Here is a 53,941-nt window from a genome sequence, read left to right as displayed (position 1 = left end):
CCACGGTTCTGGCGTGAAACGCGGGACGTGAGACGTGGTGCGTGATGTGTGGGGCGTCGGTCCGCACCTGAGGGGTCTTCTTCTCGCGGTCCGGCGGCCCGACCCCTCGTGCGGGGGTCGCGCCGCAGGAGCGACGGCTCAGAGGGCGCCGGTGTACTCCTGGATCCAGGGTCGCCAGGACGCCAGGTCCGTGTAGATGGCGCCGCCGACTCCGCAGGTGTCGCTGTCGGTGCCGCTGCGGCTCGTGGCGCCGGCCAGTTCGCGCCGGCCGTTACGGGTGATCAGGGCCGGGCCTCCGGAGTCGCCGTAACAGGCGGTGGCGGAGGTGGTGCCCGCGATGCACAGCTCGCGGCTGTTCACCATGTCACTGCAGGAGCTGTCGGGCAGCACCTTGGTGTCGAGCTGCTTGAGGTAGCGGGGCGCGGAGGTGGAGCAGCCGCTCTGCGGGCAGGTCTGCCCCCAGCCGAGCAGCCGGGTGGCGGAGCCGTCGGGCGGGGTGGTGGAGGTGATCGGCACGGGCGTGTTGGTGACCCTGCTGCTGAGGCGCAGGAGGGCTATGTCCTGGCCTGCCATGCTCTGGTCGTTGGAGGGGCGGACGATCCGCGAGACCCCGGTCAGGGTGCCGCCGCTGAGGTGGTCGTTGGAGCCGATCCGGATGCGCAGGGCGGAGGGCTGGAGCGGGCCGCTGCGGCCGTAGGTGCAGTGCAGAGCCGTGACCATCCACTCGGGCGAGATGAGCGAGGCGCCGCAGTAGTGGCCGCCGTTGACCTGGATGGATCCCATGAACGAGTAGGTGGAGGTGGCCTGTTCGCCGCCGACGATGGGGGTCGGGGCGGCCGCGGCGGTGCCGATGAACGCCGGTGCGGTGATGACCAGGCCGAGGGCGATTCCCGCGGCGGACAGGGGTCGGGAAAGGCGCATGGGGGTTCCTTCGGGTGAGGGGTGTCGGGGGAGCGGAGGGGGAGGGCCGGACACCCGATTCGGGTTGTCGGTGGCCCATCAACCTGCCGTTCACAGGAGTATGTGAGCGGCGGCACCGGCCGCGCCAATGTCAGCGGCCCATAACATCCGGGGGTGCGGGGCGCAGGCTTCGGCAGGTCGGACGGGGCGGCGCTCCCGGCTCGGGCGGCACGCGGTCATCGCGGTGGCAGGGCGTCACCGCGCGCCGCTACGACCGCGAGGCCGGCCCCGGTCCCGGTCCCGACCCCGGCCCTGCGAACGGCGACGACCAGGGTTCACGCACCCGCAACCCCGGGGACGCCCTGCGGCCACCCGTCGAGCCGGGAGTGATGGATGGATGTGCGCCAGCAGTGATCGCTTTCAGCCGTCGAGCCGCAGGAGAACCATGAGCACCGGCCCCGTCCCCGCGCCCGTCCCCCCGCGCCGCAGCCCGGGCCGCAGCGCGCTCGCCGCCGCGGCGGCCGGCATGCTCGCGCTGGGCGGCCTGGCGGGTCTCGCCACCCCGGCCGGAGCGGCTACCGCCGGTGTGGCCACCGCCCCGGCGGGCCCGGCCGGCGCGACGGCGCCGGGAGGGGCGCTGGGGGCCCGGCCGGGCGACCTGCTGGACGTGACCCTGGACCAGGTGCGCCCCACCCAGCCCTCGGTCGGCTACGACGAGGTGTACTACAAGCTCGGCCGCTACACCTCTCCCAAGGACGAGCTGAACGGCGCCGCCAACAAGCGCTTCGACGACTGGTGCGAGACCAACGGCCAGGGCGTGGCCGCCACGGTGCTGCCGGGCGCGCGGCTCGCCGACCCGGCGACGTTCACCTGCACCGTCCCGCTGGGCCAGGAGACCGAGGCGAGTCGCGCGGAGATGAAGACCGTCGTGGTGGGCCCGGGCGGCGCGCTCTACCTGACCGACGGCCACCACACGCTGACCTCCTTCCTGGAGGCCCCGGACGGCGGGCCGGAGCTGCACCTGCGCCTCGTCGTCCAGGCCAACCTCAGCGACCTGTCCCCGACCGCCTTCTGGCAGGAGATGCGGGCCCGCAACTGGGTCCGCCTGATCGACGAGCAGAACCGGCCGATCACCGTCGAGCAGCTGCCGCAGCACCTGGGCCTGGCGTACTTCCACGACGACCCGTACCGCAGCCTGGTCTACTTCACCCGGGACATCGGCTACTCGGTGCCGGACGGCGCGGCCGAGTACCTGGAGTTCCTCTGGGGCGACTGGCTCCGCGGCCAGGGCATCGGCCTGCCCGGCTCGTACAGCACGACCGACCGCACCTCGTACCTGGCCGCGGTCCGGACGGCCTCCCAGGCCATGTCGGCCGTGCCGGGGGACACGGTGATCACCGAAGGCCGCACGGCGGACGAGCTGGGCCGGCTGAACCCGTGGAACGCGGGCAAGAAGCCCACCGGCGGCGAGTTCGGCAAGCTGAGCGCCCCGATCACCGAGGCCAAGCCCGGCAAGCTCGCCTACGCCCTGGACTTCCGTGCCAAGGTCCCGACCGGTCCGGCCTGCACCGAGACCGTGACCGGCCGACACACCGGGCCGCTGGTCGTCTCGCGCGGCACCACCTGCCTGACCGGTGCCCGGCAGACCGGGCCCGTCGTGGTCCGCGCGGGAGCGAGCCTGGTGGTCAAGGGCTCGGACATCACCGGCCCGGTCCAGGCGGTGGGCGCGGGTACGGTGCAGCTCTGCGGCACCGTCCTGACCGGCCCGCTGAGCGTGGTGAACACCCGTGACCACCTCACCCTGGCCGCTCCGGGCTGCACCCCGAACACCCTGAACGGCCCGGTCCAGCTCGTCGGGAACCCGACCTCCTGAACCCGGTGGTACCTCCGGCCGCCGGCCGCCCTCCACCCGAGGGCGGCCGGCGGCCGCGTCGTTGTCCGCTCCCGCGCAGGGGCAGGCGAACGCGGCCTCCGACAACGCCGGGGAGCGCGCGGACCGCGCCGGGCGGGGCCCCTGCCGTCCCGCCCGGTACGAGAATGTCCGGTTATCGATCGTACCGGGAGCAGCGATGACGGTTCATCAGATGATGGCGCGTGCGGGCCCCGCCCGCGCCCTTCCGAATCAGCGATCATTCGATGAACGACCTGGAGACTGTCGTGCGCATACTCTTCACCGGCCCGGGCGCGCCCACCCACCAGTTCCCGATGGTGCCGACCGCGCAGGCCCTGCGGGCCGCCGGGCACGAGATCCTGTTCGCCGTCCCGAAGCCGTTGGAGCCGATCCGGGGGGCCGGCTTCCCGATCGTGGAGATCGGCGACGGCCGGTCCCTCAAGGACTCCTTCGAGGCCTTCGAGGGCGAGACCATGCGCTTCGCCCGGCCGGAGATGACCCAGGACGAGATCCTCGAACGGGCCGCCGCGGCCTTCGCCCACGCCTCGCGCTCCACCGTGGACGACCTGCTGGCCACCGCCGACGGCTGGGGCGCGGACCTCCTGGTCCACGACTCCTGCCTGGCCTCCGCCCAACTGGTCGGTGCCAAGCTCGGGATCCCGACCGCGCTCCAGAACTTCGGTGTCATCTCCGGCCTCTCGCTGGCCGCGCGGCTGGCAGGTCACTTCACCGACGTCTACGAGGCGTACGGGGTGGCCGCCCCGGCCGAGTCCACCGCGCTGAACGTCGTCCCGGCCTCGCTCGGCGGCGACCCGGGCGGGCTGCGGATGCGCTACCTCCCCTTCAACGGCGGTGGCGTGGTTCCGGCCGGCCTGCTGCGCCGGAGCGTCCGGCCGAGGGTCGCGGTGACCCTGGGCACCGTGGTCACGGAGGTGGACGGCGTGCACGCGATCGCCCGCCTGATCGAGGCCGCCGCCTCGGTCGACGCGGAGTTCCTGCTCGCCGTCGGCGGCGCCGACCTCAGTGACCTCGGAACCCTTCCGGACAACGTCCGCCCGCTGCCGTGGACCCCGCTGGCGGAGTTGCTGAGGGTCTGCGACGCGGTGATCCACCACGGTGGGTCCGGCAGCACGCTCACCGGCATGCAGGCCGGCGTGCCGCAGCTCATCCTCCCGCAGGGCGCCGACAGCTTCGCCGTCGCCGACGCCCTCGCCGCCACCGGCGCGGGCCTGCGCTCCGCGTCGGGCGACGTGGACGCCGCCCTGCTCGCCCGCCTCGTCGCGGACCCGGAACTCCGCGCCGGCGCGCTCCGGCTCCGCGCCGAGAACGACGCCCTCCCCACGCCCGCCGCCGTCGTCCCCGAGATCGAAGCCCTCGTCACCGCCGCCGCCCGCTGACCCCCGGGCCCCGACCGGCGCACCTGTGGCGCGGTCGCCGAAGGGTTCGAGCGGCCGGATCGTTCGCAGACGGGCGGGCTCCTGACGTGACATCGGTCACACCCGCGGCTTCGAACACCGGCCGGCTGTCGCTCGCAACACCCGAACGCGCAGGCTGCAGGCCCTGTTCGGGGTCTCGGACGAACCCGGGCCGTTCGAGACGATTCTGGCTACCGGAGGAGGACTGAGCCTAACCTGCCCGCCATGTCCCAGAACACGAACACGCCCGGTATCCCCGGGCAGCCGGCCGCTCCGGTCGGCGATTTCGCCAAGGTCCAGCGCCAGGTGCAGCAGCAGGCGGGCGTCGGACCGGTCCACGGTGGTGGCGGCACCCTCTTCTCCGAGCCGGTCCTGGTGGTGAACCAGAAGGCCAAGCTGATCGAGCTGACCAACGAGTACTCGGTCTTCGACCAGCAGGGCGCCACCCTGGGCTCGGTGGTCCAGGTCGGCCAGAGCGGACTGCGCAAGGCGATACGGCTGCTCACCTCCCTCGACCAGTACCTGACTCACAAGCTGGAGATCCGCGACGCGCAGGGCACCCCGGTGCTGCTGCTCACCCGCCCGGCGAAGTTCATCAAGTCGCGGGTGGTCGTGCAGCGTCCGGACGGCCGAGAGATCGGCCAGATCGTTCAGCAGAACGCCATCGGGAAGATCAATTTCGCGCTGGAGGTCGGCGGGCAGAAGGTCGGCGCCGTCAAGGCGGAGAACTGGCGGGCCTGGAACTTCTCCATCGTCGACGGGACGGACACCGAGATCGCCCGGATCACCAAGACCTGGGAGGGCCTGGCGAAGACGATGTTCACCACGGCCGACAACTACGTGCTCCAGATCCACCGCCCGCTCGCCGACCCGCTGCTCAGCCTCGTCGTGGCGACCGCGCTGACCGTGGACACGGCGCTGAAGCAGGACGCCCGCGGCTTCGGGTAGCCGCTGCCCGCACGGTGTTCACGGCCCCGCCTCCCGACCGGGAGGCGGGGCCGTGAACGTGTAACCGCGGTGTGTGGCGTCGGCGTCGGCTTCGAGAGCAGTCGTTCGAGAGCAGTCAAATGACTGATGCCGCCCGTGCGGCCCCGACGGCACAGTGGAGTTGCTCCGAGGGCGGACACGCCGGAGCGACACCCCTGGCAGCCGGCGCGGACGCGCCGGCCAGGGCCGACGGAGAAGGCGGAGGAGATCATGAGGAACCTGCGGCGAACGGTGATGCGGGTGGCGGTGGGCGCTGCCGCGCTGGTCGGGGCGGTCACCGCCACGACGACGAGTGCGAACGCCTACGTCCTCACCGACATTCAGACCGGATCCGGCAAGTGCCCCGCCAACTGGGTGTGCCTGTGGAGCGAGAACAACTTCGTCAGGGGGAATCCGGCGAGCGGGTACGACTACGGGGCCGTGGGTTCGGACCAGAACGTCTCGGACATGGGGAAGTTCACCTACGAGAGCAAGCTCTTCCGCTGGAAGGGCATGCAGGATTCCGCCTCCTCGGTCGTGAACAACACGGGGAGCAGCATCTGCTTCTACGAGCACAACGGCTACGGCGGCCTGGAGTTCAGGATCGGTCCCTCGGAGAAGTGGGCCTCCGTCCCGTCGTGGATCAACGACAGGATCAGCTCCTTCAAGTTCTGCTGATCCGGCCACGTCGGCCCTGTGGACGACGAACGAACCGGTATCCACCAACCCACTGAGTCAACCACCCGAAGCACAGGATCGGCACGGTCGGGCCGAATCCGGAAGAGAGGGACCATGTTCTCGAAGAGCACGATGACGAGGCTCGGAGTGTGTGCTGCTGCCGCGGCCGGGCTGTTCGTGGCCACGGCGACGTCCGCGAGCGCCACCAGTGTCTTCGACATCGGCCACGGGGCCGGCTCGTGCCCCAGCGGCTACGTCTGTCTGTGGTCGGAAGGCAACTTCATTCAGGGGAAGTTCGTCTATGACCACAAGTTCGGCTCCTTCGCGTCGAACCAGAACGTCAGTGACATGGGAAAGCTCGCCCGTAGCTCCACCGGGGACAAGGGCATGCAGGACGTCACGTCGTCGGTGCTGAACAACACGGGGAGCAGCATCTGCTTCTACGAGAACAACGGGTACTCCGGCCTGGAGTTCAAGATCGGCCCCGGGGAACACTGGCCCTCCGTCCCGTCGTGGATCAACGACAGGATCAGCTCCTTCAAGTACTGCTGACGCTTCCCAGACCTGAACGGACGGTAAGGAAATTGCCCAAGAATTCGGTCAGGCTCGGACTGTGTGCCGCCGCCGTCATCGGACTGATCATGACGGCGGCGCCGTCCGCGAGCGCCACCACGATCCTCGGCATCGGGCAGGGCGCCGGAGCGTGCCCCGGAAATCACGTCTGCCTGTGGTCCGAGAACGACTACGTCGGCGCCACCAGCGGCTCCAAGTTCGGGTCGATCGCGTCGGACCAGAACGTCGGGGACATGGGGAAGCTGAAGCGGGACGGAGCCCTCTGGACGGGGATGCAGGACACCGCGTCGTCGGTGCTGAACAACACGGGGAGCAGTATCTGCTTCTACGAGCACAACGGGTACGGAGGGCTGGAGTTCAGGATCGGCCCCCGGGAGCACTGGCCCTCCGTGCCGTCGTGGATCAACGACAGGATCAGTTCCTTCAAGTACTGCTGACGTGTCGTTGATCCCGCAGTCCGCAACGGGGCGGTCGCGCTCGCGGGTCGCGCCCCTGCCGGGCCGGGGTGACCGCGGGTCGCGGCCGTCAGCGCTTCCAGAGCGTCGCGCGCGGAATCGCCGGCGCGCCGGGCACGTCGACCAGGGTGGCGTGCCCGGCGATCACTCCCGCCTCGTTGACGAGGGAGGCCCGGGCCGTCCGGCGGGAGGGGCGGACGTCCTCGGCCTGGTGCGGGGGCAGGTGCGGTCAGGGACCGCCGGTCAGAGGAGGTGGAAGGACCACTCCTGCTTCCAGCCGCCCTCGCAGGTCCACACCCCGAGCTGCTTGTGGTCGGAGTCGTGGGTGAGGCAGTTGTCGTCGTCGATCCGGATCCGGTACTTGCCGTCGCCGAGGCTGACGAACTCCCACTTCTGGTTGGGGGTGTTGCCCCACGCCTGCTGTTCGGCGACGTAGGTGTCCGGGTTCTCGGTGAGGTTGAACCCGAGGTCGTTGACGATCCGGTAGCGGTCCCCGCCCAGCGGCTTGACCGTCCACGTGGACCCCTTGTACCCCAGGATCCCGCCCAGGATCGGCGCACCCCAGCTCGCGGTCTCGTTGGGCGCCGTCGCGCCCAGCCCGTTGGAGAGCTTCAGGAACAGCGGCCGCTCGGTCGGGACGCGGGAGCCGCCTCCGGTCGGGGGCTTCGGGTTCGTCGGATCGGTGGGGCCGGTCGGGTCGGTCGGCGTGATCACGCCGCCGGACGTGGACTCGAGCACCCATTCCTGCTGCCAGCCGCGCTTGCACGTCCACACGCCGAGTTGCTTGAAGTCGGAGTCGTGGGCGAGGCAGTCGTCGTCGGAGATCCGGATCTGGTACTTGCCGTTGCCGACTCCGACGAGCTCCCACTTCTGCCGGGAGGAGTTGCTCCACGGCTGGAGCTCGGCCAGGTAGCCGCTGCTCTCGGTGAGTTCCAGTCCGTAGGAGCTGGTGATCCGGTAGCGGCCGCCGCCCACCGGGGCGACCTTCCACTTGGACTCGTTGCCGCCCCGGAGCCCGGCGACGACCGCGGCCCCGGCGGAGCCGCCGACCGGGACGGCGCCCAGCCCGTTGTCGAGCTTGAGGAACATGTCGGCGCCGTTGCCGGGCTGGGTCGGGCCGGTGGTGGGCGGGGTGCCGCCCCAGGCCCAGTTCTGGTTGGGCGCGGTCCGGTTGTCCTCGGAGCCGCAGGCCCAGGCCGCCACCGTGCTGCCGTTGGCGGTCCGGCCGCTCAGGTCGTCGATGCAGACGTCCCTGGACCGGTCGTCCTGGTCCGTCATGTGCCGCAGACTGCCGCTGGGCGACATGTGCCAGCGCTGACCGGGGATCTCCAGGCAGTCCCAGACCTGGAGCCTGGTCCCGTTCGCGGTCCTGTTGGCCTCCAGGTCCAGGCACTTGCCGTTGGCGGCCCGGAGCTTGTACCCGTTGTAGGTCCACCTCTGCGCGTCACCGCCGTTGCACTCCCACATCTGGACGGGGGTGCCGTTCGCGGTGCCGTTGCCGCTGACGTCCAGGCAGGCGTGGTAGCCGGGGCCGCTGGAGTCGGGGGTCAGGCTGCCGGTCCTGGTGGCGTGGCCGGACCGGGCGGGGAAGTGGATGGTGCGCACGTCGCCGTCGCACCTGTAGGGCCGCGCGGTGTTCGCCCGGCAGGTCCACGGCTCCTTCTTGACGCTGTCGCCGTCGTTGCCGACGAACGCCCAGTTCATGTAGCCGCCGTCCCCCCGGTTGCGGAAGGTCGAATCCCCCTGGAAGACCCATATCCGGAATTTGTCGTAACCGGAGGGTTCCTTTTTCTCCTTGTCCAGGAAATGGTTGAGTTTGTAGGTGGTGTCGAGCAGAACCCCCTTCATGTCGGTCTTGTGCTCGTTCGTGAACCACTCGGTGTCGTACAGGTCGGTGCCCACGGTCTTGAACACCATGACGTTGAACCCCGGGAACCTGGCGCTCAACTTCGCCGCCGTGTTCTGGGTGAACTCCGCGTTGTCCAGCTTGTTGACGTTGGCGGCGTTGTGCATGAGCTTGATCATGTCGAAGGTGGAGCTGATCAGCGAGGACATGCAGTTGCCGCCGCCCGGAACGGCCGGGGTTCCGCAGGTCTTGTCCACGGGGAAGTTCGCCGCCGGAGCGGCCTCGGCCTGCACACTCGGACCGGAGACCACGGCGAATGCGGCGACCGCGAGGGCCAGCGAGCGTTTCAGGCGGGACAGGGGTTTCACGTCGTCATCATCCTTCTTCTCGACCGAGAGATATTTCTCTTCTCGACAGAGACGGATGCTAGACCCCGGAATCCTCCGGCCCGCGACTCCTGACGGCATCCATACGACGGGGCCGGCCGGACTGCCCTTTCGTGCACGACCCCGGCCCGCCGGGTTCTGCGGACCGGCCTCGATACCGGTGACGTCAGGATCGCCGCCGACGGCCCGTGCGCCCGGCCCGGACCGGGAACGACCGGCGGCCGTGGCCGCCGGTCGTGGTGGGGGCGAGCCGGGGTCGCCGGTTCAGCAGGAGCAGCCCCAGTGCGGGGTGGGCGCGGTCGCCGGGTCGGCCGCCGGGGGCTCGGAGGCCCGGCCGGTCGGTGCGGGCGGGTGGACGGTGGCGCCGGCCTTGATGGTCTCGACGACCTCGATGTCGCGGATCTCCTCCGGATCGACGGTCAGCGGGTTGGCGCTGAGGACGACCAGGTCGGCGAGCTTGCCGACCTCGATGCTGCCCTTGCGGTCCTGTTCGCCGTACTGGTGGGCGGCGTTGAGCGTGATCGCGCGGACGGCGTCCAGGGGCGACACCCGGTGCTGGGGCCCGAGGACGGCGCCGGTGCGGGTGCGCCGGGTCACCTGGCTGGACAGCACGGCGATCGAGTTCGGCAGGGCGACCGGCGCGTCGTGGTGCGAGGTGTAGCGCAGGCCCCGGTCGAGCGCCCAGCGGGCGGGGGAGATGGCCTCCGCCCGCTCCTCGCCGAGGACCACCGAGCGGTACCAGTCGCCCCAGTAGTAGGTGTGCATCGAGAAGAAGGAGGGCACGATCTCCAGCCGGGCGAACGCCTCGACCTGCTCCTCGCGGGCCGTCTGCGCGTGGATCGCCACGGTCGGCCGCCGCCCCGGCCCGGCGGCCTCGACCGCCCGGAGGAACTGGTCGATGGCCGCGTCGCCGTTGACGTGCGCCAGGACCTGCCAGCCCCGCTCGACCGCCGTGCCGACCTGCTTGGCGACCACCGCGTCGTCCGGCACCGTCGGGTACCCGCTGTAGCCGTCCGGCTGCCCGGCCGGCGGCGTCAGGTACGGCTTGGTCAGCCACGCGGTGCGCCCCTGCGGCGAGCCGTCGAGGACCAGCTTCACCCCGGCCGCCCGGACGCGGTCGACGTACGTGTCGCTCACGCCGATCGGGTCGTCCAATGCGGAGGAGAGGGCATCCTCGGCCTTCACGTACGCGACCACGTCGACCGGGAGCAGCACGGCGGCTGCCGTGTCCCGCAGGGCCTTGAGGTTGGCGAGGTTGGTGCCGCCCTCCTGCACCGTGGTGAAGCCGAAGGCCGCCGCGGTGGCCGCGCCCGTGACGAACAGCGCCCGCAGTTCGCGTTCCGGCAGCCCCGCGAGTGCCGATTCCGAGGCCGGGGTGAACGCCTTCTCCTCCAGGACGCCGTCGGGCTCGCCGTACGAGGGCGGGACGGCGAGTTCCCGCCGCCGGATCACCCCGCCCTCGGGGTCGCGCGTGGCGGCGGAGAAGCCGAGCAGCCGCAGGCCGAGGCTGTTCACCGCGCCGAGGTGGAACGACTGGTGGATGGCCAGCACCGGGCGCTCCGTGGACACTTCGTCGAGGTCGTCGCGGGTGGGGTGCCGGCCCTCGTCGAGCATCGCGTCGTCGTACCCGAACCCGATGATCCACGCGGAGTCAGTCCCCGTCGGGCCGTCGGCCCAGGCGCGCAGCTTGTCCTTCAGCGAGCCGATGTCGGTGACGTCGCCGTCCGGAGCGGCCAGCAGGTTGGCGATGACGGTCTGCAGGCCGATGCCGCCGAGGTGTCCGTGGGCGTCGATGAACCCGGGCAGGAGGGCGCGGCCTTCGAGGTCCCGCACGACGGTCCGCGGGCCGCTCCAGTGTTCCGCCTCCTTCCGGGTGCCGACGAAGACGATCGTGCCGTCCTTGACGGCCACCGCTTCGGGCGACGCGTCGCTGTGCTCGGCGACGGTGACGATCTCGCCGCCGTGGAGGATGAGGTCGGCCTGTTCGGCCATGCGGGTCTCCCGTTCGGTAGGGGGTGCGAAACCAGCTCCCAACCTAGGAGCCCGGCGGCCGAACGTCGTTGAGAACGGCCGACGTTCACCGGGACGGGTCAATCACCTGCCGGTCCCGCCGGGCCCGGCCGCCACACGGTCCTCCGGCGCCCGCCGCCCCCGGTGGGGGGAATCCGGCCACCGGGCCGCGCCCGTGACGGCCGGCGGCCGGAACTCGCCTGCGGTCGGCCGGTCGAGGGAGGCGGCGGTGGGCATGGCCACCACCGGGCCGCGGACCGGTTGATCGGTACAACTCCCTTCACCTCCAGTGTACTTGTCGGTCCTTCCGCGCGCGGACCCTCGGCGGGTCGCCCTCGCTCGACCGGGCCACGCCTCCCGGGATTGGTCCAGACCTATTGACGGGCCTCGCCGCCCCTTCTACGATCCGGTCCGGCACAGCCCCACATGTCCCCACCTCACCCAGAGCCGGGCGTCACGCCCCCACGCGTCGGTCATGTCCATGGCGCTCGGCGGGAAGGGAGCACAACATGTTCCGTCGGAGGTCCCGTACTCCGCGTCTGTCGGGCGATTCCCGCCCTGGTGCGAACCCCGGCCGCCTCGAAGGCGACCGGGCCGGGAGCGAGTCGTCCCGAACCCCCCGCCCGCAGCGGGCGGCCGTGGAACGCGCATCGCACGTGAACCGGACCGGCCGCACCCAGCCCGGACCGGCCGTCCTGCGGCGATCCCTCGCGGGGATGAGCGCCGCGGCCGTCATCGGCGCCGGCCTCGCGGTGGCCGGTACCGTCACGGCCGGGGCCGTCACCCCCAACCTGGTGGCCAACTCCGGATTCGAGAACGGACTCGCCGACTGGACCTGTTCCGGCGGATCCGGCGCGGCCGTCGGCAGCCCGGTCCGCTCCGGCACCTCCGCGCTCAAGGCGACGCCGACCGGCCTGGACAACGCCCAGTGCGCCCAGACCATCAGCGTGCAGCCCAACTCCCAGTACACGCTGAGCGCGTACGTCCAGGGCAGCTACATCTACCTGGGCGCCACCGGCACCGGCCTCACGGGCACCACGTCCACCTGGACGCCGAGCAGCTCGTCCTACAGCCAGCTCAGCGTCGCCTTCGCCACCGGGGCGAACACCACCTCGGTGACCGTCTTCCTGCACGGCTGGTACGGGCAGCCCGCGTACCACGTGGACGACGTGTCGCTCGCCGGCCCCGGCGGCAACAGCCCGTCGCCGACCACTCCGACGACGCCGCCCACCACGCCGCCCACGACGCCTCCGACCACCCCTCCCACGACACCCCCCACGACACCGCCCACGACGCCTCCGACCACGCCGCCGGGTGACACCTGCCCGACGAAGCCCAAGCCGTCGGGCAAGGTGCTGCAGGGCTACTGGGAGAACTGGGACGGTGCCGCGAACGGCGTGCACCCCGGCATGGGCTGGGTCCCCATCACGGACAGCCGGATCGCCGCGCACGGCTACAACGTCATCAACGCCGCCTTCCCGGTGATCCTCTCGGACGGCACCGTCCTGTGGCAGGACGGCATGGACGCCGGCGTCAAGGTCTCGACCCCGGCCGAGATGTGCCGGGCCAAGGCCGCCGGCGCCACGCTCCTGATGTCGATCGGCGGTGCCGCCGCCGGCATCGACCTCAGCTCCAGCACCGTCGCCGACAAGTTCGTGGCGACCGTCGTCCCGATCCTCAAGAAGTACAACTTCGACGGGATCGACATCGACATCGAGACCGGCCTGTCCGGGAGCGGCAACATCAACACCCTGTCCGCCTCCCAGTCCAACCTGATCCGCATCATCGACGGCGTCCTCGCCCAGATGCCCGCGGGCTTCGGTCTGACGATGGCCCCCGAGACCGCGTACGTCACCGGCGGCAGCGTCACCTACGGGTCGATCTGGGGCTCCTACCTCCCGATCATCAAGAAGTACGTCGACAACGGTCGGCTGTGGTGGCTGAACATGCAGTACTACAACGGCAGCATGTACGGCTGCTCCGGTGACTCCTACCAGGCCGGCACCGTCCAGGGCTTCACCGCGCAGACCACCTGCCTGAACAACGGCCTGGTCATCCAGGGCACCACCATCAAGGTGCCCTACGACAAGCAGGTGCCCGGCCTGCCGGCCCAACCCGGCGCCGGCGGCGGCTACATGGCGCCGGGCCTGGTCAGCCAGTCGTGGAACGCGTTCAGCGGTTCGCTGAAGGGGCTCATGACGTGGTCGATCAACTGGGACGGTTCCAAGGGCTGGAGCTTCGGCGACAACGTCAAGTCCCTCCAGGGCCGTTGATGTCCCGCTGATGTCCCGCTGATTCCGGGGGCTCCGGTGCGCCGTTGCGCGCCGGAGCCGATCACCGACCGAAACCACCCCTGCGGGTGATCCGAGGCCGCCGAGGGCCCGGATCACCCGCAGGGGTGTGTGCTTCGCAGGGGAAATTCGCAGGGGAAGGGCGGGGCGACCGCGGCTGTCAGGTGTCGGAGTAGCTGAGGTCTCCGACCGTCCAGGCGTTGACGTCCTCGATGGCGATGCGGTACATGCCCCCGGTGTGGGGCAGCGCGAAGTCGCCCTGGAGGATCTTCGCCCGGTGGAGGTGGAGGTGGGTGGGGCGTGCGGGCGGGCCGTCTGCGGGCTGGGCGAAGAGGGCGGCGAACGGCTTCAGGTGATCGGACGCCTGGAGGACCTCCGCCACCCGCTCCCACCACAGGGTCACCGGCGCGAGCCTGCCGGTGATGACCGCGCCTGGGACCACCACGGTCAAGGACATCTGGTTGCTGTGCTCGGATTCGACCATCGCGGCGATGTCGACGAGCAGCCCGTCGGGGTTCGACATGACTCCCAGCCTAGGACACCGTGCCGGGGCCGCCTAGCCTTGCCCGGGGCGGTCTCCACGGCGCTGCCACGGCGCGGCCTTCCCGCGGCGCGACCCGTGGGCGTGCCGCCGGCCGAGCGGCCGGACGCCCGGCGTCGACGACCGCCGGTGCGTCGGCCGGAGCCGGAGGGACGGGGTGAACGGCGAGGTGAGGCGCCGGGTCAGAGCTTGTACATCGAGGTGTAGGGCTGGGTGATGCGTTCCTGTCGGGATCCGAAGTCGACGAGAACCGCGATATCGCTGTCGCCCTCGACCCCGATGGCCCGGCCGAGGCCGAACGTGTCGTGGCTGACGCGGTCACCGACGGCGAAGTGTTTGCGCGGCGCTTCGACCCGGGCCTTGAAGGGGCTGGTGGGCAGGTGGCGGTGGACTGCTGCAGATTTCCTCATCCCTTCCAGTATGCGCCGGATATCGCGGGGGTGGGACTTTCCCGAAGCATTCGGGTTGCGCGGGCCGTAATGCCGCGTGTGCCGACAGAACTCCCCGGAACGGGGCGGGGCGCCGGCCGGGGCGGGCCGGACGGGCCCGGGCGGGGCCGTGGCGCGGCCCGTGGGGCTGTCGCGGCGACGGCGGGCGCGCCGCACCCGGGTGAGTCGCGCCCGCCCCGGAGGGCCGCGGGCTCGGACGGTGCGGCTGACCGCACCAACAGGCCTACCCCCGGAGCGCGTTGGCCGTCCCGGCGCCCCGGTGCCGGCGACCCCGGGGCGAGGTGTCGAAAAACCCGGGGCGAAATATCCGCCCGCAGCGGGCCGGGGCCTGCTAGAGTCGTTTTAGTTGCAGTAGTGGTTCCCATGAACTTTGTGTGCGCCTGCTGATGTATCGCAGGCGCATTTTTGTTTCCCGGATATTTCCGGGTGGGTGCTCATCGCGGCGACTCGAAGCACGTGCTGTACGTGTTTCGGACTGCCCTTGAAGGAGATTGTTTTTATGGCTAATGGCACCGTGAAGTGGTTCAACGCGGAAAAGGGCTTCGGCTTCATCGAGCAGGAGGGTGGCGGCCCGGACGTCTTCGCCCACTACTCGAACATCAACGCCAACGGCTTCCGTGAGCTGCTTGAGGGCCAGAAGGTCGAGTTCGACGTCACGCAGGGCCAGAAGGGCCCGCAGGCCGAGAACATTCGCCCGCTGTAGTTCTTCTGCCACGGCACCCGCCCAGCAGCGAGGGGCCCGCACCGAGTACTTGATGCCCGGTGCGGGCCCTTCGGCATTGCGTCACGACGCATCCCGGGCCGTTCGGGCCCTCGGTCCCGCCACCGGCGGCCGTCCCCACGCGAGGCGCACGGCGCCGCGTCCGGACCGGCCCCCTCCCGTGACACTTCACGGTTCGCGGTTCCGCGCTCCCGCCCTCTGCGGTGAGCACCGACCGTAGGCGACGTGCCGCACGGTTCCACCGTCCACGCCCCGCCCGTCACACGCCCGGCCCGTTGCCTCGCGGCTTCCGCGTGCGCTGATCAACCGGCTGCCTCGGCGAACGACACGAGAAGGAGCCCGCCCATGACCACGATCCTCGAACACCCCACGACCACCACGGTCGGCGACCTCATGCGACACCCGGAGCTGCAGATCAGCGACGACGTCATGGTCGACACGGCGATGGACATCCTGCGGAGCTCCGGCGCGGACCACCTCCTGGTCCGCGACGAGGACGGTCGCTGCGCCGGGCTGCTGACCCACCTGCACCTGGCGCCCTTCCAGGCCCGCTCCTGGTACACCGAGCGCACCCCGGTGCGCAACATCGTCCTGGACCGCGGCCCGTTCGCCACCGCCGACATGTCGGCCACCACGGCTGCTGCCGCCATGCGCTCCCGCGACCTGACCAGCTGGCCGGTGGTGGACCACGACGGCCACGTCGTCGGCCTGCTCAGCATCTAGCGCCGACGCCGACGCCGACGCCGACGTCGACCGACCCGGACGGACGGGCGGCGGGTCCTTCGCGCCCCGGGTTGGGGCGCAGCGATCCCGCCCCGACCCCCGCTACCGCGCGCGGGGCGCAGCCGGCTCCGGGGTGTGCGGGCCCGGGAGCGTCAGGACCACAGGTGGTCGCCCAGGGCGGTGCCCTCCGGGGCGCCGGGGAGCACGTGGGCGACGGCGGACGCCGTGTGTTCGAGGAACGGATTGAGGGCGTCACGGGTGGCGAGGCGCTCCTGGACGCGGGTGAACTGGCCGGGGTCGCGCATGAAGGCGCAGAAGAGCAGGCCGCGGTCGCCGGGGGCGTCGTCGTAGCTGTAGCCCCGGCGGAGCATGCGGGCACCGCCGTCCAGCCGGGGGCCGGTGAGGCGGACGTGGGCGGTGGCGGGGATGACGTAGGCACCGTTCGGGTGCTTGGCGTAGAGGTCGGGCTCGTCGTGTTCGGCGGTGCCGGTCAGCGGGGCGCCGTCACCGGCGCGGCGGCCCATCGCGAGGTTCTGATGCTCCTCGGGGAGGGCGGCGAAGGCGGCGGTGTCCATCCGGATCCGTCGGTAGACCAGGACGGTGGCGTTCTCGTGCGGCCCCGGTGGGCCCCAGACCCACTGGCGGGCCGCGTCCTCGTCCGGGTTGGCGCTGCCGTCCTTGAAGCCGAACAGGTTGCGGGGCGTGGCGCCGGGCTCCGTGCCCGGCAGGAAGCCGGACTGCGACCAGCGGGGCGTGGCCCCGGCGGCCCGGGCGGCGGTGGCGGTGAGTTCGCCGACGACGGCGAGCGTCCAGTGGTCGGCGGCGCCGAGCTGGAGCAGCAGGTCGCCGCCGCTGCGCGCCGGGTCGAGGCGGTCGCCGGGGAACGCCGGCAGCTCGGCCAGCCCGGTGGGGACGGCGAGGCCGAGCCGGGCGGCGAGGGCGGGGCCGAGGCCGACCAGCGAGGTGAGCCGGGTGGTGCCGCCGGCCCGTAGCCGCGGGTCGGGTGACGGGCCGGTTCCGGCCGTCGCCGAGGCCAGGGTGCGGGTCCAGGCGGCGAGGAGGGTGCGCAGGGCCTCCCGGTCCGCGGCGGTGGAGCTCGGCGGGAGGTCGAAGGCGACCAGTTTCGTCGCCGCGAGCTGAGGGGACGTCACACCGGACTGCCGGGCGCCGTGGAAGGGGGTCGGCGCCCCGGGCGGTGGGCCGTCGGCTCCGGTGGCGCGGCCCGATGTGCGGTCGCCGTCCGTCAGTTCGCCCGCCGCGGCTCCGACGCCGGCGGCGAGCACCGCGCCGGCCGCCAGCAGCGCCCGCCGCCGGCCGAGGCCGGGCGCGGCGATCGGGTTCGACGACGACGCGTTTCCCGGTTCGGTGGGCATGCGCCCTATTGGAGACGATAGAACACGTGCCATGCAAATCACGTTTCCTGATCGTCTGTCAGCTCTCCGGGCCGGAGCGGCGGCGACCACCCTCGTCCTCGCGGCCGCCCTGTCCGCGGGGTGCTCCTCCGCGGGTCCGGCCTCGGACGACGCAGCACACCCGGCCGGGACCGTGGTCCGCGTGCCGGAGGACTTCCCCACCGTCCAGAAGGCCGTGGACGTCGCGCGCGAGGGCGACACGGTGCTGATCGGCCCGGGGACCTACCGCGAGAGCGTGCGCGTCCCCAAGCGGAACGTCGTGGTGCGCGGGACGGACCGCTCCGCCGTGGTGCTGGACGGCGGGCTCAAGCTGGCCAACGGCATCACCGTCACCGGGCCCGGCTCCGTGGTGGAGAACCTCACCGTCCACGGATACCTGGCCAACGGCGTCCTGTTCACCGGCGTCACGGACGAGAAGCTGCAGCAGCGCGGCGCGGGCGGCTCGGCGTACGACCCGCTGGACACCGCCCGCTTCCCGCCCGTGGAGGGCTTCCGTGCGACCAGGGTGACGTCGTACAACAACGGCCTGTACGGCATCTACGCCTTCGACGCGCGCTCCGGCGTGATCGAGGACTCCTACGCCTCCGGGCACGCCGACTCCGGCATCTACGTCGGCCAGTGCAAGCCCTGCGACACCGTCGTGCGCGGCAACACCGTGGAGCGCAACGCGGTGGGGGTCGAGCTGACCAACGCCTCCGACGGCCTGTCGATCGTGGGCAACCGCGTGGCCGGCAACCGGGTGGGCGTCACGGTCAACTCCAACGACCTGGAGGCGCTGGCCCCGCAGCACGGCGCGGTGATCGCGGGCAACGTGGTCGTCGACAACAACGCCGCCGACACGCCCGAGCAGGCCGACGGCGGCTTCGGGATCGGCATCGGGATCGGCGGCGGCACCGCGAACCGGGTGGAGCGCAACCTCGTCCGGGGCAACCGCGCGGCCGGGGTGATCGTCACCGATCCGCCGGGCCACCCGGCGACCGGCAACCGGGTCGAGGGCAACCAGGTGGACGGCAACGGCGCCGACCTGGTGCTCGCCTCGGCGGACCCCGGCAACTGCTTCAGCGGCAACCGGCCCGCCACGCAGAGCCCGGACGGTCTGGAGGCCGCGGCGGGCTGCGGAAGCCCGGCGCACGGGCCGCTGCCGGCGGGCCGGACGGCGACGGTCCTGGCGCCGCCCGGCGTCCCGTTCAGCCGGGTGCCCGCGCCGCCCGCGCAGCCGTCGCTGCCCGACCCGACGGTGCCGGGCCGCCCGGCGACCGGTCTGCCGGGCGCGGTGGACCCGGGGGCGTACCCGCTTCCGACGGATGCCGGCGTGCTCCCGGCGCAGCCCGCGCGCTGACGGGCGGGCGAAGGGGCGGGAGGCGGGTCTTGGGCCGGCCGGTCAGCCGGTCAGCCAGGGCGCCTCGGGGAGCTTGGCGACGTCGTCGTGTCCGGCGAACTCCACGGTGGTCGGGGTGCCCAGGCCCGGCATCCGCATCGTCACCCGCCTCAACGTGGCGTCGGCGTCGACCCAGTAGGTCAGGGGCGACCGGCCGCCGTCGGGCGCGGCGCCCTGGGCGCGCGGGCCGGCGAACCGGTCGTGGATCCGGCCGTCCAGGCGGTCGGTGCCGAGCCAGCGCGCCCCGGACTGGGCGAGCAGCAGCGGGTTGTCCGGCCGGTCGGCGCCCAGCTGGACCAGCAGTTGGAGCCCGGCGTCCAGCGGGTCCGCCGTGTAGGTGCGCGGGGACCAGCCCTGCCGGGGGACGCGCTCGGCCTGCTGCCAGGCCGGTCCGTCGGTACCGGCGGGCTCGGGGGCGAGCCCGAGCCCGCCGGCGTCCCAGACGACCAGGCCGTGGTCGAGCGGGCCGCTCGCCCCCGTGACCCGGTAGCGGCCCACGCCCCGGCGGGTGCGGTAGTCCACGACACCCTCGACCCGGACGTCGACGCCCCCGCCCTCGGCGGCGGTGAGCGTCACGGTGACCGGGCCGGCCTGGTAGAGGTTCAGGCGCGACAGGGCCAGCCGGGAGGCCTCGTCGACGGTCACCGCGCGCTCCCCGGTCCCGCCTGCGACGGTCCGGTAGGCGACGACGCCGCCCGCGGCGGTGGCGCACACCACGAGCGCGACCAGGGTCCTGAACCGGAGGGTCCGACGACGTGTCGCGCGGGGGTCGCCCCCGGGCTTCCCGCTGCCCGCCCCGGTGCCCGCCTTCGCGGCTTCTGCCCTTCGGGCCCCTGTCGTCCGGGCCCCTGCGTTCCGGGCCATGCGATCGCCTTCTCTCGTCGGTCGGTCACGACGGTCGGGCGGGTCCACGGACCGGAGTCCGCGGACCCGCCCGACCGGTGCCGGTCCCTCAGGACCGCCGTGCGGGGCGTGCTACTGCTGCCGGGCCCTGCGTCGGCGGGCCAGCATCACGAGCGCCGCGCCGAGGACGGTCAGCGCACCCGCGCCGGCCACCATCACCGGGATCCCCTCGCTCGCACCGGTGCTGGGCAGGTGCGACCCGGGGGCGGGGACGGGGGCGGGTGCCGGCGGGGCGGGCGGCTTCGTGGCCGGGCTCGGCTGCGTCGGAGCCTGCGTCTGCGTCGGCGTCGCCCCGGTCGGCGTCGGGGTCGGCGTGGGAGTGGGCGTGGGCGTCGCGCTCGGCGTCGGCGTCGGGGTGGGCGTGGGGATCAGCCGGTTGACGGCCGTCACCTCGACCCCGGCGCCGAGGTTCTCGGCGTTCAGCACCAACGGCCCGAACACCGTCACCTCCGGTGGGGCGTAGCCCTCCGGCGGCGCCAGCTCCTGCCAGTAGTAGGTTCCCGGCACACCGCTGCCCTTGCAGATGCCGTCGGCCCCGGTCGTGCAGGGGTCACCGGCCGCCGTGTCGGGCTTCTCACCGGAACTCTGCAGCCCGTCGGTGCCGTTGGTCTCCTTCCACAGTCGGAACTTCGCGCCCGCCAGCGGCTTGCCGTCCTGGTCGTGCTTGACCAGGCGCAGCGCGCCCTCCTGCTGCCGGAAGCCGAAGTCGAAGGTGTGGTCGTTCTCGCCCGGTCCGCCCGTGGTGAGCGCTCGTTCGGCGTACTGCCCGCCCGCCGGGACGACGCCCTTGGAGTCGACGAACCGGTTGTCGCCGACGTCGGCGTCGGTCGGCACCCACTGGTACAGCGGGCCGCCCTTGGCGTAGTCGGCCGGGTTGTCGAGCCGGACGGTGTACTTCGTGCGCGGCTTGAGGCCACCGGTGACGTTGGAGTCGTCGAAGTAGTACTCGCCGCGCGCCGTGGTCTTCGCGGTGCCGACGAGCTTCCCCGACTCGTCGTACAGGTTGACGGTCGCCGCGGGCACCGGGCGCTGGCCCGGGCGCTGGACGCCGCTGCGCTCGGGGTCGTACCAGACCCGGTTGCCGATCTGGAGCGGGGCCTGGTCGCAGAGCACCTCCAGGTCGCCCATCGAGGCGCCCTTGCCGAACGGGGCGATGGTTCCCGGCGGGTTGAGCCGCAGGCCGAAGAGCGGGTCCTGCTTGCCGTCGCGCTGGACGAACGCGGTGCCGTAGCCGTAGGCGGTGGAGTTGGGGTCGAAGCCGGAGGTCGCGATGGTGTTCTCGACCTTCGACAGTGCCATGCCGGCGAAGGCCGCGTTGTGGTGCGACCCCATCCGGCTGTTGTCGAAGAACCGGGTGCCGCGGGGCGAGAGCCCGCAGCCGTTGTTGGTGTCGAGCACGTACGTGCCGTTCGCCGGGCAGGCCTTGTTCAGGTCGCCGCCGGACAGCACGTTCGCGACGGAGGTCGGCGTGGGCGCGGCCGGCGCGCGGTCGCCGAAGCGGTCGCGGAACGCCAGCAGCATCGAGCCGTCCGTCTCGAACGTGATCTCGCCCAACTCCGGTTCCGGCTGCGCCAGGTAGGCCCCGCAGGCCTGGCCGTTCTGCGAGGTCGGGTAGGTGCCGGTCCACGGGAACCAGCCCGCCCCGTCGCAGGTGCCGCCGCCGACCGTGGAGCCGCGCGGGTAGTCGAGCGGCTGGTTCAGCACCGCCGGTGCGAAGGCGCCGGTGGCCAGGTCGAACGGCAGCACCACCGCGCGCAGGTCGGAGGCCTTGCCGGTCGACTCGCCCGAGCAGACGCCGCCGAGGTAGCCGGTGCCGTCCTGGAGGCCGAGGCCGAACGGCCGCCAGTCCCCGGCCGCGGGGCAGCCCGGGTCGGGGATCGGGTAGGCGGCCTTCGGTGCGGACGCCGTGGGCCCGGTGGCGTCGTAGCGGTAGAGCTTGCGGTCGTTGAGGTTGACGACGAAGAGGTCCTTGCCGTCGTCGCTGATCTTGATGCCGCCGAGGCTCTCCTTGCCCGGCACCGCCAGGAACGCGTCGTCGGTGCCGCCGCCGTGGACGGTCGAACCGGCGTCCGGGACGGTGGTGAACAGCGAGGTCCGCTTCTGCGCGAGGTCGGTCACGTAGACCGCGCCGGCGCCGCCGGGGCCGTAGTCCGTGGTCCGCTTGGCGACGGCCGAGGAGAACACCCGCCGGTCCGCCCGGTTCCACGCGATGCCGTACAGCGCACCGGTCTCGGCGTTGGTGGCGACGTTGGTGACGTTCACGTCCACGCCGTCCGTGCCGCGGGCGCCGTACGGGAAGGACACCAGCGTGCGCTGCGTCCCGCCCTCCCGCGTGGTCGGCTGGCAGGTCGTGACCAGCGGCGCGTTCTTCTGGCAGTAGTCACCGGGGCTCCACAGCCCGGTGGTGTACGCCACGTTCTTGCCGCCGGAGAGGTCGACGAACTCCTCGTTGCTGCTCAGCTGGGTGGGTCCGCCGGCCAGCCCCTGGCGCGAGGCGAAGGCCGGGAACAGCTTGCCCGGCTTCGGATTCACCACCTGGACACGGTACTTGCCGCCGGTGAGCTTGGTCGCGGCCGGCGTCAGCGTCACCGTGCCGTCCGCCGCGGTGGTGCCCTCGATGCCACCTCCCGCGTCGTCCGTGAGAGTCACCTTCACGCCGGCCAGACCCGGCTCCAGAGCGGGCGTCCAGACCCCGCTCGTGTCCACGGCCCGCACCACGCGGACCGTCACCGTCCCGTCGCCCGCCTGGGGGAAGGCCGCGGGCGCCGCCACCAGCGAGCCCGCGCCGATTCCGACGGCCAGCGCCGCGGCGCCGCCCACCGTGCGGCGGCCGAGCACTCCCGGCCGTCGCCGCTCCGGGCCGCGTACGGCTCCGGGCCTCTGTCCATGTGTCGTGGTCATCCCTGCTCTCATCGTGCGGTCGGGCCTCCGCCCCGGCCTCGCGAGGGAGTTCGCGTGTGGCGGGAAGCCGCTGTTTTTAACGGGAGCTTAAGGGGGTTTCACACAAGTTCGCAGGAGAACCAGGAACTTTGACGAGCCGTCAGGCGTTCCGGTCTGCTGGGTGGTGAAGTCCCGTCAGATGCGTGACGGCACAACGGAGTTAGCCCTGGCCACCGGCCGGAACGGCGGTCCTTCCGCGCGGGAGTCCCGTCGGACCCGGTCCGCCGGACAGGTCCCGCACTCGAACGCGTTGCCAGGTGACGAACTGGGGCACGGGAAGCGCCCGCCGCCCGGATCGCGCCGGGTGCCGTGAACCGCGCGAGGAGCCCGGGGCGGTGTGGCCCGGCAGGGGCCGGGGGGCAGGGATCCGGTCCGGGTCCGGTCCGGTCCGGGGCGGACGTGGCGGTGCGGCCGGGGCCGGGGAGGGGCCCCGGGGTTCGTCCCCGTGCGCTGCGCGGCGGTCCGCAGAACCGGCGCGGATCGCGCCGTCACGTGCGGTGGAGGGTCCGCGCGGTGCCGTTGGTCCGATCGGATGGCCGCCCCCGGCACCCCGGCGCGCCGAGCCCTCGGGGGAGCGGACCGGTACGGGCGACAGGTTAGGTTCGGGCCCGTGACCGGCAACGACGCGGTTCTGGTGTTGGTGGTCGCCACCGCACTGGGCTTCGACTTCACCAACGGATTCCATGACACCGGCAACGCCATGGCGACCTCGATCGTCACGGAGGCGCTGCGCCCGCGTGTCGCGGTCGCGCTCTCGGCGGTGCTGAACCTGGTCGGCGCGTTCCTGTCGACCGCGGTCGCCGCGACCATCGCCAGCGGTCTGGTGCAGAGCGGCGACGTGACCCTGGTGGTGGTGTTCGCGGGCCTGGTCGGCAGCATCCTGTGGAACCTGGCCACCTGGTACTTCGGCATCCCGTCCAGTTCCTCGCACGCGCTCATCGGCGGCGTGGTCGGGGCCACGATGGCGGCGGCGGGCGCCTCCGCCGTCAAGTGGCAGGGGCTGGTCTCCAAGGTGATCGTGCCCGCCACGCTGTCCCCGTTCATCGCCGGCACGGTCGCGGTGGTCGGCACCCACCTCGTCTACCGCCTCACCCGTGACGTGTCCGGACGCGCGCGTGACCACGGCTTCCGGATCGGCCAGATCGGCTCGGCCTCGATGGTCTCCCTCGCCCACGGCACCAACGACGCGCAGAAGACCATGGGCATCATCACGCTGGCCCTGATCGCCAACGGCACCCTGCACGCCGGGGCCACGTCCCCGACCTGGGTCATCGCCTCCTGCGCGGTGGCGATCGCCCTGGGCACCTACCTCGGCGGCTGGCGGGTGATCCGGACGCTGGGCAAGGGACTGCTGGAGATCGGGTCGCCGCAGGGCATGGCCGCCGAGTCGGCCTCGGCCGCGGTGATCCTCTCCTCCACCGACTTCGGCTACTCGCTCTCCACCACCCATGTGGCCACCGGCTCGATCCTGGGCGCCGGGGTCGGGAAGAAGGGGGCCGTGGTGCGCTGGAACACCGCCCGCCGGATGGCGGTGGCCTGGCTGTTCACCCTGCCCGCCTCCGCCGCGGTCGGCGCCGCGGCCTACTGGGCGGCGCACGGGATCGGCGGGACCCTCGGCGTCGTGGTGATCTTCATCGCGCTGCTACTGGCCTCGACCGCCTTCTTCGCCGCCTCCCGGCGGACGCCCGTGACACCGGAGAACGTCAACTCCGCCTGGACCGGCTCGCTGGCCCCGACCCCGGACGTGAACGAGGCGGCCTCGTGACCGACTGGATCAACCTGGACGCGCTGTGGAAGATCGTCGTGGTGGGCCTCCTCGCCGGCGCCGGCCTGCCGGCCCTGTTCGCCGTCGGTCTGCGCGCGCTCAACCCGCCGACCCGCCCGGGTGCGACTGCGACCTCGGGTGCGGCTGCGGCCGGGCGGCCGACCGCCGGGCCGGCCGGCTACGCGGCGGCCGGCCTGTGCTTCGCGGTCGTGCTCGCCGCGGTCGGCTGGGGCATCTCCGTCATCGTCAACCACAGCTGAACGGCCCCGCCGTGCCGGAGGGCGTCCGTGGTGCGTCCCGACGCCCCGGTGACACCGCCGTCCGGACCTGCGACATCGGCGCCGGGCCAGGGGGACCGCCCGGGCCCGCGCCCACCTGACCGGCGCGGCCGACACCTCCCGGGCGGACTCGGTGCCGCGGTACCGGGAGGATCAGCCCGCCGAGCCCGCCTCAGCCATCGGCGCCCACGTCCTCGGCGCGCCTGTTCCCGGCGTCCTCGCTCCCGGTTCCGTCGGCCTCGGTGGCGGTCGGCGGGCGGCCGTGGTCGGGCCACACGGAGATGTGGTCGTGTTCCAGCACCAGTCGCACGCGGTCCGCCAGGCCCAGCGACTCGGTGAACTCGCGCGGCAGCTGGAGCCGGCCGACCCGGTCCAGCACGGTGTACTCCTGGGCGGTGAGCGAGCCGTCCGTACTGGTGACGGCCACGTGGCGCAGCACCTCGGTCGACGTGCGCCCGTCGCGGATCCGTACCGTGCGACGGACCTGGTCGGCCACCAGGGCGTCGTGGGTGACGATCAGCACGGTGGTGCCCAGCTCGCTGTTGGCGGTGCGCAGGGCGGCGAAGATCTCCTCCGAGGTGGCGGTGTCGAGTTCGCCGGTGGGTTCGTCGGCGAGCAGCAGCCGCGGTTCGTTGGCCAGCGCGATGGCGATCGCCACGCGCTGTTGCTCGCCGCCCGAGAGTGCGGCGGGGGTGCGGTCCGCGGCCTGGGCGATGCCCATCAGGTCGAGCAGTTCCATCGCCCGGGCGGCGCGCAGGCGGCGCGGCACGCCGATGTAGCCCATCGGCAGCTGGACGTTCTCGCGGGCCGTCAGGTAGGGCAGCAGGTTGCGCGCGGTCTGCTGCTGGATCACCCCGACGGTCCGGCGCCGGTAGGCGGTCCGCTCGCGCCGCTTGAGCCCGCCCAGGTCGGTGCCGGCCACCTCGGCGGTGCCCGCGCTGGGGGTGTCCTGGCCGGCCAGGATGCCGAGCAGGGTGGACTTGCCGGAGCCGGAGGCACCGACCAGGGCGAGCAGCTCGCCCTCCTGCACGGTCAGGTCGAGCCCCTGCAGGGCCTGCACCTCGACCCCGCCGCGGGCGGTCGCGCCGGTGCGGAAGATCCGCACGAGGCTCTCGCACGCCACGATGGGCCGGTCGGTCCCGCGCGCGGGTCGTTCGGTACCGGCCGCGGGTCGATCGGTGGGACGGGTGTTCACAGGGCCTCCCCCAGTCGTAGCACGGCGCCCAGCCCGCGGCGGCGGCTGATCGCGGCCTCCAGGACGGCGGCCGTCGTCATCAGCACGGCCAGCGCGACGCCGAGCCCCGCGGTGATCGTCCAGTCGATGTGTACGGCGGGCTCGAACGGCCCGCCGGTGATGGCCCCCAGCCGCAGGCCGGAGCCGAGCGCGACGGGCAGCAGTAGGCCGAGCGCGGTGCCGCCGACCGCCGCCGCCAGCACCAGCGGCACCAGCTGGAGCAGTTGCAGGCCGAGCACCGCGCGGCTGCCGATCCCCAGGGTCCGCAGGTAGGACGTGGTCCGGCCGCGTTCGGTGGCACTGAGCAGCAGGTCCAGGGCGAACGTGCCGAGCGCGAGCAGCAGGCCGAGCGCGGTGGTGACCCGGAAGGCGAGCCGGGCCGAGTGCGCCAGCCCGTCCGACCGCAGCGTGTCGAGTTCGTCGTCCCGGTCGCGGAGCTCGACCGAAGGCCCGGGCACGCTGCTGGGGGCGAGGTGCATGACGGCGTCGGCCCGCACCGCGGCCAGGTCCAGGGCCGGTCCGCCGGCGGCCGGGTAGAGCAGGAGCGCGGAGGGGTGGCTCCTCTGGGCGGGCAGGCGTTTCGCGGACGGGCCGGTGAACACCAGCAGGGCGCCGGGTCGGGGTCCGTCGCCGAGCACCGGCCCGAGGACCGGGTCGCGCAGCGCCTCCTCGGGCAGGGTGCCGACCACGTGGACCAGGATGCGGCCCGTCCCGAGCGCGGTCAGCTCGAAGGTGCCGTCGGGGGCCCGGGCGGCGAGCTCGGGGTCGGCCAGCGCGGTGACCACGGGGACTTCGCGGTCGGCGCCGGTCCGCTCGATCGGCGCGTCGGCGCCGTCGGCGGCCAGCAGGGCGCGGGCCATCGCGGAGGACGGGTCGGCGGCGCTCAGCGCGGCGGCGTCCAGCCCGACGAACTGGGCGCCCGGGAACGTCGTGCCGTCGTCCTGCGAGGTGAGTTCCCCGCTCGCGCCGGTGACGGCCACCTGGTGCCCCACGGAGGCGACCGGCGGCAGGTCCCCGGCCACCTGGTCCTTCGGTCCGACCAGGGCCATGGGCGCCCCGCCGGTGTGCCACTGGGCGATCTGCTTCTGTCCGTCCGCGAGGGTGCGCGGTATCAGCCCCCCGTAGACGCCGTAGCCCATGGCCAGCACCAGGACCAGCAGGGAAAGCGCGGCCGCGCCGCTCTGCGCCCCGGCCCTGGCGAGCGCCACCAGCGGGACCAGGCCGCGCGAACGCTGCGCCGAGCGGGTCGCCCGGCGGACCAGCGGGGGCAGTAGCCGGAGCAGGATTCCCACCGTGATCAGTGCCAGGAGTACCGGTGTGACGGCGAGTTGGGGGTCGATGCCGGTGCCCGCGTAGGCGCCGCGGGTCCGCAGTGCGACCAGCCCTCCGGCGGCCAGGAGCACGACCAGGGCCTCCAGGACGATCCGGCGCGAGCGCTGCAGGGGCCGGGTCCGCCCGGCGGAGGCGAGCAGGACGGCCGCCGGTGCGCACCAGACCAGCAGGGCGGCGACCAGGACGGGCACCCAGGAGCCGAGGGCGGCGCCCTGCGGCGCGAGCGCGCGGCCGATCGCCCAGCCGGCCGCGACCCCGGCGCCGACCGCCACCGCGGCCTCCGCCAGCAGTCGGCCCGCGATCCCGAGCAGCCCGGCGCCGCGGGAGAGTTGGAGCGCGAAGGCGCCGGCCCGGCGGCGGGCCCCGAGCCGGGCGGCGGCGACCGAGGTGGCCACCACCATGGCGAGCAGCCCGGCGAGTGCGAAGCTCTGGAGCTGCTCGGTGCGTTGGCGTTGGACGGCGAAGGCGTCCAGCTCCGCGCCGAGCCGCTCGGAGGGGTTGACCGAGGGGACGATGTGGCCGGTCAGCATGCAGGCGTCCGTGAGGACGAGCCCGCACAACTTGTCCGGGCCGGCCTTGCGCAGTGCCTTCAGGCCGGATTGCATCGCGGCGATCCCGGCCGGGGTGGCGGCCGGTCCGGAGCGGTCGGTGGTCACCGGCAGTTCCCAGTCCACCATGATCGCGAGGCTGTACTTGGCGATCAGCTCGATCCCGCCGGCACTGGTCAGCATCTGGCCGGCCAGTTTCTGGCCGGGGTCATCAGGCACGACCCACGGGGCGACCAGCATCGGGGACTGCTGCCAGAGCCGCCGCGCGCCGAGGTCGGTACGGAAGACCCCGACCAGGAGCGCCGGGGCGGACGATCCGGGGGCGGGGGGCAACAGATCGAAGTGCTGACCCACCGTCATGCCCAGTCGCTCCCGGGTGGCTTCGGACACCGCGACCTCGACCGGGCCCGCCTGGCTGGGCGGGACGAGCAGGTCGGCTCTGGGTTGCTGCGGCGCGCGGCCCTGGAGGTACTCGACCGCCCCGCCGGTGGCCTCGGGTTGGGGGTAGACGAGGTTGAACGACGGCGGTTTGCCGAAGGGCGTGGGCATCCCGGGGCCGCGTGCCGTCGCGCCGAGGGCGGTGACACGGGCCCGCGGCTTGCCGAGCACGGTGGCCAGTGGGGGAGTCGCCGCGGTGCGCACCCGCTCGCCGAGCTTGTCGAGGTCCCGGTCGAGCGAGCCGGGGTCCGCGGCCGGCAGCCACGGCATCGGGACGGTGGTGGTGGTGGCGGAGACCAGCGGCGCGTCCCGCTGGGCGCGGACCACCCGGTCCGCGAGCGTACCGGCCGCGAGCCGGTCGAACTGCGGTGGCCAGCTCAGCGGGATCGCCGTGAGCAGTGCGGCGAGCAGCGCGAGCACGGCCGAGACCGGCCAGGCGATCCGCGCCTCGCGCCGGATCAGGCGCAGTGTCAGCATGTGGGGCTCCCCCCGTCGAAGCGTCCGTCCTCGCGCACCTGTCCGGGACCGTCCGGGCGCCCTCGGTCCGCGCACCGTCGACCCTCCGCCGGGCTCATCCGTCGTCCCCCGCGCGCAGGGCCCGGACCAGGTCGACCCGGGCCAGCAGTGGGGTGAGGACCAGCACGGCGAGGGTGAGCAGCAGCCCCCCGGCCAGCGCCGTGAGTACGGCGGCGGGCCGGCCCGGGTCGGCCACGATCGCCGGGAAGACCGACCCCCCGTAGTCCTCCAGCACGGTGAGCGCCAGCAGCAGGGCTGCGAGCAGCAGGCCCAGCAGCCCTCCGAACAGCACCGGAAGCACCGTCACCGCCACCTGTTCGGCGCGCAGCAGCGCGGTCAGCTCCGCACGCCGGACACCCAGTGCGCGGAGCACCGCGAACTCCCGCCGGCGGGAGCGGACCGCGCTCACGGCGTGCAGGGTCAGCGCGGTCACCGCGAAGAACGGAGCGGTGACCAGGACCAGCAGCCAGGCGCAGCGCAGCCCGGCCCGGAACGGGTCGTCCGCCAGGCCGCCGGCGACCCTCAGGGCGCTCTGCGGCCGGCCGAACTCGCCGCGGCCGTCGACAGCGGCCCAGGTGGCCTCCGGGTCCGAACTGGCCAGCCACCACCGGGTGGCGATGGGTGGGGCGGCACCGGTGAGCGTGCGGTTCGCGGCGAGTGCGCGCACGTCCAGCAGGAGGTGGCCCTGGCCCTGGGAGTAGCCGGGCAGCACGTCGACCTCGCCGGTGATCCGGACCTTCTGGGTACTCCGCCCGTCGCGCTCCCAGTTGAGCGGAACGGTGTCGCCGACCCTGGCGTTCACCGCGTCGAGCAGCACGCGGTCCGCGAGTACGGGCAGGGTGGGGGGCACGGGCAGGAAGGCGCCCCCCTGCACGGCGCGGAGTTCGGGCACGCTGTCACCGCTCACGGGCTGCACCGCGAGGACCGCGTCCGACCCCACCGGGTCGGGCGGGATCGTCGGCGTGTGGGATCGCATCACCGTGTGCAGCAGGTCGGACCCTTCGCTCTGCCAGGTGCAGGCCTCGGCCTGGGAGGCGTGGTCGTCCATGGGGCCGCGTTCGGTGCCGGGGCAGTCGAGCGCGACCGGGGTGGCGAGGACCTTGCCCGAGCGGGCCCAGTTCTGCCCGGGCGGGAGCGAGAGGTCGGTCCGCTCTCCCGCGGCGGAGACGGCCGTGATCTTCGGCAGGCGCAGGTCGACGGTGGAGCGCAGGAGCATGCTGGAGGGGAAGTGGATTCCGAGCCGGCTGAGCGTCAGCGGACGGGCCCGCCGGTCGCTGTCTGCCAGGGCGAAGGTCAGCGAGTGGGGGAGGCCGTCGGTCGGCAGGGGAACGGTCAGCTGATCGGTCAGCCCGTCGGCGTCCTGGATCCAGAGCTGCAGGAGCGGGCCGGGTGCCGGGATCGGCAGGTCGGTGCTCGCCCGGACGGTCACGTCCAGGGCGGCCGGCTCGCCGGGCAGGACGAGCCCCTGGGTGGGCACGGCGGTCAGGGGGGCCAGCAGCTCCTGGAGCGGGCGGTCGGTTTGGTCCGGGCGGAGGCGCGGCAGCCCGGCGGCGGAGGCGGCCGTGGTGTCGACGGCGACCGTCTGCACCACGGTGGTGCCCAGGAAGGCCGTATGCTCGGACACCGGGGTGAGGCTCGTCACGCCCGGGAGGGCGGCCAGTGCGGCGTGCCGCTGTCCGATCGCGCCGGACACCCCGGACAGCCGCAGATCGGCGCCGACCGTGTAGGCCGCCCGGTCCCGGTCGCTGGTCGGCAGTGCGGCCAGCACCCCGGCGGCCAGGCTGCTGCAGGCCACCGCCAGCAGCGTCACCAGCACCGGCACCGACTGGCGGCCGGTGTCGCGGCTCAGCCGCCAGGCGCCCAGGGGCAGGACCAGGCCGCGGGCCCGCCGGGCCGACCGCTCCAGCAGCCGCCCCACCGCCGGCAGCACCCGTAGCATGAGGACGGCCCCGGTCACCGCCATGACCACCGGGGCGAGTACCAGGGTCAGGTCGACCGAGGAGTCGAACCCGACGCCGGCGTTCTTCACCACCACGCCCTCGTAGTGGTCGAGTTGGAAGTATCCGAACGCCGCCATGGCGAGCAGTGCCAGGTCTGCACCGGCCCGCTGCAGACCCAGCCGGCGCGGGCTGCGCGCCCGCAGTGCCCGCTGGGCACCCGGGTCCATCGCCTGCCGGGCGAGCGGCAGCAGCAGAGCCGTGCCCTGCACCAGGAGGACGAAGCCGGCGGCCCACCAGACGGTTCGGCCGTCGCCTGCGGCCAGGCCGTCGGCCCCGACGGCGCGCAGCACGGCAGCCAGCAGCGGCTCGGCCAGCAGCACCCCGCCGACCGCCGTCGGCACCGCGGCCAGCGCCCACTCGCCGGCCGCCGCCGCGAGCAGCCGCGCCGCGCCGGCACCCCGGGAGCTCTGGAGCGCGTGTTCGCCGGCGACCGCGTCGGCCAGGCGACGGGCGGTCAGGACGAGGACCACCGACGCGAGCAGGGCGAGCAGGCCGAGCGGTACGGCGATCTCGGCCCTGGCCGTCAGGACCGGCACCACCTGCCGGTCGACCGCGGCGGGCAGTGTACTGCGTACCGCGGTGTCGGTCAGGGCCGGTTCGGCGCCGCGGTAGACCGAGCGGGCCGTGTCCGAGCGGGCGAAGACGGTCACCCGGTCGCGCAGCGCGGTGAGTTCGGACAGGCTCGACCGCCCGGTGTCGGGAAGGGCCAGCCAGACGGCGAGCATGCGGCCGGTGAATCCGGGCAGCGCGGCCAGCCGGGCGCCGTCGACCAGCACGAGGGCCTGCTCCGCGGCGTCGGGGCCGCCGAGGCCGGTCCAGAACGCGGCGGCGTCCGGGTCGGGCCGGTAGACGCCGGTCACGGTGAACCGGAGCGGTTCGCCGGTGCCGGGCGTGCGGATGGTCGTGGTGCTGCCGCTGTCCAGGCCGAGCCGGTCGGCGGTGGTCTCGGGGAGGGCGACGCGCAGCCCGTCGCCGGCGGCCGGGGCGGCCTCGGGCGCGTCCGGCCAGGTGCCGCCGCTGCGCAGTCGGGCGAAGCGGTCGGGAGTCGGCAGCACCGCCAGGCGGCCGGAGAGCACGGTTTCGGTGGCCCAGCGGCGTCCGTCGGGCGGTAGCGGGAGGTCGACGGTGCCGATGCCGCGCTGCGCCGTCTCGGTGCGGAACGGGGTGCCGGCCATCGTCCGGACCAGTGCCGAGTGCACCGCGCGGTCGGCCGCGGGCAGGCCCGGCGCCGTCCAGCGTGCGGTCACCTCGACCGAGCGCCCGGCGTCGGCGTCGAGCCGCTGGCGCACTCCGGCAGTGGCGGCCGACTGGGCCAGCCCGGTCACCGCGGACAGCACCGCCGTCGCCACCAGGATGCTCACGGCCAAGGCCGCCAGCACCAGTCCGTGCCGGCCGATCCGGCGCCTCACCCCCGCCAGTACCATCCATCGCTCCCCTCGGCACCCTCCGGAGATCGAGGGGCGCGCGTCACGAGACCAAGTGCGGTACAGAGTCGGGGTCTTGTCGCCACGACCTGTTTTTGGTCTGGACCAATCGAACCGGCCCCATCTTGCACGACGGTCGGCCGGTCCGGCCGGGGGATGCTGCTTTTGCCTGGCTTGTCTGCCCATAGAGGCAGCGGGGGCGCCGCCAGGCCGGGACGCGGCGGCGTGGCCGGCTACTCCGGGGCGGTGACCAGCCGGACGGCCAGCGCGCCGAAGACGGCACCGCTGAGGACGTTCAGCCCCCGCGCCACCCGGGTGCTTCGACGCAGGAGAGCCGCCAGTCTGCCCGACAGCACGCCCACCGTGATGTCGACGGCCAGCCCGACAGCCACCATCGTCAGTCCGAGGAGCAGGAGTTGACCCGTGACGTGCCCCAGGCCGGGGCTCACGAACTGCGGCAGGAACGCGATGTTGAACATGATCACCTTGGGGTTGAGCAGGTTCGTCACGGCGCCCTTCGAGAAGGCGCGCAGCCGGCCGGGCACGGCGGCCCCGTCGTCACCGCCGTCGGCGCCGAGGGGCGACCGGTCACGGAACGCCTGGACGGCGAGGAGGACGAGATAGGCCGCGCCCGCCCAGCGCAGCACGTCGTAGAGCGCCGGCAGGTGGGCGAACAGCGACGACAGCCCGAGCATGGCGGCCAGGGCGTGCACCGTCGCCCCGAAGGCCACTCCCAGGGCGGCCATCACCCCCGCGGCCGGCCCGCCGCGGCCGCCCATGGCGACCACGAACACCATGTCGGGGCCCGGAGTGACGCACAGGGCCAGTGCGGCGGTCACGAAGGCCAGGTACAGCGGAAGGTCCAACATGACCAGCATCCATTTCTCCGTGCTTCACGGGTGCGGACCGGACGGGCCGTCGGGAGGGCCGTCGGATCAGGTGCGCGGCGACCGCCCGGGTGGGGCGGCCGGTACGAAGTCGGGCCCGAGGGGCGGACGGTGACGACCAGTCGGTCCGCGGGCTGTGGTCTCCGGGTCCGCGCGGCCGTCCGGCGGTACCCGCTCGGGGTGCCTGCCCGCAGCACGTGGCGGGCAGGCACCCTCCGGTCAGGCCGGCCGGTAGCTCAGGTCCAGCACGCCGGTGGAGAAGGCGGTCGAGCGGGTGAGCTGCAGCGGCACCCGGGCGGAGCCCTCGGCGAAGAGCCGCAGCCCGGTGCCCAGCACGATCGGGTGGACGAGCAGGCGCAGCTCGTCGACGAGCCCCGCCTCCAGCAGGGTGCGGGTCAGACCGATGCTGCCGGTCAGGTTGATGTTCCCGCCCGGCTGCTGCTTGAGCTCCTTGACCGCGGCGACGACGTCGCCCTCGATGACGGCCGAGTTGTTCCAGTCGGTGCCGGTGAGGGTGGTGGAGGCGACCAGCTTGCGGATGCCGTTGATGGCGTCGGCCATCTCACCGCTCCGGTGCGGCCAGACGGCGGCGAACGTCTCGTAGGTCTTCCGGCCCAGGAGCAGCGTGTCGGCCTCGGCGTGCATCTGGCCGACCGCGGCGCCCATCTCGTCGTTCATGAACGGGAAGTGCCAGGTCTCCGGCGCCTCCACGACGCCGTCCAGCGAGATGAACAGGCCGGTCACGATCTTGCGTGGTGCGGTCATGCGAATCCTCCGGGGAGTGGGTGGTGCTTCGGGTCTCGCCGGGCCTCGTCGGGCGAGGGGTCGTGGCGAAGCTTGTGACGGTCCGCCCAGGCGGCGATCGCGGCGGCGATCGCGAGGGGCTGGTCCTCCGGCGTGTGGTGTCCGGCGACCGCGTCGCTGTGCTCGATGTCGAGGCCGGCGATGTTCGCCGCGCACCAGTCGACGATCTCCGGGCCCATCATGGCGCCGGGGCCGGGCGCGAAGGCGATCAGCAGTTTGGGGACGTCCGCGCTGGTCGCCAACCAGCGGTCGTAGGCCCGGATCCTGGACACGACGTCGGCGGGTTCGCCGTCGAGGGGCATCGACCGCGGCCACTGGAGCAGCGGTCGGCGGCTCTCCCGGGTGGGGTAGGGGCGGCGGTAGACGTCCAGATCGGCGGGGGAGAGGGGAGTGGCGACCGAGCCGGGCAGCAACTGCTCGACGAAGGCGTTGTCGTCGAGGATCATGGCCTCGCCCACCTGGGGCGTCCTGATCGCCCGGAACAGCCGGCGGCCGCCCTCGGGGAACTCCTCCCAGGCCATCGGCTTGACGATGGTCTCGGTGAACGCGATGCCGCGCACACGCCCGGGGTGCCGGGCGGCCCAGTCGAACGCCAGGGCGCCGCCCCAGTCGTGCCCGACCAGCACCACGTCCTCCAGGCCGAGTCCGTCGAACCAGGCGTCCAGGTAGCGGGCCTGGTCGGCGAAGGTGTACGCGAGATCGGGCTTGCCCGACTCGCCCATGCCGATCAGGTCCGGGGCGAGGAGCCGGCCCGGCGTGCCGACGGCGGGGAGGACGTCCCGCCAGAGGTGGGACGAGGTGGGGTTGCCGTGCAGGAAGACCATCGGCGCACCGGCGCCGACCTCCCGGTGGAACATGGTGGAGTCGAGTACGGGTCGAACGGGCAAGGCGCTACGTTCCTCTCAAGTGCGCGAGCCGGAAGGGTGGTTCAGCGGAAGGCGGGGGCGGTGCGGCCGGCCCACTGCGCGAAGGTCCGCGGCGCCCGGCCGAGGACGCGCTCGACGTCGGGGCTGATCGCCTGCTCGGCGGGCAGCGGCTCGCCGAGGATGGCGAGGGTGCCCTCCACCACCGGCTCGGGCATGAACGCCAGCATCTGCGCGCGGGCCTCGGCGCGGGTCTGCTCGACGAACCGCACCGGAGCGTCCAGCGCCGCGCCGATCGCCGCGGCCCGTTCGCGCGGGGTGACCACGGCCGGTCCGGTGAGCTCGTACGTCCGGCCCGCGTGGCCGTCCTCGCGCAGGACCGCGGCCGCGACCGCGGCGACGTCCGCCGGGTCGACGGTGGGCAGCCCGACGTCGCCGAAGGGCGCGGCGGCCGTCCGCTGCGCACGGATCGACTCGGCCCAGGCGAAGGCGTTCGAGTTCAGGCCGCCGGAGCGCAGGATCGTCCAGTCGAGACCCGAGCGGCGCACGGCGTCCTCGAACGCGGCGGGGTGGCCGTAGACCTCCGGCCGTGTCCCGGCGCCCTGCGAGGAGAGCAGGACGACGCGCCGCACCCCGCTCGCCGCGGCGAGACCGAGGACACCCTGCGGGTCGTCGCCGGCGACGAGCAGGAACAGGGCCCCGGCTCCGTCGAGGGCGGCGCCCAGACTCTTCGGGTCGGCGAGGTCGGCCTCGACGTGCTCGACCCCGTCAGGCAGCCGACCCGGGTTCCGGGACACGGCCGTCACCTGCTCGCCGGCTCCGACGAGGAGCCGCACGAGCTCCTGGCCGACGTTACCGGTCGCACCCGTCACAACAATCACAAGAACCCCCATAGGCAAGGCAATCGGGCGGGCCAGCCGGGTAAGTTAGTTGGCTGACTCAGGTGAGACAGTAGCCGACGCCGCGTCAGGCGTCTACAGTCAGTCAGGTGACTGACTCAAGGAATACCCGGCGATCGTCGGGCAAGCGGGAGCGGCTGGCGGCCGCCGCGGCGCAGGTGCTGCACGAGAAGGGCGTCGAACAGACCACGCTGGCCGACATCGCCCGGGCGGCGGACGTCCCCGTCGGGAACGTCTACTACTACTTCAAGACCAAGAACGAGCTGGTCGAGGCGGCCATCTCCGCGCACGCCCAGGGCCTCCGGGCCGTGATCGACACGCTCGACGCCCTTCCCGGGCCCAGGGAGAGGCTGAAGGCGCTCCTGAGCGGCTGGGTCGACCAGCGCGAGCTCACCGCGCTCTACGGCTGCCCCACCGGAAGCCTCGCCTCGGAGCTCGACAAGCGGGCCGACGGCCTCGACGAGTCCGTCGCGGAGGTCATGCGGCAGCTCATCGACTGGGTGGAGGTCCAGTTCGAGGCGATGGGCCGCGACGACTCCCGTGAACTCGCGGTCGCGCTGGTGGCCGCGTACCAGGGGATCTCGCTGCTCACCAACACCCTCCGGGACCCCGAACTGATGGCCGTCGAGGGGCGCCGGCTGGAGCGCTGGATCGACTCGCTCGCCTGACCCGTCACCGGCGCCCGCCGGGCTGCCGGCCGGACCCCCGCCCGCGCGGCTCCCGGCGGTGCGGGCGGCGGGTCCGGTGCCGCCGCGGAACGCGCGCTCCGGGCCCGGCCGGCGATTGGCCGGGGCGCGCGGTGGATGAGCTTTCCCATGATCTTCAGCCGTTTCTGTCGCTCCGGGTGCCACGCGGCTCCCGGCGCCGCCGGATCGAGGTGGCCGCGAACGGCGGGCACGGTGCGGCGTGGTGGTGCGGGGCGGCGTCGCCCCCGGCCGGGTCGGTTCGTTGCCCGGGAAGGAAAAGCTATGTTGCGTTCACTGTGGGGTCAATTGACATGAGGGGGAATTTCGGTGCTTAATCCGCCATATCTCGCGCAATTGTTGCAATGGAAATGTCGATGAATGCAACCGGAAGCGGTGGCTCATTGCAATGGCATGGCGGTGAACGCACCTTGATCCCGCCCCCGGAACCACGTACGCGACCACATCAGGAGCGACCGACCATGCCCCGAGGCAGGCTCACCCACCAGGACCGCCGACAGATCGCCGCAGGGCTGGCCGGCGGACTCTCGTACAGCGAGATCGCCAAGGGGCTGGAGCGGCCGACCTCGACCGTCACCCGTGAGGTCACGCGCAACGGCGGCCCGAGCGGCTACCGCGCCGACGGCGCCCAGCTGGCCACCCGGCGCCGGGCCCGCCGCGGAGCGGCCCTCCCGGCGGCTCCCGGGTCGGCCGGGTCGGCCGGGGCACCCGAGCCGCCCGACCCCGCGCTCCCGCAGGAACTGCGGGCGTTCCAGGAACAGTTCATCGGGTTCCTGGTCAACGGGGGCCTCCCGCGGATGCCGGCCGGTGTCCTCGCCTGCCTGTGCACCAGCGACCACGGAAGCCTCACGGCGGCGGAACTCGCCGAACGTCTGAAGGTCAGCCCGGCCACCGTCTCCAAGGCGGTCGGCTACCTGGAGGGACAGGAACTGATCCGCCGTCGGCGCGACCCGCGGGAACGGCGCGACACGTACGTGATCGACGAGGACGTCTGGGTCCGTGCGATGATCGCCGGCGCCCGGGTGGACACCGTCCTCGCGCAGGTCGCGCGCGAGGGTGCGGGAATCCTCGGGGTGAAGTCGCCGGTCGGTCGCCGCCTCGACGGCATGGGGGCGTTCCTCGACCACGTCGGCCAGGACCTGATCCGGGCGGCCGAGCGCTGGCGGCACGGCTGATCCCTCGCGCGGCGTCCTCCGTGCGCCGGCATCCTCCGTGCGCCGGGGTCCTCCGCCGTGTCGGACGTCCGAGCGGACCCGGGCGAGGGGCCCGGCCGGTCGGGCCGGCAGCCGGCCGGTCGGGGGATCCGGCGGTCGCGACGGGCCGTGGACGAGTCCCGGGGCGCGGAGCGGTCAGGAGCCGAAGGCCGCCACGGTCTGCGCGGTGTCCTCGGTGCCGCGGTAGTGGACGATCATCCCGTCACGGAACCCGAACCGGTGGTGGAGGTTCATCTCCAGCCGCTGCCCGCCGGCCCGGCGGGCAGCCCGCATCCGCACCACGGTCAGCACCTCGGTGTCGTTCGCGGCGAAGACCAGCGGGGTGAACTCCTCCACTGCCATCGCCGAACCGAACTGCTCGAAGAACTCGGCGACCTCGGCCTTCCCGTGGCGCACGCCGTACCACGGTGCGGCGGTGGACGTCGTCTCCGAGGCCCAGTCGACGTCCTCGCCGAGCTTGGCCAGGATCCCCGGTACGTCGCCGCTGCCGAAGGCCGCGTAGACCGATCGGACCGTCTCGATCATGCTCTGCTCGTTCACCGGGCACCTCTCTCCGGTCCATCACACCACCTCCCATGCTAGGAGGGGGACCGTCCCCGCCGCCTTCCGAGGCACTCGGTGCCGGTGCCGAAGGCCCGGCGCACGAGGGGAGCCCGGCTCGGCGGCGCCCCGGACCGGCCGACCGCGGTGCCCGCGTCGGTGGATCCGCCCGGAGGACAGCAGGGCGTGGGGGAGGTGGGGGAGCGGCCGGGCCGTCGCATAGTCGGAGGTCCGGCTCCGGTCCGGCTCCGGTCCGGCTCCGGTCCGGCCGTTCCTTCCGCTCCTTCCGACCACGAGACGAGTCGATCATGCGTCTGCCCCGCCGACCGGCCCCCACGGCGGCCGTCGCGCTGCTCCTCGCCCTCGCCGGCTGCGGCTCCCCGGCCGCTCCGCCGCCGGTGGAGGCCCCGAGCCCCACGGCGACCGGGTCGCCCGCCGGAGCACGGCCGTTCACGCTGGTCGCCACCGGTGACGTGCTGCCGCACACCGAGATCATCCGGCAGGCCGAGGAGGACGCCGGTGGCGACGGCTACGACTTCAGCAGGATGTTCGCCGGCGTCAAGCCGCTGATCAGCGGCGCGGACCTCGCCATCTGCCACATGGAGACCGTCTACGGTGCCGACGGCGGGCCGTTCACCGGCTACCCGGCCTTCAAGTCGCCGCCGCAGGTCGCCCGGGCACTCAAGGACGCCGGTTACACCTCCTGCGACACCGCCTCCAACCACACCCTCGACGACGGGGCGGCCGGTATCCGGCGCACCCTCGACGCGATGGACGCCGTGGGCCTGGCGCACACCGGCTCGGCCCGCGACGAGGCCGAGGCGGGGAAGCCCGCGCTGCTCCGGGCGGGCGACACCACCGTGGCGCAACTCGCCTACACCTACGGCACCAACGGGATCCCGCTGCCGGCGGGCCGACCCTGGGCGGTCAACCTGATCGACCGGGAGCGGATCCTCGCCGACGCGCGCGCGGCCCGGGCGGGCGGTGCGGACGTCGTGGTGGTCAGCGTCCACTGGGGCACCGAGTGGCAGGACGCGCCGAACGACCAGCAGCTCACCCTGGCCCGCGACCTGTCCGCCGGGCAGGGCGAGGGCCGGTCCGACATCGACCTGGTCCTCGGTACACACGCCCACATCCCGCAGGCATACGAGAAGATCAACGACACCTGGACGGTGTACGGCCTCGGCGACCAGCTCGCCGGGCACATGTTCACCTACGACGGCGCCGAGGATCCGCGCGGCAACTGGAGCTCGATCGCCCGCTTCACCTTCGCCCCGCCGGGCGCACAGGAGCGGCGATGGACGGTCGCCAAGGCCGAGTTCGTCCCCCAGGTGACGGACCTCGGCCCGCCCTACCGCGTTCTCGACCTGCGGGAGGCCGCCCGTAGTGACCCCGGTCGGGCCGACTACGCCCGGGCGCTCGACCACATCCGGTCGGTCGTGCTGAGCCGGGGCGCCGCCTCGGCCGGGCTGACCATGGCACCGTGAAACCGCCGGCGCCCCACGGGCCGCGTCACTGCGCGGTCGGACGTGCGGGTGCGACGGCGGGGACGGTGGCGCGGCTTCGCGCCAGGGTGTGAGGAGGCCCCGGGCCGCCCCGGGGCCTCGTGGTCAGAGCTTGAACATCGAGGTGTACGGCTGGGTGATGCGTTCCTGCCGTGAACCGAAGTCGACGAGTACGGCGATGTCCCCGTCGCCTTCGACCTCGATGGCACGGCCGAGGCCGTAGCGGTCGTGGGTGACACGGTCGCCCACGGCGAACCGCTTGCGAGGTGCCTCGGCAGGAGCTTTGAAGGGGCTGGTGGGCAGGGGCCGGCGGACTGCTGGTGGTTTCGTCATTCCCCTCAGTATGCGCCGGAAATTGCGGGAGTGGACCCTCGGGTTGACTTCGATTCGGTCAAGCCCGAACGCCGTTCCCACCGTTCGAGGCCGCCGCCGTGCCGGCGGGGGGCGGGAGCGGTCGGCGGCGGCCGGCGCGGGGCCGGTGGCGCGGGGGTGCGCCCGTGCCCCGTCCGCTCCCGGCGGTGTCGCACCGGTGAGGAAGTTTCCGGCGGGGGGAGGAGTCCGTCGGGGACGGCAACGTCCCTGGTCACGCGGTGTGCCGCTGCCTCCGGCGGGTCGGATCGGCGGCCCGGGGGGAGTCTCCGGAGGAACCGGGAGTGAAAGGTTCCACCGAAGCGGGCTCGGGCCTGCTAGAGTCGTTGTTAGTTGCAGTAGTGGTTCCCATGAACTTTGTGTGCGCCTGCTGGTGTTTTGCGCAGGCGCATTTTTTGTTTCCCCGGCTCTTCCCCGGGCGGGTCATCATCGCGGCGACTCGGAGTCTGCACCGTGCGGGCTCCGGACAGCCCTTGAAGGAGATTTTTTTTATGGCTAATGGCACCGTGAAGTGGTTCAACGCGGAAAAGGGCTTCGGCTTCATCGAGCAGGAGGGTGGCGGCCCGGACGTCTTCGCCCACTACTCGAACATCAACGCCAACGGCTTCCGTGAGCTGCTCGAGGGCCAGAAGGTCGAGTTCGACGTCACGCAGGGCCAGAAGGGCCCGCAGGCCGAGAACATTCGCCCGCTGTAGTTCTTCCGCCACGGCACCCGCCCGGCGGCGAGGGGCCCGCACCGCGTACATGCCCGGTGCGGGCCCCTCGGCTTTTCCCCGAACGACCCCGGCCGCCCGGGCTACCCGGCTCCCCGGTTCCGCCACCGGCGGCCGCTCCCACGCGAGACGCACTGCGCCGCGTCCGGATCGGCGCCCGACCGTGACAGCTCACGGTTCGAGGTTCCGCGTTCCCGCCCTCTGCGGTGAGCGCCGACCACGGGTGACGTGCCGCACGGCTTCGCCGTCCACGCTCCGCCCGTCACACTTTCTGGCTCGTTTTTTGTGGTCTCCGCCGGCGCCCCGCGCTGCGGACCTTCCTCGAAGCGCGCCGCTCCTGAGGAAGGTTTCCGCATGAACCGTTCCAGTCGTTCCTCCTACCAGAACGCCAACTCCCGCTCCGGAGGCGGCTTCGGCGCCGGCTCCCGCGCCGGGTCGGGCTCCCGCTCGGGTGGCGGCTTCGCCTCCGGCTCGGGCTCCCGCTCGGGTGGCGGGCGGCGCCCCTCCGGCGGGAGGGGTCGTCAGAATTCCACTCCGCAGGGTGAATTCGCCATGCCCGTCACCGTCACCCCGGCGCTTCCGGCCGTCGAGTCGTTCGACGAACTGGACATGCCGAACGCGCTGCTGGCGACGCTGACCCGCCGGGGCGTCACCTCGCCATTCCCGATCCAGGCCGCCACGCTGCCGAACTCGCTGGCGGGGCGCGACGTCCTCGGCCGCGGTCGGACGGGTTCGGGCAAGACCATCGCGTTCGGTCTCGCCGTACTGGCCAACATCGCGGGGCAGCGGGCCGAGCCGCGCCGCCCGCTGGCGCTGGTGCTGGTCCCCACCCGTGAGCTCGCTCAGCAGGTCACCGAGGCGCTCACCCCGTACGCCCACGCGGTGCGACTGCGGATGGCGACCGCGGTGGGCGGGATGTCGATCGGCCGTCAGGCGCAGACGCTGAACCGCGGGGCGGAGGTCGTGGTGGCCACCCCCGGTCGGCTCAAGGACCTGATCCAGCGTGGCGACTGCCAGCTGGACGGGGTCGGTGTCGCGGTGCTCGACGAGGCCGACCAGATGGCCGACATGGGCTTCCTGCCGCAGGTCACCGAGTTGCTGGAGCAGGTCGCCGAGGGCTGCCAGACGATGCTGTTCTCCGCGACCCTGGACCGCAACGTGGACCGGCTGGTGCGCCGCTTCCTCAACGACCCGGTCACCCATTCGGTGGACCCGTCCGCGGCCGCGGTCAGCACCATGGAGCACCACGTGCTGCATGTGCAGAACTTCGACAAGAACGCCACGATCGCGCACATCGCCTCCCGCGAGGGCGGCGTGATCATGTTCACCGACACCAAGCACGGTGCGGACCGCCTGGTGGAGGACCTCCTCGCGAACGGCGTGAAGGCCGCGGCCCTGCACGGGGGCAAGTCCCAGCCGCAGCGCACCCGGACCCTGGAGCAGTTCCGCTCCGGCCAGGTGACGGCGCTGATCGCGACCAACGTCGCCGCCCGTGGCATCCACGTCGACGGGCTCGACCTGGTCGTCAACCTGGACCCGCCGGCCGACCACAAGGACTACCTGCACCGGGGCGGACGCACCGCCCGCGCGGGGGAGTCCGGCACCGTCGTCACGCTGGTGCTGCCCAACCAGCGCCGTGAGATGACCCGTCTGATGGCCACCGCCGGCATCACCCCCACCTCCACCCGGGTCCACCCCGGCGACGAGGAGCTCGCCCGCATCACCGGGGCCCGGGTGCCCACCGGGGTGCCCGTGGTGATCCCCGACCCCGTCGTCGAGCGCCCCCGCCGCAGGGCCTACGCGGGCGGCGGCGAGCGCCGTGGCCGCTCCGGCGAGACCGGGCGCAGCCCGCAGAGCACCACGGGTGCCCGTCGGCGGTCGCCGAGGCGCATCGCCCTGGCCGCGTAGGCGGAACGGCCTAAGGCGCGGGGTCCGCCACGGCGGTCCCCGCGCCGGACGGACGACGGTCGCCCGGGCTCCCGCGATCCCCTTCTTGCGTGCACCGCCGGTCGCGCCCGAGTACGACAGGTCCACTCCGTCTTGCAGACTTCCCCGCCCGCCGCCCCGCGTTCACGCGTCCCCTTCCCGACCCGGCTGTCGGCGAAGGTCCTCCGCACCGAGGCGATGGCCGGTCTGGTGGTCGCGCTCGCGCTGATCCCCGAGGCCATCTCGTTCTCGATCATCGCCGGTGTCGACCCGAAGATCGGCCTGTTCGCCTCCTTCACCATGGCGGTGGTGATCTCGGTGGTCGGCGGCCGGGCGGCGATGATCTCCGCCGCCACCGGCGCCGTCGCCCTGGTGATAGCCCCGCTGAACCGCGAGCACGGCCTCGGCCATCTGGTCGCCGCGGTCATCCTCGGCGGCGTCGTCCAGATCGCGCTGGGCGCGCTGGGGGTGGCGAAGCTGATGCGCTTCGTCCCGCGCTCGGTCATGGTCGGCTTCGTCAACGCCCTGGCCGTCCTGATCTTCCTCACCCAGGTCCCCGAGATGCACGACGTGCCGTGGGCGGTCTACCCGTTGCTCGTCGGCGGCCTCGGGCTGATGGTGTTCCTCCCGAAGGTCACCAAGGCGGTCCCGGCGCCGCTGGTGGCCATCGTCGTCCTCACCGCGATCACGGTGGCGGCCGGCATCGCGGTACCGACCGTGGGGGACAAGGGCGACCTGCCGTCCTCCCTCCCCGTCCCCGGCCTGCCGGACGTGCCGTTCACCCTGGACACGCTGACCACCGTCGCCCCCTACGCCGTCGCGATGGCGCTGGTCGGGCTGATGGAGTCGCTGATGACCGCCAAGCTCGTCGACGAGATCACCGACACCCGCTCCTCCAAGACGCGCGAGTCGATCGGCCAGGGCGTCGCGAACATCGTCACCGGGTTCTTCGGCGGCATGGGTGGTTGCGCGATGATCGGCCAGACCATGATCAACGTGAAGGTGTCCGGCGCCCGGACCCGCCTGTCGACCTTCCTGGCGGGCGTGTTCCTGATGGTGCTGTGCATCGTGTTCGGCCCCGTGGTGTCGGACATCCCGATGGCCGCCCTGGTCGCCGTCATGGTGATGGTCTGCTTCGCGACCTTCGACTGGCACTCCGTGGCCCCGAGGACGCTGAAGCGGATGCCCGCCGGGGAGATCACCGTCATGGTGATCACGGTCGCGGTGGTCGTCGCGACCGGCAACCTCGCGGTCGGTGTCGCCGTCGGCTCGGTCACGGCCGTGGTCATCTTCGCGAAGCGCGTCGCCCGTCTCGCCGATGTCACGGCCGTCACCGACCCCGAGGGCGGCGAGGTGGTGTACGCGGTGACCGGCGAGCTGTTCTTCGCCTCCAGCAACGAGCTCGCGGGCCGGTTCGACTACGTGAACGACCCGGCCAGGGTCGTCATCGACCTCTCGGCTGCGCACATCTGGGACGCCTCCTCCGTGGCCGCCCTCGACGCCGTCGAGGCCAAGTACGCCAAGCACGGGAAGACGGTCGAGATCGTCGGCCTCAACCAGTCCAGCGCGCGGCTCCACCGGACCCTCAGCGGTGAACTCACCAGCCACTGAGGGCCCGCACCCGCACCCGCACCCGTACCCGCACCCGTGCCGGCTCCGGGCGACGCGGCGGACGCCCGCGGGCGGTGGGTGTTCGGCCTGCCCGTGACGCTCGGCAGCAGGCGTCAGAAGCGTCGCCAGCGGACGGAGGCGAGGGAGAAGACGCCGAACAGCAGCAACCCCAGGGCCAGGACCGCCAGCAGCCACGGGCCGACCGGCGTGGCCGCGAAGGAGCGCAGGGTGTCGTCGACGCCCTTGGCCTGCGCCGGGTCGAAGCGGACGGCCGCGATCAGGGTGTGGACGCCGACGCCGACGAACACCACGCCGCGGGCGACGTTGCCGGCGATCCCGCCGGCCGTGACCGCGGCGCGGGTCCGCCGCCCCATGGCGGCCGTGTCCATCTTGCGCAGGAACTTCCGCAGGGCCGCCCGGACGGCGATCCCGACTCCGACCCCGATCAGGACCAGACCGGCGGCCGAGACCAGGAACCGGCCACCGGTCCGGCCCAGCACGGTGGCCGTCCAGTCCTTGGACGCACTGTCGCTGTCGGACCCGCCCCCGGACCCGGCGGCGAACGCCGCGGTTCCCCAGCAGACCGACGCGTAGAACGCCGCGCGCCCGGCGTTGAGCAGCCTGCTGGTGGTCTTCTTGCGGCCCCGCTCACCGAAGGCGGCGGCCGAGGCGCGCCAGATCGTCATGCATGCGAAGCCCACGGCCAGCAGCCACAGCAGCGCGCGGCCGAAGGGCTGGTCCGCGATCTGCCGGAGCGCGCCCTGGCGGTCGGCCTCCTCCGAGCCGCCGCCCAGCAGGGCGATCCGCAGGGCGAGGTAGCCGACCACGACGTAGACGAGGCCGCGGGCGGTGAACCCTCCCCGGCCGGCCAGGCGTAGCAGTCGGTCCGCGGAATCCCCACGGTGCTGCCGGGTCTGCGTGGCAGTGGACACGGCGACTCCCCCTTCGTCCGGGGCGCGCCCTGCGCCCGCCCGGGAGAGCGTGTGCCCGCGTCGGCCGCAGGTAGTCGCCCCGCCGGGCGCCGGGCGTGCGGAGGGCGGGGAACGGGGGCGGTGGGGCGGCGGTGCGCCGCCCCGCCGGCTCACGCCGTACCGAACCGGAAGACCCTGTCGGGCCAGTCGGCAGCCGGTCCGGACCTGTCGAGCGCCTCGCTGATCGCCCGTTCCTCGTAGCCGAAATGGGACTCCATGACGGCCGCCAGTCCGTCGAGCTCGCGCCCGATCGCGTCGAGGGCCGGGCCCCGCGATTCGGTGGCCCGGTGCGCGAGTTCACCGACGCGGGACAGGATCGAGGAGATCATCCCGTGGTCCTCGACGAGCTTCGCGACCGTCGGCGCGAGATCGGGGCGTTCCCGCAGCAGGTGGGAGAACATCCCGTCGTCCTCGCCGCGGTGGTGCGACTCCAGGGCGGCGCAGAAGGCCAGGCAGTGGGTGACGAGTGTGTCGTCGCTCAGGCGGCGGTGCCCGAGATCCGTCCTGATCCCGGTGATCAGGCGGCGCAGTTCCTCATGTGCTCGTGCGAGCTGCAGGCTCAGCGCGGCTGCACGGTCGCGATCCTGGGAGGCCAAGGTCGGCGGTCCCCTTCGGTTCCGCACCTCCATGCCTGACGCAGTCCGTCACCGGCACGCGATGCCCGGCCATCCGACCACGCGACGCGCCGGTACGGCAAGCAGGATCCGGGGCACGGTCAGGTCCCCGGTGCCCGGGTGACGGCGTGTCCGCCGCAGGGCCCGGGGGGGCGGCCGGCACACGGCATCTCTCCAGAAAACTCACAGCACGGTGTGGAACCCCCACAGCCGGGCTGCCTAGGCTCCGCATGCGCACGACGAAGTGCGCGGGGCCGGCGGCGACGGACGAGGACCGGCGCGAGCCGGCCGCCCGGCAACACGGGAAGATCACATGGACTACTGCGCACCCTGCCGACGCCACCTGAACGGCGCTCTGGCCTGCCCCGGCTGCGGGGCGCCGGCGACCGGTCCGGAGCCGGTGGCGTACCGACCGGCGGACGCCGCGGCGGTGACGCGCCCGCAGCCCGGCGTGCCGGGGCCGGTGCCGCTGCCGGCCGGGCGCGGCGACGGTCGGACCGTCGGCCGGACCGGAGGTCGCGCGAACCCGCGGCGGATACGGCGAAGGCCGGGGCGGATCGTGGTGTCCGTGGTCGGCCTGGCCGTCGTGGGGCTGGGAGCCGTGACGCTGGCGGCGAACGGCTCGGAGGGGGTGCCGCCCGCACCGGCGGCCGAACAGCCGGTGGCCACCGTGCCGCAGCACGTCCCGACCCCGCAGCCGACGGTGTCCGGCGCGCCGCCGTCCGCGACCGGGGCGCAGGGGCCGCCCACCCCGCAGCGCTCCGGCAGCCGCCCGCCCTCCGCCGCCGCATCACCCACCGCCCCCCTCTCCGCGTCCGCCTCCGCCCCGACCGCGGCCCCGTCCTCGCCGCCCCGGGGCGGCGCTCCGGCGGTGTCGGCGACCACCCGCGGGCCCGACCCGGTCGGCCCGAGTCCGGCGGCGCCGGGCCCGTCGGTGCCGGGCACGCCCCCGACGGCTCCGGCGACCCCCGTGACCCCGGTGACCACCCAGCCTCCCGTCACGAGCCCGCCGTCCTCGCCCTCGACGCCGCCGACGGCCACACCCGCCCCGCAGCCGACCCGCACCTGCACGCCGTTCCTCTTCTGGTGCACCTGAGGACGTCCCGGCAGGGGCAGGGGCAGGACGCCGGGGGCCGCAGCGGGTGACTGCGGTGGCCGACACCGGTCGGGAGCCCGCCTCCCCGCCGCCCGGACCGCCGCGATCCGGTGCTGTGACGTGGATCACGCCGCCGAGGAAAACCGGGAGCCGCCGTGCTCCGTCAGACCAGGACGTGAAACGTTCACCGGCCTCGATGACCGAGGCCCAGCTGGTCCGACGGATCTCCTGCGGGGACACGGCGGCCTTCGACGAGCTGTACCGGCGCAGCGCCCCGTGGTTGACGGCGCGGCTGCGCCGGCGCTGCGCGGACGACGAGATCGTCGCCGAGGTCCTGCAGGAGACGTACATGGCGGTGTGGCGGGCGGCCGGGTCCTTCGCCGACAGCATGCGCGGCGAGGAGGCCGGCGGCTGGCTGTGGACGATCGCCGCCCGCCGGCTGGTGGACGCCTTCCGCGTACGCGGCCGGCACAGCACCCTCCCGCCGGCGACCGCCGCCCCGGGCCCGGCGCCCTCGGCCGAGCACGAGGTGCTGGACGCCGAGATCGGGGGCGACCTGGGTGCGGCGCTGGACCGGCTGGCTCCCGAGCTGCACCAGGTCCTGACCGCGATGGTGCTCGACGGGCTGACGGTCCGCGAGACGTCCGAGCTGCTGCGGATCCCCGAGGGCACCGTCAAGACCCGTGCCCGCCGTGCCCGCCTCGACATGCGAAAGGCCCTGTCATGACTGCGCACGTCCCCCGCGAGCTGCTGGTGAGCTACGTACTGGACCCCGGCGCCCCGACCGGGCCCAGTGCGGGTGCGCTGTGGACGCTGGAGGCCCACCTGGAGCGGTGCGCCGTCTGCCAGGCCGTGTTGAGGGAGGTGTCCCTCGCCCACCGCCCGGCCGACACCCTGCTGATGGAGCAGGTGCGCGAGCGCCTGACGGCGACCCTGACGCCGGTGCGCCGGCGCCGGTGGCGACGGGTGCGGAGCGAACTGGCCCGGTGGGCGGCGCCGGCGCTCGGGCCGTGGGTGGCGGCGGTCGTCCTCGTCGTCCTCGGCGCCCTGGTGCTGTCGTCGGCCGTCCTGCGGGACTCGCCGACCCTGCTCCTGCTCGCGCCGGTGATGCCGCTGCTGGGCGTGGCGCTGAGCTGGGGCCCGCACTCCGATCCGGTCCACGAGCTGATCGCCACGACGCCCCGGTCGGGGCTCGGTCTGGTCCTGCGGCGGACCCTGGCCGTGCTGACCCTCGTCATCCCGGCTCTGGCGGTCGCCGGCGGGATCACCGGCGCCGCGTCCGCGCTGGTCCTGTTGCCGGCCCTCGCGTTGACGTGTGCGGGCCTGGCGCTGGGCAGCCTGGTGGGAATCCAGCGCGCCACCACCGGGCTGGGCGCCGGATGGGCCCTGTTCGTGGTCGTCCCCGCCGTCGACGGCAAGACCGTCCCGTTCTACCTGCAGGAGTCCGCGGCCCCGGGATGGGCGGCCGCGACCGCTGTCCTGGGTGTCGCCGTGGTCCTCTGCCACAGGGCCTACCTGCACCCCCGCGAGGCCCGCGCGCGCCAGCGCTGAACACCGCAACGCCGTTACGTGCGGAGCCCGTTCCGCGCAGCGACCGTTCCGCACGGCGCCCCTGCACGTGGCGCGCGGCGCCCTTCACCCGTACCCCCTTCACCCGCACCGCGAGGAGACACGACCATGCCCGGAACCGGCATCGCGAGCGAGATCGCGCCCACCGGCTACGCCCATCACATCCAGGCCCACGCGCTGACCGTCCGGCGGGGCCGCCGCTCCGCCGTCGACGGGGTCGACCTGAAGCTGGGCGTCGGCGTGCACGGCCTGCTCGGCCCCAACGGGGCGGGCAAGACCACCCTGATCCGTACGCTCGCCACCGTCCTGACCCCGCACGGCGGCGAGCTGGAGCTCCTGGGCAGCGCGCGTCGCACCCGGGGCGAACTGCGTGAACTCCGCCGCCGGTTGGGCTACCTGCCGCAGGCGTTCGGACACTACCGGCGTTTCACCGTCAGGGAGTTCGTCGAGTACATGGCCTGGCTCAAGGAGGTGCCGGGCCGGCGGACCGCCGACGCGGTGCAGCACGCCATCGACCGCGTGGACCTGACCGGCCGGGCCGACGACCGCATGGGGTCGCTCTCCGGCGGCATGCTGCGCCGGGCCGGCATCGCCCAGGCGATCGTCAACGACCCCGACATCCTGCTGCTCGACGAGCCGACCGTCGGCCTGGACCCGGCCCAGCGCATGGAGTTCCGTGCCCTGCTGCGCGACATCGGCGCACAGTCCTGCGTCCTGGTCTCCACGCACCTCGTCGAGGACATCGGCGCCGCCTGCGCCGGTGTCGTGCTGATGTACGAGGGCGGCACGGTCTTCGCGGGCGACGTCGACCGGCTCCGCGCCGCGGGCACCGACGCGGACCCGGGCGACAGCGAGATCGAGCGAGGCTACTCCGCCCTCCTGCGCCGGCACCGGGAGGGGAAGGTCGGGGCCGGGGGATAGGCGACGCGGCACGACCACCGTCCGACACCCCTGCCCGCCCTGATCCCCGACGAATCGGAGTCCGTGATGTTCCGCATGCTGCGCCTGGAGGCGAAGCGCTCGATCGCCCTGCTGCTGTTCCTGGTGGTGGCCGCCCTGACCCGTGTCTTCCTCTGGATGGACGTCCAGCAGTGGGCGGCCAGTTGGACGCCCCTGGTCCACTCGATGCGGGGGACGGCCTGGATCGTGCTGCCGGTGGTGCTGGCCGCCGCGATCTGGCACGGCGGGCGGGAGCGGCGCGCCGAGGTCTCCGAGCTGTTCGCCGCCACGCCGCGGCCGCACCGGGTCCGTCTGCTGCCCGCCTTCCTGGTGTTCGCCGGTACGGCGGCGCTCGCCGTGGCGGCGGTGGTGGGGTGGGCGGCGGTCGTGGTCGCCGGGAACGCGACCTTCGACGGCGGCGAGTGGCCGCTCGGTCTCGCGGTGGGACTGCTCGCCGCCGTCGCCGTCACCCTGGTCGGGCTGGGTGTCGGTCGGGTGGCACCCGCGCCGGTCGCGGCGCCGCTGGGCGCGGTGCTGCTGTTCCTGGCCCTGACGTTCGCCCAGGTGCGGGACGGCCGCCCGGCCAACCGCCTGGTGGACACGGTGCTGCCGATGCTGCCGGTCACGGACGACTTCCACCGGGTGCTGCCCGCCTTCTCGCTGGCCCAGGGCATCTGGTTCGCCGGCCTCGGGGCCACCGGCGTGCTGCTGGCCGTCGCGGTCACCTCGCGCGCCCGGGCCCTCGCCCTGGCGCCGGCCGTGGCCGGGGTGGCCCTCGGAGCGGTACTGGCGCCGTCGGGCGCGATCGTCCCCGCCCCGGCGGCCACCGCCCTGGTCTGCGCACCGGGCGACGACCGGATCTGTGTCACCCAGGTGCACAGCAGGGCCCTGCAGGACCTCATCGCGCCCGCGCGGAAGGTGCTCGAAGCCTTCGCCGAGGTGCCCGGCGGCCCGAAGCGGGTGCAGGAGGACCAGGTGAGCTGGATGTTCGACGACGGCAGGCCGACGGCCGGTGCCGATCTCGACACGGTCAGGGTCGCGCTTCCGTACCGGACCAGGGAGGGCGGCATCCGGTGGGAACCTGACGCGGTCCTCTCGATCGTGGCCCAGGAGGCCACCGTCGACCCGGGCTGCTTCGACGGCCAGGAGGAGCAGCGCCGTGCGTTCGACGCCTCCGGTGCGATCACCGCGGCGCTCCTGGACACCCCCACCGACAAGCTGAGCCCCGCCGCCCGCCAGGCCTACGACACGCTGCGCGCGCTGCCGATCGAGGAGCGCCGCCGGCGGATCGGGGACGGCCGCAGGGCCGGGCTGACCTGCGGGGACCCGCTGGCCGTCGTCATGGGTCGGGAGGCGGGCCGGTGACCCCGGGTCTGCGTGGCCTCGTGCTGCACCTGCGCAGCCGGGCGATCCCGGCGACCGTCCTGGTCTTCCTCGCCGCAGCCGGCGTCTCCTGGGCCGGATTCCGGCTCGACGATCCGGGCATGTCCCGGACGATCGGTCTGACCGCCCTGGTGCTGGGCGTCGCGGCGATCTCCCGGACGCTCTCCGGCCCGGACGAGGAACTGGAGCGCGGGACGCCCGTCCCCTGGCGGCTGATCCGCTTCCTCCACCTGGCGCTGCTGGGTGCGGTCCTCCTCGGCCTGCTGATCGCGGTCCGTCCGATCGCCGGAGAGCGGACGCACGCCGTGCCGCTCGGCAACCTCGTGCTGGCCGGTCTGGCCCTGAGCGCGGTGACCGCTCTCGCCGCGGTGCTGCTGGGGGCGCACGCGGCCTGGGCCCCGCCGGTCGGCTGGGCCCTGGTCATGCTGACGGTGGGGTCCCGGAACTCTCCCGGCGGGCAGGCGCTGACCTGGATGGTGCAGGACCCCCGCACCGTCATCTCCACGACGGTCGCCGTCGCGCTGACGGTCGTGGGCGCCGCCGCCTACACCTGGCGGGGCAGCCGCTGGTGAACGGGGTGCGCCGGTCCTCCGGAGGCGCCGCGCGCCCCCGGAGGCCCGCCGGCCGAGCTTGACATGTTTCTTCGTATCGAGAATATTAGATATGTCTTACGGGGTCGTCGTAGTCGTCGTGCGGAGGGAGTGTGGGGCGGTGGATCCGCTGGCCGTTCACAAGGCGCTCGCGAACCCGGCGCGCGCGGACTTCCTGCGCTGGCTGAAGACGCCCGAGCGCTACTTCGACGAGGACTACTACCGTGAGCGCGGTGTGGGGTTCCACATCGGCGTGTGCGTGACGGACATCCGGGAGCAGTCGGGACTGGCGCAGTCGGTCGTCTCCGGCTACCTGCAGATCCTGCGGGACGCCGGGCTGCTCGTGTCGGAACGCGTCGGCAAGTGGACCTTCTACCGGCGCAACGAGGAAACGATCGCGGCGTTCGCCGCCTACGTCCGCGACGAGCTCTGAGGCTTCTCGGGCGGGCCGCGGGGCCTTGTCGGCCGGCCCGGCGCCTCGCGGCGCCGGGCCGCCCCGGGGCCCTTTTTTTCGACTTCATCCATCTAATTATCTAGATTTGTAGCTCGGTCTCACGGGGCTGCGGGCGGGCGGTGAGCCGTCCTCCGGGGGCCGGGCGCGAAAGGCTGCCATGCGAAAGACCGGTCTCGTCGTCCTGACCCTCGCCCTGGGGGTGTTCGGGATCATCACCACGGAGATGGGCGTCGTCGGCGTCCTGCCCCGCATATCCGAGGAGTTGGGCGTCGCGCCGTCCACGGCCGGATGGCTGGTCGGCGTCTTCGCGCTCGTGGTCGCCGCCACCGGGCCGTTCACGACCCTCCTGGCCTCCGCCGTCCCCCGCAAGACGGTCCTCGCGACCGCGCTCGCCGTGTTCGCCGTCTCCAACGCCGTCTACGCGCTGACCGACCGGTTCGAGGTGATGTTCGTCTTCCGGGTGATCCCGGCGGTGTTCCACCCGGTGTTCTTCTCGGTCGCGCTCACCGCCGCGGCCCGGCTCGTCCCGGCGCAGCGGGCCACCCGGGCCGCGACGACCGTCTTCGCCGGCGTCACGGTCGGGTTCGCCTTCGGGGTGCCGCTCACCTCCTACCTCGCCGAACACCTGTCCCTCGCCGCCGCGTTCTGGTTCGGTGCGGGTGTCAACCTCCTCGCCCTCCTCGGCGTGCTGGCCCTCTTCCCGTCCATGCGGTCGGAGGAGCGGCTCTCCTACGGAGACCAGTTGCTGATCCTGCGGCGCCCCCGGCTCTGGCTGGCGGTGCTGGCCGTCGTGGCCGTGTTCGCGGCGATGTTCTCGGTCTACGGGTACTTCGCCGAATACCTGGAGCAGGTCACCCGGCTGAGCGGCTCCCAGGTCGGCACCGCACTGATGGCGTTCGGGATCGTGATGGTCGCCGGGAACCTCCTCTTCGGCCGGATGCTGGAACGGGACCCGGTCCGCACGGTGACCGCCTTCCCGGTGTTCTACGTACTCGTCTACGCCGTGGTCTACGTGGTCGGACCGTGGACCGTGCCGATGGCCGTCGGCGTGCTGCTCTGGGGGGCGGTGCACTCGGGCGGACTCGTCGTCAGCCAGAGCTGGCTGGCCCGGGACGCCCAGGACGCGCCCGAGTTCGGCAACAGCCTCTTCATCTCCTTCTCCAACCTCGGGATCACCCTCGGCAGCGCGGCGGGCGGGCTCGTGGTGTCCTCGCTGGGCGCGCACCGGCTGCCGTGGGCCGGAGCGGCGTTCGCCCTCGTCGCGCTGGCCGCCGTCCTGCTGCGGCGGCGCCTCGGGCCGGCCGTTGCGGCGGGCCCAGGCCGTGCCGGTCGTTCCCGAGGTCGTACGTGATCCCGAAGCGGCCGGGCTCGCCGGGCGGGTGGAGCACGGCCGGGAGCGTGCGGCGGCCGTGGTGCGCGGAAAAATCCGTGCCCGATCGCGTGCGCAGGAGCAGAATCGCCCTGTGGTGGACATGAGAGCGTTCCGGGACGCGGTCGTCGGCTGGGCGGCGGGCGGCCCCGAGGAACCGGCGCGGGAGTCGGCGGCGAGGGAACTGGCGGCGCGGCTCGGCGTGCGGACCGCGGTGCTGCTGGAAGGGCCGAGCGACCTGGAGGCCGTCGAGGCGCTGGCGGCGCGCTGCGGTAGGGACCTGCCCGCCGAGGGCGTGTGCGCCGTCCCCATGGGCGGAGCCATGTGCGTCGGCCGCTACGCCGGCCTGCTCGGGCCGCCCGGGCTGGGTCTGCGGCTCGTCGGCCTCTGCGACGTGGGCGAGCAGGGCTTCTACGACCGCGGTCTGGATCGGGCCCGCGCGCCGCGCGAGGGGTTCTTCGTGTGCTCGGCGGACCTGGAGGACGAACTCATCCGGGCCCTGGGTGTGGCGCGGATCGAGGAGATCGTCCGGGTCGAGGGCGATCTCCCGGCCTGGCGGATCTTCGGACGCCAGCCCGCCCACCGGGGCGAGCCGCCGGAGCAGCAGATGCGGCGCTTCCTCGGTACGAAGAAGGGCCGCAAGATCCGCTACGGGCGCCTCCTGGCGGAGGCCGTCGACCTCGGGCAGGTACCCGCGCCCCTCGCGGGGCTGCTCGCCTGCCTGTGACCGGGCAGGAGGGGCGCGCTGCGGGGATCCGTGTCAGCGGGTGGCCGCGGGTTCGTGCGCAACGGCGGGCGGGACCGCCGTGCCGCCCCTCCGCACCGGATCAGGGAGGACGGTTGTGCGGTGCGGTGCGGGGGGGGGGCGGGGAACCCCCCCCCACCCACCGCCCCCGGGCCGCGCGGGG

46 protein-coding genes are annotated in these 53,941 nt (G+C 73.3%); 26 read left to right on the top strand and 20 right to left on the bottom strand.

The window, feature by feature from the left end:
- Positions 1-138: 138 nt before the first annotated feature.
- Complete coding sequence (locus ABZY91_RS22680) at positions 139-921, bottom strand: serine protease (protein WP_355404803.1); 783 nt, start codon at positions 919-921, stop codon at positions 139-141.
- 424 nt (positions 922-1,345) lie between these two features.
- Here ABZY91_RS22680 and ABZY91_RS22675 point away from each other — a divergent pair, with 424 nt between their 5' ends.
- From ABZY91_RS22675 to ABZY91_RS22650, 6 genes are all read left to right on the top strand, one after another.
- Positions 1,346-2,773, top strand: coding sequence for a ParB/Srx family N-terminal domain-containing protein (locus ABZY91_RS22675; RefSeq protein ID WP_355404801.1), 1,428 nt, complete (start codon positions 1,346-1,348; stop codon positions 2,771-2,773).
- 284 nt (positions 2,774-3,057) lie between these two features.
- Positions 3,058-4,188, top strand: coding sequence for a glycosyltransferase (locus ABZY91_RS22670; protein ID WP_355404799.1), 1,131 nt, complete (start codon positions 3,058-3,060; stop codon positions 4,186-4,188).
- Positions 4,189-4,431: 243 nt separating this feature from the next.
- Complete coding sequence (locus ABZY91_RS22665) at positions 4,432-5,154, top strand: phospholipid scramblase-related protein (protein ID WP_355404798.1); 723 nt, start codon at positions 4,432-4,434, stop codon at positions 5,152-5,154.
- A gap of 249 nt (positions 5,155-5,403) precedes the next feature.
- Positions 5,404-5,850 (top strand): peptidase inhibitor family I36 protein, encoded by a 447-nt coding sequence (locus tag ABZY91_RS22660; RefSeq protein ID WP_355404796.1) that lies wholly within the window; start codon positions 5,404-5,406, stop codon positions 5,848-5,850.
- Between the two features lie 114 nt (positions 5,851-5,964).
- Entirely contained in the window at positions 5,965-6,402 is a 438-nt protein-coding gene (locus ABZY91_RS22655) for a peptidase inhibitor family I36 protein (protein WP_329952672.1), read from the top strand.
- A 32-nt stretch (positions 6,403-6,434) separates the two neighbouring features.
- Complete coding sequence (locus ABZY91_RS22650) at positions 6,435-6,860, top strand: peptidase inhibitor family I36 protein (protein WP_355404794.1); 426 nt, start codon at positions 6,435-6,437, stop codon at positions 6,858-6,860.
- 261 nt (positions 6,861-7,121) lie between these two features.
- On the opposite strand, the gene ABZY91_RS22645 is transcribed toward ABZY91_RS22650, so the two are convergent.
- Positions 7,122-9,092 carry a ricin-type beta-trefoil lectin domain protein gene (locus tag ABZY91_RS22645; RefSeq protein ID WP_355404792.1) on the bottom strand — a complete coding sequence of 657 codons (1,971 nt, stop codon included), beginning with the start codon at positions 9,090-9,092 and terminating at the stop codon, positions 7,122-7,124.
- A 282-nt stretch (positions 9,093-9,374) separates the two neighbouring features.
- Positions 9,375-11,102: an amidohydrolase gene (locus tag ABZY91_RS22640; RefSeq protein ID WP_355404790.1), complete on the bottom strand. Its 1,728-nt coding sequence runs from the start codon at positions 11,100-11,102 to the stop codon at positions 9,375-9,377.
- 734 nt (positions 11,103-11,836) lie between these two features.
- Here ABZY91_RS22640 and ABZY91_RS22635 point away from each other — a divergent pair.
- Positions 11,837-13,393 (top strand): glycosyl hydrolase family 18 protein, encoded by a 1,557-nt coding sequence (locus ABZY91_RS22635; RefSeq protein ID WP_355404788.1) that lies wholly within the window; start codon positions 11,837-11,839, stop codon positions 13,391-13,393.
- A 178-nt stretch (positions 13,394-13,571) separates the two neighbouring features.
- On the opposite strand, the gene ABZY91_RS22630 is transcribed toward ABZY91_RS22635, so the two are convergent.
- Both ABZY91_RS22630 and ABZY91_RS22625 read right to left on the bottom strand, forming a co-directional pair.
- Complete coding sequence (locus ABZY91_RS22630; RefSeq protein WP_329881505.1) at positions 13,572-13,934, bottom strand: hypothetical protein; 363 nt, start codon at positions 13,932-13,934, stop codon at positions 13,572-13,574.
- A 200-nt stretch (positions 13,935-14,134) separates the two neighbouring features.
- On the bottom strand, positions 14,135-14,362 hold the full coding sequence (locus tag ABZY91_RS22625) for a hypothetical protein (protein ID WP_329881504.1): 228 nt from the start codon (positions 14,360-14,362) through the stop codon (positions 14,135-14,137).
- 538 nt (positions 14,363-14,900) lie between these two features.
- Here ABZY91_RS22625 and ABZY91_RS22620 point away from each other — a divergent pair.
- Both ABZY91_RS22620 and ABZY91_RS22615 read left to right on the top strand, forming a co-directional pair.
- Positions 14,901-15,104: a cold-shock protein gene (locus tag ABZY91_RS22620; protein WP_030918248.1), complete on the top strand. Its 204-nt coding sequence runs from the start codon at positions 14,901-14,903 to the stop codon at positions 15,102-15,104.
- 363 nt (positions 15,105-15,467) lie between these two features.
- The gene (locus ABZY91_RS22615) at positions 15,468-15,845 is read left to right on the top strand and encodes a CBS domain-containing protein (RefSeq protein ID WP_355404786.1); all 378 of its coding nucleotides are present in this window, start codon (positions 15,468-15,470) and stop codon (positions 15,843-15,845) included.
- A 152-nt stretch (positions 15,846-15,997) separates the two neighbouring features.
- Here the strand turns inward: ABZY91_RS22615 and ABZY91_RS22610 are convergent, their stop codons facing one another.
- Entirely contained in the window at positions 15,998-17,218 is a 1,221-nt protein-coding gene (locus tag ABZY91_RS22610) for a Dyp-type peroxidase (RefSeq protein ID WP_355404784.1), read from the bottom strand.
- Positions 17,219-17,249: 31 nt separating this feature from the next.
- On the opposite strand from ABZY91_RS22610, the gene ABZY91_RS22605 reads away from it, so the two are divergent.
- A complete protein-coding gene (locus tag ABZY91_RS22605; protein WP_355404782.1) occupies positions 17,250-18,596 on the top strand; it encodes a right-handed parallel beta-helix repeat-containing protein in 1,347 nt (448 codons plus the stop codon).
- Between the two features lie 42 nt (positions 18,597-18,638).
- Here the strand turns inward: ABZY91_RS22605 and ABZY91_RS22600 are convergent, their stop codons facing one another.
- Together ABZY91_RS22600 and ABZY91_RS22595 are read right to left on the bottom strand one after the other, a co-directional pair.
- Positions 18,639-19,349 carry a hypothetical protein gene (locus ABZY91_RS22600; protein ID WP_355404780.1) on the bottom strand — a complete coding sequence of 237 codons (711 nt, stop codon included), beginning with the start codon at positions 19,347-19,349 and terminating at the stop codon, positions 18,639-18,641.
- Between the two features lie 261 nt (positions 19,350-19,610).
- The gene (locus tag ABZY91_RS22595; RefSeq protein ID WP_355404778.1) at positions 19,611-22,439 is read right to left on the bottom strand and encodes an SdrD B-like domain-containing protein; all 2,829 of its coding nucleotides are present in this window, start codon (positions 22,437-22,439) and stop codon (positions 19,611-19,613) included.
- A 649-nt stretch (positions 22,440-23,088) separates the two neighbouring features.
- Between ABZY91_RS22595 and ABZY91_RS22590 the strand changes: the two genes are divergently transcribed.
- The gene (locus ABZY91_RS22590) at positions 23,089-24,243 is read left to right on the top strand and encodes an inorganic phosphate transporter (protein ID WP_355404776.1); all 1,155 of its coding nucleotides are present in this window, start codon (positions 23,089-23,091) and stop codon (positions 24,241-24,243) included.
- On the top strand, positions 24,240-24,503 hold the full coding sequence (locus tag ABZY91_RS22585) for a hypothetical protein (RefSeq protein WP_355404774.1): 264 nt from the start codon (positions 24,240-24,242) through the stop codon (positions 24,501-24,503). The genes ABZY91_RS22590 and ABZY91_RS22585 overlap by 4 nt, the downstream gene beginning before the upstream one ends.
- Positions 24,504-24,693: 190 nt before the next feature.
- Here ABZY91_RS22585 and ABZY91_RS22580 read toward each other — a convergent pair whose 3' ends face one another.
- The 7 genes from ABZY91_RS22580 to ABZY91_RS22550 all read right to left on the bottom strand — a co-directional run bounded on the left by ABZY91_RS22580 (position 24,694) and on the right by ABZY91_RS22550 (position 35,448).
- Positions 24,694-25,647 (bottom strand): ABC transporter ATP-binding protein, encoded by a 954-nt coding sequence (locus ABZY91_RS22580; protein WP_355404807.1) that lies wholly within the window; start codon positions 25,645-25,647, stop codon positions 24,694-24,696.
- A 65-nt stretch (positions 25,648-25,712) separates the two neighbouring features.
- Positions 25,713-28,550: a hypothetical protein gene (locus ABZY91_RS22575; protein WP_355404772.1), complete on the bottom strand. Its 2,838-nt coding sequence runs from the start codon at positions 28,548-28,550 to the stop codon at positions 25,713-25,715.
- A gap of 94 nt (positions 28,551-28,644) precedes the next feature.
- The gene (locus ABZY91_RS22570; RefSeq protein WP_355404770.1) at positions 28,645-32,013 is read right to left on the bottom strand and encodes an FtsX-like permease family protein; all 3,369 of its coding nucleotides are present in this window, start codon (positions 32,011-32,013) and stop codon (positions 28,645-28,647) included.
- 233 nt (positions 32,014-32,246) lie between these two features.
- Complete coding sequence (locus ABZY91_RS22565; protein WP_355404805.1) at positions 32,247-32,882, bottom strand: LysE family translocator; 636 nt, start codon at positions 32,880-32,882, stop codon at positions 32,247-32,249.
- 237 nt (positions 32,883-33,119) lie between these two features.
- Positions 33,120-33,665: a dihydrofolate reductase family protein gene (locus ABZY91_RS22560; protein WP_329952310.1), complete on the bottom strand. Its 546-nt coding sequence runs from the start codon at positions 33,663-33,665 to the stop codon at positions 33,120-33,122.
- Complete coding sequence (locus ABZY91_RS22555) at positions 33,662-34,591, bottom strand: haloalkane dehalogenase (RefSeq protein ID WP_355404768.1); 930 nt, start codon at positions 34,589-34,591, stop codon at positions 33,662-33,664. Before ABZY91_RS22555 ends, ABZY91_RS22560 begins: the two co-directional genes overlap by 4 nt.
- A 41-nt stretch (positions 34,592-34,632) precedes the next feature.
- Positions 34,633-35,448, bottom strand: coding sequence for an NAD(P)H-binding protein (locus ABZY91_RS22550; RefSeq protein ID WP_355404766.1), 816 nt, complete (start codon positions 35,446-35,448; stop codon positions 34,633-34,635).
- A 107-nt stretch (positions 35,449-35,555) separates the two neighbouring features.
- On the opposite strand from ABZY91_RS22550, the gene ABZY91_RS22545 reads away from it, so the two are divergent.
- Together ABZY91_RS22545 and ABZY91_RS22540 are read left to right on the top strand one after the other, a co-directional pair.
- Complete coding sequence (locus ABZY91_RS22545; protein WP_355404764.1) at positions 35,556-36,134, top strand: TetR/AcrR family transcriptional regulator; 579 nt, start codon at positions 35,556-35,558, stop codon at positions 36,132-36,134.
- Between the two features lie 497 nt (positions 36,135-36,631).
- On the top strand, positions 36,632-37,345 hold the full coding sequence (locus ABZY91_RS22540) for a helix-turn-helix domain-containing protein (protein ID WP_355404762.1): 714 nt from the start codon (positions 36,632-36,634) through the stop codon (positions 37,343-37,345).
- A gap of 174 nt (positions 37,346-37,519) precedes the next feature.
- On the opposite strand, the gene ABZY91_RS22535 is transcribed toward ABZY91_RS22540, so the two are convergent.
- Entirely contained in the window at positions 37,520-37,924 is a 405-nt protein-coding gene (locus ABZY91_RS22535) for a nuclear transport factor 2 family protein (RefSeq protein WP_355404760.1), read from the bottom strand.
- A 308-nt stretch (positions 37,925-38,232) separates the two neighbouring features.
- Between ABZY91_RS22535 and ABZY91_RS22530 the strand changes: the two genes are divergently transcribed.
- Positions 38,233-39,411, top strand: coding sequence for a CapA family protein (locus tag ABZY91_RS22530; protein ID WP_355404758.1), 1,179 nt, complete (start codon positions 38,233-38,235; stop codon positions 39,409-39,411).
- 123 nt (positions 39,412-39,534) lie between these two features.
- On the opposite strand, the gene ABZY91_RS22525 is transcribed toward ABZY91_RS22530, so the two are convergent.
- Complete coding sequence (locus ABZY91_RS22525) at positions 39,535-39,762, bottom strand: hypothetical protein (protein WP_329881489.1); 228 nt, start codon at positions 39,760-39,762, stop codon at positions 39,535-39,537.
- Positions 39,763-40,289: 527 nt separating this feature from the next.
- Here ABZY91_RS22525 and ABZY91_RS22520 point away from each other — a divergent pair.
- From ABZY91_RS22520 to ABZY91_RS22510, 3 genes are all read left to right on the top strand, one after another.
- Positions 40,290-40,493 carry a cold-shock protein gene (locus ABZY91_RS22520; protein WP_030918248.1) on the top strand — a complete coding sequence of 68 codons (204 nt, stop codon included), beginning with the start codon at positions 40,290-40,292 and terminating at the stop codon, positions 40,491-40,493.
- A gap of 372 nt (positions 40,494-40,865) precedes the next feature.
- Positions 40,866-42,419: a DEAD/DEAH box helicase gene (locus ABZY91_RS22515; protein WP_329881488.1), complete on the top strand. Its 1,554-nt coding sequence runs from the start codon at positions 40,866-40,868 to the stop codon at positions 42,417-42,419.
- Between the two features lie 186 nt (positions 42,420-42,605).
- The gene (locus ABZY91_RS22510; protein WP_329948527.1) at positions 42,606-44,048 is read left to right on the top strand and encodes a SulP family inorganic anion transporter; all 1,443 of its coding nucleotides are present in this window, start codon (positions 42,606-42,608) and stop codon (positions 44,046-44,048) included.
- Positions 44,049-44,161: 113 nt separating this feature from the next.
- Here ABZY91_RS22510 and ABZY91_RS22505 read toward each other — a convergent pair whose 3' ends face one another.
- The 3 genes from ABZY91_RS22505 to ABZY91_RS22495 all read right to left on the bottom strand — a co-directional run bounded on the left by ABZY91_RS22505 (position 44,162) and on the right by ABZY91_RS22495 (position 46,725).
- Complete coding sequence (locus ABZY91_RS22505) at positions 44,162-44,980, bottom strand: DUF1206 domain-containing protein (RefSeq protein ID WP_355404754.1); 819 nt, start codon at positions 44,978-44,980, stop codon at positions 44,162-44,164.
- 149 nt (positions 44,981-45,129) lie between these two features.
- Positions 45,130-45,615, bottom strand: a complete 486-nt coding sequence (locus tag ABZY91_RS22500; RefSeq protein ID WP_355404752.1) for a hemerythrin domain-containing protein — start codon at positions 45,613-45,615, stop codon at positions 45,130-45,132.
- A gap of 336 nt (positions 45,616-45,951) precedes the next feature.
- Positions 45,952-46,725, bottom strand: coding sequence for a hypothetical protein (locus ABZY91_RS22495; RefSeq protein ID WP_355404750.1), 774 nt, complete (start codon positions 46,723-46,725; stop codon positions 45,952-45,954).
- A gap of 200 nt (positions 46,726-46,925) precedes the next feature.
- Here ABZY91_RS22495 and ABZY91_RS22490 point away from each other — a divergent pair, with 200 nt between their 5' ends.
- From ABZY91_RS22490 to ABZY91_RS22455, 8 genes are all read left to right on the top strand, one after another.
- The gene (locus ABZY91_RS22490) at positions 46,926-47,456 is read left to right on the top strand and encodes a sigma-70 family RNA polymerase sigma factor (RefSeq protein WP_355404748.1); all 531 of its coding nucleotides are present in this window, start codon (positions 46,926-46,928) and stop codon (positions 47,454-47,456) included.
- Entirely contained in the window at positions 47,453-48,280 is an 828-nt protein-coding gene (locus ABZY91_RS22485) for a zf-HC2 domain-containing protein (RefSeq protein ID WP_355404746.1), read from the top strand. The genes ABZY91_RS22490 and ABZY91_RS22485 overlap by 4 nt, the downstream gene beginning before the upstream one ends.
- A 126-nt stretch (positions 48,281-48,406) precedes the next feature.
- Positions 48,407-49,219 carry an ATP-binding cassette domain-containing protein gene (locus tag ABZY91_RS22480; protein ID WP_355404744.1) on the top strand — a complete coding sequence of 271 codons (813 nt, stop codon included), beginning with the start codon at positions 48,407-48,409 and terminating at the stop codon, positions 49,217-49,219.
- A gap of 66 nt (positions 49,220-49,285) precedes the next feature.
- Complete coding sequence (locus ABZY91_RS22475; RefSeq protein WP_355404742.1) at positions 49,286-50,602, top strand: hypothetical protein; 1,317 nt, start codon at positions 49,286-49,288, stop codon at positions 50,600-50,602.
- A complete protein-coding gene (locus ABZY91_RS22470; RefSeq protein ID WP_355404740.1) occupies positions 50,599-51,192 on the top strand; it encodes a hypothetical protein in 594 nt (197 codons plus the stop codon). The genes ABZY91_RS22475 and ABZY91_RS22470 overlap by 4 nt, the downstream gene beginning before the upstream one ends.
- 91 nt (positions 51,193-51,283) lie before the next feature.
- Complete coding sequence (locus ABZY91_RS22465) at positions 51,284-51,643, top strand: helix-turn-helix transcriptional regulator (protein WP_329881479.1); 360 nt, start codon at positions 51,284-51,286, stop codon at positions 51,641-51,643.
- A 178-nt stretch (positions 51,644-51,821) separates the two neighbouring features.
- On the top strand, positions 51,822-53,015 hold the full coding sequence (locus ABZY91_RS22460; protein ID WP_355404738.1) for an MFS transporter: 1,194 nt from the start codon (positions 51,822-51,824) through the stop codon (positions 53,013-53,015).
- A gap of 112 nt (positions 53,016-53,127) precedes the next feature.
- Positions 53,128-53,760: a TOPRIM nucleotidyl transferase/hydrolase domain-containing protein gene (locus tag ABZY91_RS22455; protein WP_355404736.1), complete on the top strand. Its 633-nt coding sequence runs from the start codon at positions 53,128-53,130 to the stop codon at positions 53,758-53,760.
- Positions 53,761-53,941: the final 181 nt, after the last annotated feature.

The sequence above is a fragment of the Kitasatospora sp. NPDC002965 genome, from assembly GCF_040611255.1.
Taxonomy (GTDB): domain Bacteria; phylum Actinomycetota; class Actinomycetes; order Streptomycetales; family Streptomycetaceae; genus Kitasatospora.
The sequence above is the reverse complement of the archived record's forward strand: the minus strand, read 5'-3'. Positions and strand labels throughout refer to the sequence as shown.

Coding starts and splice junctions, on each gene's coding strand:
- ABZY91_RS22680 (WP_355404803.1), bottom strand. CDS start 921: ATGCGCCTTTCCCGACCCCTGTCCGCCGCGGGAATCGCCCTCGGCCTG.
- ABZY91_RS22675 (WP_355404801.1), top strand. CDS start 1,346: ATGAGCACCGGCCCCGTCCCCGCGCCCGTCCCCCCGCGCCGCAGCCCG.
- ABZY91_RS22665 (WP_355404798.1), top strand. CDS start 4,432: ATGTCCCAGAACACGAACACGCCCGGTATCCCCGGGCAGCCGGCCGCT.
- ABZY91_RS22660 (WP_355404796.1), top strand. CDS start 5,404: ATGAGGAACCTGCGGCGAACGGTGATGCGGGTGGCGGTGGGCGCTGCC.
- ABZY91_RS22655 (WP_329952672.1), top strand. CDS start 5,965: ATGTTCTCGAAGAGCACGATGACGAGGCTCGGAGTGTGTGCTGCTGCC.
- ABZY91_RS22640 (WP_355404790.1), bottom strand. CDS start 11,102: ATGGCCGAACAGGCCGACCTCATCCTCCACGGCGGCGAGATCGTCACC.
- ABZY91_RS22635 (WP_355404788.1), top strand. CDS start 11,837: ATGAGCGCCGCGGCCGTCATCGGCGCCGGCCTCGCGGTGGCCGGTACC.
- ABZY91_RS22630 (WP_329881505.1), bottom strand. CDS start 13,934: ATGTCGAACCCCGACGGGCTGCTCGTCGACATCGCCGCGATGGTCGAA.
- ABZY91_RS22625 (WP_329881504.1), bottom strand. CDS start 14,362: ATGAGGAAATCTGCAGCAGTCCACCGCCACCTGCCCACCAGCCCCTTC.
- ABZY91_RS22620 (WP_030918248.1), top strand. CDS start 14,901: ATGGCTAATGGCACCGTGAAGTGGTTCAACGCGGAAAAGGGCTTCGGC.
- ABZY91_RS22615 (WP_355404786.1), top strand. CDS start 15,468: ATGACCACGATCCTCGAACACCCCACGACCACCACGGTCGGCGACCTC.
- ABZY91_RS22610 (WP_355404784.1), bottom strand. CDS start 17,218: ATGCCCACCGAACCGGGAAACGCGTCGTCGTCGAACCCGATCGCCGCG.
- ABZY91_RS22605 (WP_355404782.1), top strand. CDS start 17,250: ATGCAAATCACGTTTCCTGATCGTCTGTCAGCTCTCCGGGCCGGAGCG.
- ABZY91_RS22595 (WP_355404778.1), bottom strand. CDS start 22,439: ATGACCACGACACATGGACAGAGGCCCGGAGCCGTACGCGGCCCGGAG.
- ABZY91_RS22575 (WP_355404772.1), bottom strand. CDS start 28,550: ATGCTGACACTGCGCCTGATCCGGCGCGAGGCGCGGATCGCCTGGCCG.
- ABZY91_RS22570 (WP_355404770.1), bottom strand. CDS start 32,013: ATGGTACTGGCGGGGGTGAGGCGCCGGATCGGCCGGCACGGACTGGTG.
- ABZY91_RS22565 (WP_355404805.1), bottom strand. CDS start 32,882: ATGTTGGACCTTCCGCTGTACCTGGCCTTCGTGACCGCCGCACTGGCC.
- ABZY91_RS22560 (WP_329952310.1), bottom strand. CDS start 33,665: ATGACCGCACCACGCAAGATCGTGACCGGCCTGTTCATCTCGCTGGAC.
- ABZY91_RS22540 (WP_355404762.1), top strand. CDS start 36,632: ATGCCCCGAGGCAGGCTCACCCACCAGGACCGCCGACAGATCGCCGCA.
- ABZY91_RS22530 (WP_355404758.1), top strand. CDS start 38,233: ATGCGTCTGCCCCGCCGACCGGCCCCCACGGCGGCCGTCGCGCTGCTC.
- ABZY91_RS22525 (WP_329881489.1), bottom strand. CDS start 39,762: ATGACGAAACCACCAGCAGTCCGCCGGCCCCTGCCCACCAGCCCCTTC.
- ABZY91_RS22520 (WP_030918248.1), top strand. CDS start 40,290: ATGGCTAATGGCACCGTGAAGTGGTTCAACGCGGAAAAGGGCTTCGGC.
- ABZY91_RS22515 (WP_329881488.1), top strand. CDS start 40,866: ATGAACCGTTCCAGTCGTTCCTCCTACCAGAACGCCAACTCCCGCTCC.
- ABZY91_RS22490 (WP_355404748.1), top strand. CDS start 46,926: ATGACCGAGGCCCAGCTGGTCCGACGGATCTCCTGCGGGGACACGGCG.
- ABZY91_RS22485 (WP_355404746.1), top strand. CDS start 47,453: ATGACTGCGCACGTCCCCCGCGAGCTGCTGGTGAGCTACGTACTGGAC.
- ABZY91_RS22480 (WP_355404744.1), top strand. CDS start 48,407: ATGCCCGGAACCGGCATCGCGAGCGAGATCGCGCCCACCGGCTACGCC.
- ABZY91_RS22475 (WP_355404742.1), top strand. CDS start 49,286: ATGTTCCGCATGCTGCGCCTGGAGGCGAAGCGCTCGATCGCCCTGCTG.
- ABZY91_RS22465 (WP_329881479.1), top strand. CDS start 51,284: ATGTCTTACGGGGTCGTCGTAGTCGTCGTGCGGAGGGAGTGTGGGGCG.
- ABZY91_RS22460 (WP_355404738.1), top strand. CDS start 51,822: ATGCGAAAGACCGGTCTCGTCGTCCTGACCCTCGCCCTGGGGGTGTTC.